47 protein-coding genes (2 of these 47 cut by a window edge) are annotated in these 57,671 nt (G+C 35.9%); 19 read left to right on the top strand and 28 right to left on the bottom strand.

Annotated features, from left to right (window positions below; translation table 11 throughout):
• Both CQ046_RS07175 and CQ046_RS07170 read right to left on the bottom strand, forming a co-directional pair.
• Positions 1-61 carry the 5' portion of a WD40/YVTN/BNR-like repeat-containing protein gene (locus CQ046_RS07175; protein ID WP_105701596.1) on the bottom strand. 953 nt of this gene lie to the left of the window's left edge, so only the first 61 of its 1,014 coding nucleotides appear in the window; its start codon is at positions 59-61; its stop codon lies beyond the left edge, outside the window.
• Between the two features lie 48 nt (positions 62-109).
• Positions 110-1,627: an amino acid permease gene (locus CQ046_RS07170; protein ID WP_105701595.1), complete on the bottom strand. Its 1,518-nt coding sequence runs from the start codon at positions 1,625-1,627 to the stop codon at positions 110-112.
• Between the two features lie 163 nt (positions 1,628-1,790).
• Here CQ046_RS07170 and pnuC point away from each other — a divergent pair, with 163 nt between their 5' ends.
• The 5 genes from pnuC to CQ046_RS07145 all read left to right on the top strand — a co-directional run bounded on the left by pnuC (position 1,791) and on the right by CQ046_RS07145 (position 7,819).
• Positions 1,791-2,462 (top strand): nicotinamide riboside transporter PnuC, encoded by a 672-nt coding sequence (gene pnuC / locus CQ046_RS07165; protein WP_105701594.1) that lies wholly within the window; start codon positions 1,791-1,793, stop codon positions 2,460-2,462.
• A 4-nt stretch (positions 2,463-2,466) separates the two neighbouring features.
• A complete protein-coding gene (locus tag CQ046_RS07160) occupies positions 2,467-3,159 on the top strand; it encodes a hypothetical protein (RefSeq protein WP_105701593.1) in 693 nt (230 codons plus the stop codon).
• A gap of 89 nt (positions 3,160-3,248) precedes the next feature.
• On the top strand, positions 3,249-4,016 hold the full coding sequence (dapF, locus tag CQ046_RS07155; RefSeq protein ID WP_105701592.1) for a diaminopimelate epimerase: 768 nt from the start codon (positions 3,249-3,251) through the stop codon (positions 4,014-4,016).
• 33 nt (positions 4,017-4,049) lie between these two features.
• On the top strand, positions 4,050-5,075 hold the full coding sequence (mltG, locus tag CQ046_RS07150) for an endolytic transglycosylase MltG (RefSeq protein WP_105701591.1): 1,026 nt from the start codon (positions 4,050-4,052) through the stop codon (positions 5,073-5,075).
• A gap of 134 nt (positions 5,076-5,209) precedes the next feature.
• A complete protein-coding gene (locus CQ046_RS07145) occupies positions 5,210-7,819 on the top strand; it encodes a TonB-dependent receptor domain-containing protein (RefSeq protein ID WP_105701590.1) in 2,610 nt (869 codons plus the stop codon).
• A 45-nt stretch (positions 7,820-7,864) separates the two neighbouring features.
• Here the strand turns inward: CQ046_RS07145 and CQ046_RS07140 are convergent, their stop codons facing one another.
• The 4 genes from CQ046_RS07140 to CQ046_RS07125 form a co-directional block, all read right to left on the bottom strand.
• Complete coding sequence (locus tag CQ046_RS07140; RefSeq protein ID WP_105701589.1) at positions 7,865-8,317, bottom strand: adenylyltransferase/cytidyltransferase family protein; 453 nt, start codon at positions 8,315-8,317, stop codon at positions 7,865-7,867.
• A gap of 146 nt (positions 8,318-8,463) precedes the next feature.
• On the bottom strand, positions 8,464-9,486 hold the full coding sequence (gene galE, locus CQ046_RS07135) for a UDP-glucose 4-epimerase GalE (protein WP_105701588.1): 1,023 nt from the start codon (positions 9,484-9,486) through the stop codon (positions 8,464-8,466).
• A gap of 29 nt (positions 9,487-9,515) precedes the next feature.
• Positions 9,516-9,974: a hypothetical protein gene (locus CQ046_RS07130; RefSeq protein WP_105701587.1), complete on the bottom strand. Its 459-nt coding sequence runs from the start codon at positions 9,972-9,974 to the stop codon at positions 9,516-9,518.
• A gap of 8 nt (positions 9,975-9,982) precedes the next feature.
• Positions 9,983-11,107, bottom strand: coding sequence for a DegT/DnrJ/EryC1/StrS family aminotransferase (locus CQ046_RS07125; RefSeq protein WP_105701586.1), 1,125 nt, complete (start codon positions 11,105-11,107; stop codon positions 9,983-9,985).
• Positions 11,108-11,195: 88 nt separating this feature from the next.
• Here CQ046_RS07125 and CQ046_RS07120 point away from each other — a divergent pair, with 88 nt between their 5' ends.
• The gene (locus CQ046_RS07120; RefSeq protein ID WP_105701585.1) at positions 11,196-12,797 is read left to right on the top strand and encodes a S8/S53 family peptidase; all 1,602 of its coding nucleotides are present in this window, start codon (positions 11,196-11,198) and stop codon (positions 12,795-12,797) included.
• 203 nt (positions 12,798-13,000) lie between these two features.
• Here the strand turns inward: CQ046_RS07120 and CQ046_RS07115 are convergent, their stop codons facing one another.
• Positions 13,001-15,535, bottom strand: coding sequence for a phosphoenolpyruvate carboxylase (locus CQ046_RS07115; RefSeq protein ID WP_105701584.1), 2,535 nt, complete (start codon positions 15,533-15,535; stop codon positions 13,001-13,003).
• 131 nt (positions 15,536-15,666) lie between these two features.
• Between CQ046_RS07115 and CQ046_RS07110 the strand changes: the two genes are divergently transcribed.
• The 3 genes from CQ046_RS07110 to CQ046_RS07100 all read left to right on the top strand — a co-directional run bounded on the left by CQ046_RS07110 (position 15,667) and on the right by CQ046_RS07100 (position 17,565).
• Positions 15,667-16,383 (top strand): hypothetical protein, encoded by a 717-nt coding sequence (locus CQ046_RS07110; protein WP_105701583.1) that lies wholly within the window; start codon positions 15,667-15,669, stop codon positions 16,381-16,383.
• 137 nt (positions 16,384-16,520) lie between these two features.
• Positions 16,521-16,925 (top strand): hypothetical protein, encoded by a 405-nt coding sequence (locus CQ046_RS07105; RefSeq protein WP_105701582.1) that lies wholly within the window; start codon positions 16,521-16,523, stop codon positions 16,923-16,925.
• A 34-nt stretch (positions 16,926-16,959) separates the two neighbouring features.
• A complete protein-coding gene (locus tag CQ046_RS07100; RefSeq protein WP_228406897.1) occupies positions 16,960-17,565 on the top strand; it encodes a hypothetical protein in 606 nt (201 codons plus the stop codon).
• Between the two features lie 197 nt (positions 17,566-17,762).
• On the opposite strand, the gene lpdA is transcribed toward CQ046_RS07100, so the two are convergent.
• On the bottom strand, positions 17,763-19,163 hold the full coding sequence (gene lpdA, locus CQ046_RS07095) for a dihydrolipoyl dehydrogenase (protein ID WP_105701581.1): 1,401 nt from the start codon (positions 19,161-19,163) through the stop codon (positions 17,763-17,765).
• A gap of 99 nt (positions 19,164-19,262) precedes the next feature.
• Between lpdA and CQ046_RS07090 the strand changes: the two genes are divergently transcribed.
• The 4 genes from CQ046_RS07090 to CQ046_RS07075 all read left to right on the top strand — a co-directional run bounded on the left by CQ046_RS07090 (position 19,263) and on the right by CQ046_RS07075 (position 22,391).
• Entirely contained in the window at positions 19,263-19,670 is a 408-nt protein-coding gene (locus CQ046_RS07090) for a winged helix-turn-helix transcriptional regulator (RefSeq protein WP_105701580.1), read from the top strand.
• A 149-nt stretch (positions 19,671-19,819) separates the two neighbouring features.
• Positions 19,820-20,983 carry an iron-containing alcohol dehydrogenase gene (locus CQ046_RS07085; protein ID WP_105701579.1) on the top strand — a complete coding sequence of 388 codons (1,164 nt, stop codon included), beginning with the start codon at positions 19,820-19,822 and terminating at the stop codon, positions 20,981-20,983.
• Positions 20,984-21,208: 225 nt separating this feature from the next.
• The gene (locus tag CQ046_RS07080) at positions 21,209-21,670 is read left to right on the top strand and encodes a lipocalin family protein (RefSeq protein ID WP_105701578.1); all 462 of its coding nucleotides are present in this window, start codon (positions 21,209-21,211) and stop codon (positions 21,668-21,670) included.
• 64 nt (positions 21,671-21,734) lie between these two features.
• On the top strand, positions 21,735-22,391 hold the full coding sequence (locus tag CQ046_RS07075) for a GDSL-type esterase/lipase family protein (protein WP_105701577.1): 657 nt from the start codon (positions 21,735-21,737) through the stop codon (positions 22,389-22,391).
• 53 nt (positions 22,392-22,444) lie between these two features.
• Here the strand turns inward: CQ046_RS07075 and CQ046_RS07070 are convergent, their stop codons facing one another.
• The gene (locus CQ046_RS07070; RefSeq protein ID WP_105701576.1) at positions 22,445-23,797 is read right to left on the bottom strand and encodes a DEAD/DEAH box helicase; all 1,353 of its coding nucleotides are present in this window, start codon (positions 23,795-23,797) and stop codon (positions 22,445-22,447) included.
• A gap of 524 nt (positions 23,798-24,321) precedes the next feature.
• On the opposite strand from CQ046_RS07070, the gene CQ046_RS07065 reads away from it, so the two are divergent.
• Positions 24,322-25,695: a DUF3472 domain-containing protein gene (locus tag CQ046_RS07065; protein ID WP_105701575.1), complete on the top strand. Its 1,374-nt coding sequence runs from the start codon at positions 24,322-24,324 to the stop codon at positions 25,693-25,695.
• Positions 25,696-25,767: 72 nt separating this feature from the next.
• Here CQ046_RS07065 and CQ046_RS07060 read toward each other — a convergent pair whose 3' ends face one another.
• Entirely contained in the window at positions 25,768-27,414 is a 1,647-nt protein-coding gene (locus CQ046_RS07060; RefSeq protein ID WP_105701574.1) for an ABC1 kinase family protein, read from the bottom strand.
• Positions 27,415-27,625: 211 nt separating this feature from the next.
• Between CQ046_RS07060 and CQ046_RS23515 the strand changes: the two genes are divergently transcribed.
• Positions 27,626-27,790, top strand: coding sequence for a hypothetical protein (locus tag CQ046_RS23515; protein ID WP_165790479.1), 165 nt, complete (start codon positions 27,626-27,628; stop codon positions 27,788-27,790).
• A 57-nt stretch (positions 27,791-27,847) separates the two neighbouring features.
• On the opposite strand, the gene CQ046_RS07055 is transcribed toward CQ046_RS23515, so the two are convergent.
• Positions 27,848-29,356: a carbon-nitrogen hydrolase family protein gene (locus CQ046_RS07055; RefSeq protein ID WP_105701573.1), complete on the bottom strand. Its 1,509-nt coding sequence runs from the start codon at positions 29,354-29,356 to the stop codon at positions 27,848-27,850.
• A 156-nt stretch (positions 29,357-29,512) separates the two neighbouring features.
• Here CQ046_RS07055 and CQ046_RS07050 point away from each other — a divergent pair, with 156 nt between their 5' ends.
• Positions 29,513-29,824 carry a hypothetical protein gene (locus CQ046_RS07050; protein WP_123906582.1) on the top strand — a complete coding sequence of 104 codons (312 nt, stop codon included), beginning with the start codon at positions 29,513-29,515 and terminating at the stop codon, positions 29,822-29,824.
• A 609-nt stretch (positions 29,825-30,433) separates the two neighbouring features.
• On the opposite strand, the gene guaA is transcribed toward CQ046_RS07050, so the two are convergent.
• The 7 genes from guaA to CQ046_RS07015 form a co-directional block, all read right to left on the bottom strand.
• Positions 30,434-31,981 (bottom strand): glutamine-hydrolyzing GMP synthase, encoded by a 1,548-nt coding sequence (gene guaA / locus CQ046_RS07045; RefSeq protein WP_410493420.1) that lies wholly within the window; start codon positions 31,979-31,981, stop codon positions 30,434-30,436.
• A 148-nt stretch (positions 31,982-32,129) separates the two neighbouring features.
• Complete coding sequence (gene purD / locus CQ046_RS07040; RefSeq protein ID WP_105701570.1) at positions 32,130-33,368, bottom strand: phosphoribosylamine--glycine ligase; 1,239 nt, start codon at positions 33,366-33,368, stop codon at positions 32,130-32,132.
• 90 nt (positions 33,369-33,458) lie between these two features.
• On the bottom strand, positions 33,459-34,976 hold the full coding sequence (purH, locus tag CQ046_RS07035; protein WP_105701569.1) for a bifunctional phosphoribosylaminoimidazolecarboxamide formyltransferase/IMP cyclohydrolase: 1,518 nt from the start codon (positions 34,974-34,976) through the stop codon (positions 33,459-33,461).
• Between the two features lie 119 nt (positions 34,977-35,095).
• Complete coding sequence (gene purN / locus CQ046_RS07030) at positions 35,096-35,662, bottom strand: phosphoribosylglycinamide formyltransferase (protein WP_105701568.1); 567 nt, start codon at positions 35,660-35,662, stop codon at positions 35,096-35,098.
• A gap of 144 nt (positions 35,663-35,806) precedes the next feature.
• Positions 35,807-36,799 (bottom strand): phosphoribosylformylglycinamidine cyclo-ligase, encoded by a 993-nt coding sequence (gene purM, locus CQ046_RS07025; RefSeq protein WP_105701567.1) that lies wholly within the window; start codon positions 36,797-36,799, stop codon positions 35,807-35,809.
• A 282-nt stretch (positions 36,800-37,081) separates the two neighbouring features.
• Positions 37,082-37,633, bottom strand: a complete 552-nt coding sequence (locus tag CQ046_RS07020) for an NADPH-dependent FMN reductase (RefSeq protein WP_105701566.1) — start codon at positions 37,631-37,633, stop codon at positions 37,082-37,084.
• 37 nt (positions 37,634-37,670) lie between these two features.
• On the bottom strand, positions 37,671-38,399 hold the full coding sequence (locus CQ046_RS07015) for a pirin family protein (RefSeq protein ID WP_105701565.1): 729 nt from the start codon (positions 38,397-38,399) through the stop codon (positions 37,671-37,673).
• Positions 38,400-38,660: 261 nt separating this feature from the next.
• Here CQ046_RS07015 and CQ046_RS07010 point away from each other — a divergent pair, with 261 nt between their 5' ends.
• A complete protein-coding gene (locus CQ046_RS07010; protein ID WP_123906581.1) occupies positions 38,661-39,128 on the top strand; it encodes a lipocalin family protein in 468 nt (155 codons plus the stop codon).
• Positions 39,129-39,268: 140 nt separating this feature from the next.
• On the opposite strand, the gene CQ046_RS07005 is transcribed toward CQ046_RS07010, so the two are convergent.
• The 4 genes from CQ046_RS07005 to CQ046_RS06990 all read right to left on the bottom strand — a co-directional run bounded on the left by CQ046_RS07005 (position 39,269) and on the right by CQ046_RS06990 (position 44,888).
• Positions 39,269-40,792 carry a GMC oxidoreductase gene (locus CQ046_RS07005; protein WP_105701563.1) on the bottom strand — a complete coding sequence of 508 codons (1,524 nt, stop codon included), beginning with the start codon at positions 40,790-40,792 and terminating at the stop codon, positions 39,269-39,271.
• 290 nt (positions 40,793-41,082) lie between these two features.
• Positions 41,083-42,501, bottom strand: coding sequence for an MFS transporter (locus CQ046_RS07000; protein ID WP_105701562.1), 1,419 nt, complete (start codon positions 42,499-42,501; stop codon positions 41,083-41,085).
• Entirely contained in the window at positions 42,492-43,019 is a 528-nt protein-coding gene (locus tag CQ046_RS06995; RefSeq protein WP_105701561.1) for a nuclear transport factor 2 family protein, read from the bottom strand. Before CQ046_RS06995 ends, CQ046_RS07000 begins: the two co-directional genes overlap by 10 nt.
• Positions 43,020-43,028: 9 nt before the next feature.
• Positions 43,029-44,888 (bottom strand): glycoside hydrolase family 13 protein, encoded by a 1,860-nt coding sequence (locus CQ046_RS06990; protein WP_105701560.1) that lies wholly within the window; start codon positions 44,886-44,888, stop codon positions 43,029-43,031.
• Positions 44,889-45,094: 206 nt separating this feature from the next.
• Between CQ046_RS06990 and CQ046_RS06985 the strand changes: the two genes are divergently transcribed.
• Positions 45,095-46,087: a sterol desaturase family protein gene (locus CQ046_RS06985; protein ID WP_105701559.1), complete on the top strand. Its 993-nt coding sequence runs from the start codon at positions 45,095-45,097 to the stop codon at positions 46,085-46,087.
• A gap of 69 nt (positions 46,088-46,156) precedes the next feature.
• Here the strand turns inward: CQ046_RS06985 and CQ046_RS06980 are convergent, their stop codons facing one another.
• The 4 genes from CQ046_RS06980 to CQ046_RS06965 all read right to left on the bottom strand — a co-directional run bounded on the left by CQ046_RS06980 (position 46,157) and on the right by CQ046_RS06965 (position 53,869).
• Entirely contained in the window at positions 46,157-48,313 is a 2,157-nt protein-coding gene (locus tag CQ046_RS06980) for a glycoside hydrolase family 97 protein (RefSeq protein WP_105701558.1), read from the bottom strand.
• A 77-nt stretch (positions 48,314-48,390) separates the two neighbouring features.
• Entirely contained in the window at positions 48,391-49,509 is a 1,119-nt protein-coding gene (locus tag CQ046_RS06975; RefSeq protein WP_105701557.1) for a SusE domain-containing protein, read from the bottom strand.
• A 17-nt stretch (positions 49,510-49,526) separates the two neighbouring features.
• Positions 49,527-51,125, bottom strand: a complete 1,599-nt coding sequence (locus CQ046_RS06970; protein WP_105701556.1) for a RagB/SusD family nutrient uptake outer membrane protein — start codon at positions 51,123-51,125, stop codon at positions 49,527-49,529.
• A gap of 5 nt (positions 51,126-51,130) precedes the next feature.
• Complete coding sequence (locus tag CQ046_RS06965; RefSeq protein ID WP_105701668.1) at positions 51,131-53,869, bottom strand: SusC/RagA family TonB-linked outer membrane protein; 2,739 nt, start codon at positions 53,867-53,869, stop codon at positions 51,131-51,133.
• 336 nt (positions 53,870-54,205) lie between these two features.
• On the opposite strand from CQ046_RS06965, the gene metG reads away from it, so the two are divergent.
• Positions 54,206-56,245, top strand: a complete 2,040-nt coding sequence (metG, locus tag CQ046_RS06960; RefSeq protein WP_105701555.1) for a methionine--tRNA ligase — start codon at positions 54,206-54,208, stop codon at positions 56,243-56,245.
• A gap of 283 nt (positions 56,246-56,528) precedes the next feature.
• Here metG and CQ046_RS06950 read toward each other — a convergent pair whose 3' ends face one another.
• Both CQ046_RS06950 and CQ046_RS06945 read right to left on the bottom strand, forming a co-directional pair.
• Complete coding sequence (locus tag CQ046_RS06950) at positions 56,529-57,233, bottom strand: class I SAM-dependent methyltransferase (RefSeq protein ID WP_105701553.1); 705 nt, start codon at positions 57,231-57,233, stop codon at positions 56,529-56,531.
• 159 nt (positions 57,234-57,392) lie between these two features.
• Positions 57,393-57,671, bottom strand: partial view of a siderophore-interacting protein gene (locus tag CQ046_RS06945; RefSeq protein ID WP_105701552.1) — the final stretch only. The gene runs 534 nt beyond the window's last position; the window shows 279 of its 813 coding nt (coding positions 535-813); its start codon lies off the right edge, out of view; it ends in the stop codon at positions 57,393-57,395.

Here is a 57,671-nt window from a genome sequence, read left to right as displayed (position 1 = left end):
CCTGCTGGGAAAATACTGTAAGTCCTAAAGACAGAAATAAAATGGAGAAAATCTTTTTCATATATATATTTTAAGACAAAAAAAACCGCCGAAGCGGTTTATATTATTATTAATCTTGGTTTTGATATTTTTCAGGATTATTAAGTTTACTATTTGATTTTCCATAAAGGAAATATACTAAACCTCCTAAGAATAACCATACAGCAGAAAGCTCCAATGCATGAGCACTTAGGTTAAATATCAAATAAATATTGATGAATACTCCCAGTGCTACCACTATTTTATAAGCAGGAACTTTGAAAGGTCTGATTAAATTAGGTTCTTTTTTTCTCATTACCCAAACAGCAATACAAACCAGTGTAAATGCAAACAGGGTTCCGAAACTTGTCATATCAGCCAATGTTGAAATTGGGGTAAATGCAGCAATTAATGCAACTACAATTCCTAACAAAATAATTCCTTTGTAAGGTGTTTTTGTTTTTGGATGAAGATCACCGAAGAATTTAGGAATCAATCCGTCTTTTGCCATTCCGATGAAGATTCTAGACTGTCCCATCATCATTACCATTACTACAGAAATTAATCCTACAGTAGCAGCAATTGTTACTACATTACTAGCCCAGTGTTTTCCGGCAATTTCAAAAGCATATGCTACAGGAGCTTTAATAGCATCAGGATATTTACCTTCCGGGTTAAAGTCTGTATAATGCATCATCCCTGTTAATACAAGAGATACACAGATATATAAAGCAGTACAAACCAATAATGAAGCAATAATCGCGAAAGGCACATCTTTCTTAGGGTTAATAGCTTCTCCAGCCTGTGTAGAAACAGCATCAAAACCAATATAAGCAAAGAAAATAGCTGCTGCTCCGGAAATAATTCCTTTAATACCGTAGGCGGAGACCATATCTCCCTCAGAATTTTTAATCTGAACCTGATCCGGAATAAAAGGTTTCCAGTTTTTAACGCCGTCTACAGCATTATATAGATCAGTATTAGAGAAAATGATATATACTCCTGCGATAATTACAAAGATAACAGCAGACGTTTTCATCAAAACGATCAGGTTATTAGCTCCTGCTGCTTCTTTCGTTCCTTTTACCAATAATGCAGTAATCAAAAGAACAAGAATAAATGCAGGCAGGTTCATAGAAAAACCGTCTCCTGTATAACTTGCCGGATCTGATGTAAGATAAGCAGGCAAATGAATATTAAAAATTTTCAAAAATTTGTTAAAATATCCGGACCAACTTACGGAAACCGCCATACTCGCCATGGCATACTCGAGGATGAGACACCACCCCATGGCCCAAGCAAAAATTTCTCCTACCGTTCCATATGCATAAGCATAAGCGGAACCTTCTACAGGAATAATGGATGCGAACTCTGCATAGCACAATGCAGCAAAAACGCAGGCAATACCTGCTATAATAAAGGAAATTGCAAGTGCTGGTCCTGCATGATAATAGGCTCCTGTTCCGGTAAGAACAAAGATTCCACCACCAATGATAGCACCTACTCCAATTGCTGTTAAACTCCATTTTCCCAGGACTTTCTTCAGCTCACTTTTCTTCATATCTGCCTCATAGGCACTTAGTGGCTTCTTAACCCAAATTTTCGACATATAATTTTTATTTTAAGAATTTACGAAAGTATAAAAAATTTAGATACTTTCACTTTAATCGTTAAACTTTCATCATTTATTTTACATTAAAACTTTTAAAACCTAGACAACACATTATATAATCCATTTTAAAAAGTCCATATTTTTGCTTATTTTTGATTGCATGAATTTATATGATCTTTTTGTAAAGCCCTATGAAAGCTATGATTCTTTACAAATTACGTTGGAAGCATCAGGTGCAATTTTCGGAATACTGAGCGTATTTTTTTCCATAAAGAAAAATATATGGGTCTACCCTACCGGCATTATTTCAACGCTGATCTATGTATATCTTCTTTTCAATGCCGGGCTGCTGGGAGACTGTATGATTAACGTCTATTATACAGTAATGAGTATCTATGGATGGATTTTATGGGCTAAAAATTCTGAAGACAACATTCATGTGGATGTCACCTGGGCCGCTAAAAAGGAATGGATGTATGCCAGTATACTTTTTATATTAAGCCTTGCACTGGTTACTCTTATTTATTATTACAAACCTTATATTGATCATAAGTTCTCTATGGAAGGAACCCATTTAGGATTGTATCATCTGGACTGGGCAAACTGGATGGATGTTTTTACCACTTCAATATTTTTAGTAGGAATGTGGTTTATGGCCAAACAGCGCATTGAAAGCTGGATTTTTTGGATTATTGGAGATCTAATTTGCATCCCTATGATGATTTTTAAGGGACTTGGAATCACTTCGGTTCAATATTTGGTATTTACTATAATGGCTATCTTAGGATACGTCAATTGGAAAAAAAGTTTTAAAGAAAAAAAAGTACAATAAAGTCATGAAAAATTTATTTAAAATAGCAGTCAGTATTTTTGCTATTACCAGTTTAACATCTTGTTTAGCATATACCGATGGATACGGAAGCAATAGTGGAGGTTATGGCTATGGTGATCCCTATTACAACAACGGATATTACTATGCTCCTTCAGGATATTACGGAAGCGGAGGATATTATGGTAATGACGGCTATTATTACAGAAATAACGTTAATTACTACTATGATAGTGGTGTGCCTTATTATTATGATACTTACAACAACTCCAGAAGGAAAGTGTATGTAGAAAGAAGATCTTCCAGTTCTTCAAGACCTCAGAACGGATTCCAGAATACTCGTACTACTACGAATAATGGTTCATATAATGGTGGTGGTTTCAATAATAATGGAGGATTCAATAACAGAAACTCCAATAATAACAGTGGATTCAGAAACCAAAACAGTGGTTATCAGAACAACCAGGGGAACCAGAACAGTGGCGGATTCAGAAATCAAAGCAGCGGTTCTCAGAATACTCAGGGAAGCCAGGGTACCCAAAACAACGGCGGATTCAGAAACCAAAACAGCAGCGGCGGATTCAGGAATACTGAAAGCAGCCGATCAGAATCTTCCGGCGGCGGATTTAGAAACAGTTCAAGTGGCAGCCAAAGCACTAGTTCAAGCAGACAACAGAGCAGCGGAGGCGGCTTTAGATAAAACGATTATAAATAAGGAAACGAACAGCTAACACTGTTCGTTTTTTATTTAAAATATAGTAATTTTGCTTCTTCATTTAACAAAAAAATATGGAATTTTATAAATATCAGGGAACAGGGAATGATTTTGTAATGGTGGACAACCGTGATCTGCAATTTACTAAAGATAAAGACAGTATTGAAAAACTATGTGACAGACGTTTTGGGATAGGAGCCGATGGTTTGATTCTATTGGAAAACGATCCGAATTATGATTTTAAAATGGTCTACTACAATTCTGATGGTGGAGAAAGCACCATGTGTGGAAACGGAGGAAGATGCCTTGTAGCTTTTGCTTTTTTCCTTGACATTTTTGAAGATAAATGCAAATTCATTGCAACAGACGGAGAACATGAAGCAGAAATTCATAATGGGATCATAAAATTAAAAATGATCAATGTAGATACTGTTTCCCATGACGGAAATGACTTTGTTCTGAACACCGGATCTCCCCACTATGTAAAATATGTAGACAACCTGAAGGATTATCACGTATATGACGAAGGATATGCAATCAGAAATTCAGAAAAATATAAAGAAAAAGGAATCAATGTGAATTTTATAGAAAAAATTTCTGATGATGAGATTTTTGTAAGAACCTATGAACGAGGTGTTGAGGACGAAACTTACAGTTGTGGAACAGGAGTTACAGCTTCTGCTTTAACTTTTCTACAAAAACATAATCTAACCTCTGTAAAAGTTAAAACTTTAGGCGGAAACCTTAAAGTATATGCTGAAAAAAGCGGAGACGCATTCCAGAATATATGGCTGGAGGGTCCTGCAAAGCAAGTTTTTAGAGGCAAAACAGATCTTCTTTAAAAACAAAAAACTTTTAATCAACATTTATATAGAATGAAAAAAGCTGTTCTCATTATCATTCTGCTGGTTTTTGTAGTCGCAGGATTTTTTGGTTTGAGATTTTATAATAAATATTTAGGAAACAATGTAGAAAAGGAAGGTTATGTTCTGATTCCTCATAGAGCGGGTTTTCAACAGATCCTCGACTCTATTGCTCCTTATATTAAAGATAAGGAATCTTTTAAAGCTGTGGCTAAAGAAAAAGGTCTTGACACCAATTTTAAGGCAGGACGTTATTACATCCAGAGCGGAACAGGGAATAAAAACCTTGTCAATATGATCAAAGCAGGTAATCAAACAGCAAATTCTTACAGAATCGGAGATTTTGGAGATATGTATCAGATGATTGGGAAGGTTTCCAAAAAAACGGAAATTGATTCGTTACATTTTGTAAAAGATCTGGATGTTGTTGCACAGGAGAAAGGCTATAAAAATGTGGAAGATTTAAAAAAGTATTTTTTCATCGATACTTATAAATTTTTCTGGACAGTAAGCCCGAGAGAATTTTTTGCAAAGTTTGAAAGTCAGTATAATGATTTCTGGACGAGTGAAAGAAAAAACAAAGAACAGCAGTCTGGTCTTACAAGAGATCAGATCTATGCGCTGGCTTCTATTGTTTATAAAGAATCCGGAGGAAAAAAAGATGAAATGAAAACGATTGCAGGATTATATTTAAACCGTTACAGAAAAGGAATGAAACTTCAGTCTGATCCTACGGTAATCTATGCAATCAATAAGCAGACTAATTTTAAAGAACCTATAAAAAGGGTATTATATAAGCATTTGTCTACACCATCACCTTACAATACTTACGCCAATGCAGGTATTCCTCCGGGACCTATCTGTGTAGTGGATAAGAATTCAATAGATGCTGTTTTAAATGCTGAAAACAACAATTTTATATTTATGTGTGCTGATCCTGCAAGATTTGGATACCATAAATTTACTGCAAGCGCTGAAGAACATGCTGTGAACGCAAAAGCTTATCAGGACTGGCTCAACTCCAAAAATATAAAATAGGCTTAGAAAGCATCTAAAAATTTATACAGTTAGAAAAAACAATACACAACCATAATGTTTTGATAATCAGACTAATATGGACATTCAAAATATTAAGGGTTATTCTTTCACGATCTTATACAAAAAAATAACCTATGAAGAATAAGACAGAAATTGTCAATATTTTCACAAGAAAAACTTTAGGACTTACGTTAGTACTTTCAGCGGCGGCACTGGCTTTTGCACAGGAGAAGGCTGGAGTTTCAGGGACTATTGTCAACAAAAAAAATCAGCCGGTTCCTTATGCTTCTGTAACTTTCAGTAACAAAACCAACAAAACATTAAGCGATGCTGTATTGACAGATGAAAAGGGACAGTACAAGCTTCAGCTGATGCCGGGAGATTATGATATTACAGTAGAAGCTATTGATTACAAAAAAAGTGTAGTCAGTAAAAATATTGCAGCAGCAGGTAATATCGGGGCATTATCTATTGAAGCAGAATCCACTTCTACAGTTGATGGTAAAACAAAAGAAATACAAGGTGTTGTCATCACAGCTGCAGCTACTAAAGCTTATAAAGTAGAGCTTGACAAAAAAACATATGATCCGTCTCAGGATATTGTGAGCAAGGGAGGAAGTCTTCAGGATGTTTTAACCAATGTGCCTTCAGTTTCTGTAGATACAGACGGAACAGTGTCTATGAGAGGGAGCACCAACGTAAAATTTCTGATCAACGGAAAGCCTTCAGCCCTTCTTGGAATAGACGATAGAGCTAATGCATTGCAAAGTATTCCTGCCGATCAGATTGAAAGAATTGAGGTAATTACCAATCCTTCTTCCAAATTTGAAGCAAGTGGAACTTCAGGTATTTTGAACATTATCCTTAAAAAAAGTAAAAAAGTAGGATTCAATGGTAGTGTGGTAGGATCTCTTGGATACTTCCCTAGAACTTCACTTAACACCAATCTGAGCTGGAGAAAGAACAACTGGACCTGGTTTGTGAACGGCGGTGGCGGCTACACAGAAAACAAAACCAAAAATAATTCGGAAACGACTTATCACAATATTATTTTTCCGGAAATACTTGCTAATAAACAGCCTAATGATGTTCTTGAGCATCAGCTGCAAAACTCCAACAATAAGACGTATAACAAAAACTATAATGTAAGTGCGGGTTTTGTGTATGATCTATCTGATAAAACCTCTATCAATCTAACAGGATTGGTAAGAACTTTTGAAGGAGACGGAGATGAGCTTCTGGAGACTTATGAGAGCTTTCACAGATTCTTCAAAGATCCAGCAAATCCGAACGGAACAGCCGGAACATGGCAATTATTAAATCCTTATGGACAAAGGGATTCTAAATCTGTATTTAACAACCTTGCATTTCAAGGAGATTTAGGAATAGATCACAAATTTGATGATAATGGTCAGAATTTATCTGTTTCATTAAGTTTGCAGAGAAACAGAAGCAATAACAATGCGAATATTCTTGAAACGAACGATCTTCTTCCGGATGTACAAGACATTACAAGAAGACATTCTGTAAGCAAAACAATTATAGGGAAAGCTGACTATGAATTGCCGTTAGGAGAAAAATCTAAACTTGAGGCAGGATACAGGTTGGATGTTAATGATAATACCTATGATAACTTCGTAAGCAGTACTTCCAATAACCCTTATATCCCGAACTATAATAATAACACGGATTACAGAGAAATATTCAATGCTTTCTATTTACAGTTTAAGAGTAAAATTGGAGAAAAATTCGCTTATCAACTAGGATTGAGAGATGAGCTTTCAAATGTTAAGATCAATTACATCAATCAAAACCCTAATGATCCGGCACTTAATAAAACTAAAAACTACAATAATTTATTTCCAAGTGTATTCTTAAGCTATGATATATCTAAGAACAACCAGATTTTAGTTAATTATTCCCGTAGAATAGACAGGCCGAGATCTTTCTTTATGGTTCCTTTCCCAAATTACAGCAACAGCCAGAATATTTTTGAAGGAAATATAGATTTGAATCCATCCTATGTAGATTCATTTGAAGTAGGATATAATATTACAAGAAAAAAGTTCACAGTTAACCCTACTTTGTATTACAGACATGCAACTGATGATATTAAAATGCTGGTATACAGACCTGATGAAAGCCTTGGAGTATTCTATACGAAGCCTGTTAACTTAGGAAGTGATGACCGTTATGGATTGGATCTGAACTTTACTTATGATCCATTTGCATGGTTAAAAATCATGGGTAGCCTTGATATGTTCGGATATAAAACAACAGGAATTCAGTATTATAATGCAATAGACCGTGATAAGCAGCAACAGACCCGCTTCATGGATTTTACAGGAAGTGGTTTCTCTACCAGAGCACGTCTTAATACAACATTCAAGCTAGATAAAACGCTAAGTGTACAGCTTCAGGGATTCTATAGAGGAGCTCAGAAATCTGCCAATCAAAATACTCAGGATATGTATGCGCTTAACCTTGGCGCATCCAAGACTATCTGGAAAGGAGATGGAACAATTTCTTTCAATATTCAGGATATCTTCAATACGAGAAGTAGAGAAGTATTCAGTTTCAATGAAGATTATACGCGAAGAAATTATATGCAGTGGCAGCCAAGACAGTTTTCTATATCCCTGACTTATAGATTCAAGCAAGGGGAAAAAGTAGATCAGCCTAAAAAGAAAAAGGATATCAATTCCAATGCAGCAGGTGATGACCAACAAGGCGGTCCAATGTAATACAATAAAAATCCCGAAAATTACTTTTCGGGATTTTTTATTTTTCTATTTTACAGGTTCTGGTTTTGAATCTTTTTCTTTTTCAGCTTCATAGATTCTTCTTCTCAGGTCGCTGGTGGAAAACCTATGATCTCTTTTGTTGTAAAAAAGCTCAATTCCTTTTTCTTCACAGTATTGTTTACCTGTAAAATCTCTGTCCATATAATCATCTCCAATGATTCTTACATCAATCACAAATGATTTTAAAATATCCAACAGGTCTTCTTCTGTATAATAAGGGATGATTTCATCTACAGCATTCACTGCTTTCAGTTGAATATATCTTTCAACAATAGTCTGACTTGGCTTATTTTTGTTGGGACGATCGTGAGACGGGTCGATCTGAAGTCCTACGATTAAATAGTCACATACCGTTTTAGCTTCTTCAAGCATTTTGATGTGCCCTGCATGCAATAAGTCAAATGAGGAGAATGTAATACCTATTCTTTGTGTCTTCATATTAATTGTAATTTAAAGCTTCGCTGACAATACACTTGTTTTTGAGGGTAAAAAGCAAGATCTTCAGTGAAAATGTTTTGTAATTTTTTATAATTATTTAAAAATTTTTCTTTCATAAGGTAAGGAAAATTTCACAATCACTAAAATTATGAATTCCTTGTATTTAGATACTGCTGCCATTCCCAAACGGTTCTTAAAGACTCCTCAAGAGACGTTTCAGATTTCCAATTGAGCTCTTTCTCCGCTTTTTCAGGGTTGGCATAAGCAATCGTAATATCTCCATCTCTTCTGGCAGAGATCTGATACGGCACTTCTACATTATTAGCTTTTTCAAATGCTTTTACCACTTCCAATACCGACGAACCTTTTCCTGTTCCCAAATTGTAAATATCTACCACTGCCTCAGATGAAGAATCTCCTATCAGTTTCTTTAATGCTGCAACATGGGCCTTTGCCAGGTCAACAATATAGATATAATCACGAACAGCTGTTCCGTCCACCGTTGGATAATCGTCTCCCCAAATGTTCAGTTTCTCTCGTATTCCTGCAGCAGTCTGCATTACATAAGGCACCAAATTATCAGGAACCCCGATTGGTAACTCACCCAATTTTGCAGATGGATGGGCACCGATTGGATTAAAATATCTTAATACCGAAATTTTACGGTGATAAGCTTTTGCAAAATCAATCAGAACCTGCTCACCCATTTGTTTTGTCTTTCCATAAACGCTTTCAGGCATTTTCAATGGTGCATTTTCATCTATTGGCATTACATCAGCTTGCCCGTACACTGTACATGATGAGCTGAAAATAAAGTTGGAGATTCCTCTTGTTTTAAACTCCTGAAGAATATTAATCAATGAGAACAAATTATTCTCATAATAATCTACAGGCTTCAGCTGACTCTCTCCTACTGCTTTTGAAGCTGCAAAATTGATACAGCCATCAATCTGATGGGCATCAAAAACTTGAGTAAGAAGTTCTTTTCTCCTCAAATCAAAAGGATAAAAAGCAGGTTTTTTACCTGTAATTTCCTCAATATTCTTTAAAATAAATCTTTCTGAATTGGACAAATCATCTACAATAACAACTTCGAAGCCATTATTGATAAGTTCTACAACAGTATGAGAACCAATATATCCAAGCCCTCCGGTAACAAGTATTGTCATTCTTTCTATTTTAATTCGTTGTGTTTTTCTTAATCTTTGTGTTTTCCTATACTTTCTATTTCATTTATTTCTATGTCTTCTTTCTCATTAATCTTATTAAGATAAAAGATATAAAAAATGATAAAACCAATAACTCCTGTATTAAAAGTAATTACAAAGTTATAATATGAGTTATTAACATAAGTTTTAATCAGGGTATATTCGGCATAACAAACCAAAATAAAGATCATTACAGCAAAAAAATTGAGAATAACCTTTGTATATTTTATTTTGAAGTAAATAATTAATCCTGAAATTAAATTTATAACAATATAAAAAGAGTATTTTGCAATGTTTTCAAAAATACTCTCTTTATAATATGTTGAGTAAGATGAGGAATTGTAAGAATTCAATGTATTTATTATATATATTGAATAGAGTCCTACAATAAAAAGGTGAAATCCTAAAAAGAATTTATATTTTCTCCCTTTTAAAAAAAATTCCTTCATGCTTAATTTTATCCCATAAACTCAAGCACTGCATCTGTAATATATTTCAGCTGCTCTTCGTCTAATTCTGTATGCATTGGTAAAGAAATTACCTGATCCAAAAGCTTATCGGTATTCACAAAGTCTGCAGCATTACTTTCCTGGAAGTAAGCTTTTTGCTTTCTCAATGCTACCGGATAATAAATCATAGCAGGGATTTCTTTTTCCGTTAAAAACTTCTGAAGTTCATTACGCTTTCCGTTCAGGATTCTTAAAGTATACTGGTGGAATACGTGAGTAGAATTCTCAGCTCTTTTCGGAGTAAGAATATTCGGGTTTCCTTCGAATGCTTCATCATAAAAATCTGCAGCTCTTCTTCTTGCTTCGTTGTAAGAATCAAGGTGAGGAAGTTTCTTTCTCAAAACGGCAGCTTGAATACTGTCTAGACGGGAGTTTACTCCTACCTCATCATGATAGTATCTTTCGTACATTCCATGGTTTACAATTCCTCTTAAACGGTGAGCAAGCTCGTCATTATTGGTAAAAATAGCTCCTCCGTCTCCGTAGCATCCAAGATTTTTGGAAGGGAAGAAAGATGTTGTACCTACCGTAGACATGGTTCCTGCCTGCTTTACAGTTCCATCAGAAAATGTATATTCTGAACCGATTGCCTGGGCGTTGTCTTCAATAACATATAAATTGTGCTCTTCAGCAATTTTCAAAATCTCTTCCATATTCGCACACTGTCCGAAAATGTGTACCGGAATAATCGCTTTTGTTCTTGGTGTAATCGCTTTTTTGATCTGTTCTGTAGAAATCGTGAATGTATCATAATCCACATCTACCAATACAGATTTTAATTTAAGCAAATGAATTACTTCTACTGTTGCAGCAAAAGTAAAATCAGCTGTAATAATTTCGTCTCCTTCTTTCAGATCTAAAGCCATCAGGGCAATCTGTAATGCATCTGTACCATTGGCACAAGGGATTACATGTTTTACTTCTAAATAAGACTCCAATTCATTCTGGAAAGACTTTACTTCAGGACCGTTAATAAATGCCGCAGAATCCATTACATTCAAAACCGCATTGTCTACATCATTCTTTATTTTGTAATACTGACTTTGCAAGTCAACCATCTGAATTTTTTTCATATAATAAATATTTCTGTAAAAATAAGGAATTTAATATCCGATCAAAAATTTTATTGATTTTGTTTTTATCTTTATAGAAATTATTCTTATGAAAAAACTTTTACTCTTTTGTTTCCTAACAGGTTATCTTCATGTTTCTGCCCAAACAGAACTTGTTTTTGTTTACTTTACGGATAAGCCCAATAAAGCTGCGTTTTATGCCAACCCGTTGTCAGAACTCAGCCAGAAATCACTCAACAGACGCACTACGCTGGGAATTCCGCTTAATGATCAGGATGCGCCTATTGAACAGGCTTATCTTCAGAATCTTCAAAATTTAGGATTTACGGTTACAGATTATTCAAAATGGCTTAACGGAGCAGCGGTAAATGCCACTCCTGCTCAAAAAACGTTGCTGCAGGCACAGCCTTATGTTTTGTCCATAGAAAGTTTTGCAAGAAACAGTTCAACTACTGTAAAAATGACACCCGGAAAATGGAAAGATGACGCCAGTATCAATAAAACACTTACTACTTTTAACTATGGTTCCGGAGCAGGACAGATTGATCAGGTTAATATACGGCCTCTTCATCTTGCAGGTTTTACCGGAACAGGAATTTCCATAGCTGTGATTGATTCAGGATTTCCAACAGTAAATACCGGAACAGCCTTTTCAAGATTATGGACGGGCAACCATATTAAAGCTACTTATGATTTTGTTACCAAAACCGGAGACGTTTACAATACTTCCCTCAATGGTCATGGTTCTGTTGTTTTAGGAGCTATCGGAGGTTATCTGGAAGATACTTTTGTAGGTGCTGCACCTGATGCTGATTTCTATCTTTACCGTAGTGAGAATGCAGCTGTAGAAGTTCCCGAAGAAGAGTTATACTGGATTGAAGCAGCCGAAGAGGCAGACCGAAAAGGGGTGGAAATCATTACCTCATCATTGGGGTACAATGTTTTTGATGACAGCCGTTACAATTATACTTATGCCAATATGAACGGGAATACTTCTTTCATTGCCCGCGGAGCAGGTATTGCTGCTGAAAAAGGAATTTTTGTTCTTGCCGCTGCGGGCAACTCCGGACAGCAGCCATGGCATTATCTTATGACTCCATCTGATAATGCTAAAGTATTTTCTATTGGGTCTGTGGATTCTGCAGGAGTTGCCTCCGGATTTTCTTCTTTCGGGCCGAATTCTCTTGGAGTGGTAAAGCCTGACGGAAGTGCTCAGGGAACCGGTACCACAACGGTCTATGATAATGCAACTCTTATCGTAAATGGGACTTCCATTGCTACTCCTATTGCTGCCGGAGGTGTAGCTTGTCTTATTCAGGCATTCCCAACGATGAACCGAGAGCAGATGAGAACAAGATTGAGACAGACAGCTTCTCTTTATCCTGCTCCTTCAGATCAGATAGGATATGGAATTCTTAACTTCGGGAGTTTATATAATCTCGTCCTGAATACTTCTGAAATTGTGAAAAAGGAAAAGTTCTCTATCTTTCCCAATCCAGTTAAAAACATCCTGAACGTAGCATCAAAGCAAGAAATTCAGTTATTGGAAATTTATGATAATCTGGGAAGATTAATCAGAAAAAGCAGCAACCAGAAATCTATAAAAGTAGAGGATTTTGCAAAGGGAACCTATTATCTGAAAATTCAGACGAAGGATAAGGTTTTGTATGAAAAATTCTTAAAAGAATAATTTTTTTGTTTCCCGCTGATTATTCAGATTGAGCAGATTTATTACAACATAAAAATCTGTGTGATCTGTGTAATCTGCGGGAGATATTCTTGTAAAACTGGTTGCAACCTATTTTGGCTAAAGCCCGTGGATGGGTCAATAAAAAAGAATGGGCTAAAGCCCATTCCTATTGATATAATACTGTACGAAACTTTCGTATTAACTTAAGCTGAGTTTCTACTCGCATTGATATTCCCGAATAAAGAACGGGTCACCAGCTTTTCATACGCTTCTTTATTTCCTTCTCCTTTCTGGATTTTCATCAAAGCATACTGCTGAATGCTTAACAATGGAAGGACAATTTTTTCACGAATTTTCACAGATTTTCTGGACAACGGATCTTCTTCCTGAAGCATTTTAAATCCTGTCAGTTCCAGCATAATATCTCTTGAAAGCTCATATTCATCGAAAAGAATATTCCAGAATGCACCGAACTTCGAATTGTTTTTAATGTAGTAAGTCAAAGGGAAATAAGACTTGTTCATACTCATCATCGAGTTCAAAACTAAGGTTTTAAAGAAATCTGAACCTTTATACAGTTCTCTTACTTCTTCAAACCTTCCCTTCTCTTTCATCTTTTGCATAGCATATCCAAAACCAAAGAAACCTGGTACATTCTGCTTCAGCTGTGACCACGAGCCTACAAATGGAATCGCTCTCAGATCTTCAAATTTCAGTTCATTCCCGTTTCCTCTTTTTGAAGGACGGCTTCCGATATTGGTTTTCCCATAATATTCAAGCGTACTCATCTCCTGAAGATAAGGAACAAACATTGGGTGCGCTTTTAAATCTGAATATTTTTGGTAGCTGATATCTGCCAATTCAATAATCAGAGCTCGTTCCTTTTCGGTAAGTTCCTTTTTTGCATTTTTGAATACATCATTTTCAACTCCGGCTGTCAGAAGCTGTTCAAAATTGTATTTTGCCTGTTCTTTATTTCCAAAAATACTGGTAATAGTCTGCCCCTGAATGGTGAGTTCTATCTTATTATTGGCAATCGTTTTTCCCTGAGAAGCGTAGAAATCGTGGGTTTTTCCACCTCCTCTGGCTGGCGGTCCTCCTCTACCGTCGAAGAAAACAACTTTGATGTTATTCTGCTCGGAAAGCTTAGTCAATACTTCTTTTGCTTTATAAATTTCCCAGTTGGCTTTTAAATATCCTCCGTCTTTGGTTCCATCCGAGAATCCAAGCATAATCGTCTGCTGGTTCCCTCTTTTTTCAAGGTGCTTTTTATAAACAGGATTGTGATAGAGTTCATTCATTACATTCTCTGCATTGGCAAGACCTTCCATGGTTTCAAAAAGCGGAACAATATCCATGTTGATCTCCTCATCCTTATAACCACAAACTTTAAAGAATGCATAGACATTCATAACGTCTTTTACAGCATCGGAATTGGAAATAATATAACGGTTCATCCCTCGCAGTCCATTCAGGTTTTGAATACCTGTAATCTGTGAAACCGTTAACAAAGTATCTTTTACAATATCTTCAAAATCATCGGCATTTATTTTCTCTGAAACCTCAATTAGTTTGTTGAATTTCTGATCATAATCAGCATCACCATTTCCATACACCTTTGCATACACCTCATCGATAACTTTTTGGTGAATTCTGCTATCCTGACGGATATCCAACGTCGCAAAGTGAGTTCCAAAGATCATCACACGATCTCTGAAATTGACCAAAAGATCCAGAAATAAAGAGTTATGTTCGTTGATTAATATTTTTTCCGCTTCAGCTGCTTTCTTTAAAATATCTTCTGCTTTAATACTTTTCCCATCAAAAATGGCAGCATACAGTTCTTCACTTAATTCGGTTAATACTTCAGAAACTCCTCTGAAACTCAATCTTCTTCTGATGAATTTCAAATGGCTGTAATAGGATTTCAGAATGGCTGAGCGAAGTTCTTCCGCTACTCTTCTCGTTACCTCTGCAGTTACAAAAGGATTTCCGTCCCTGTCACCTCCCGGCCAGAAACCAAGCTGAATAATATCTTCATGGAGATGAAAATGTCCGTTGCCGAAAGTCTTTTTGATCTTCGTAAACAATTCTCCAATGGTATCATAATAGACATACCTCAGATAGGAAATAATACTCAACGCTTCATCTATCGGAGTAGGTTTTTCTTTGTTGACAAAAGGAGTCTTCCCCAACTGCTGTAGAAGCATATCAATCTGCGTCACAGAATCTCCGGTAATGGCACCTCTCAAATCCTGAATAATTCTCTGTACCGAACTTGGATAAAACTGAGTAGGGTGAGCCGTAAATACGACCTTTACACTGAAGTCTTTCAGTTTTTCACGGACTTTTTCAATCTTATGATCCTGAAAAGAACGTTCAAAGAGATTCGTTACTGTACCGTTATCACTTTCAGAATGAAGATTGGGAAATGCCGCATCTTCAATACTGTCAAACAAAACGACTTGTCTTTCTATATATTGAATAATCTTGAAAAGCAGTTCCAGTTTCTGCTCTTCGCTCTGGAGATCGGTATGGTTTTTAAAGAATTCTTCAACGATATCTTCAGGTGTTTTTCCTGCTTCATAGCCAGTTCTGCTTTCTTCATAAAGAAATGGAAGCAACATTCCGATATTCGTCATTTTATCATAAGGCAGGCTCATAAATAATGAATTGTAGATCTGGAACTTATTTTCCACAATCTGCCTGAATTTTTCTGCGCGTTGGTCATGTATCATACTAACAAATGTAAGCGATTTTGAAATGAGTTGAATTGACAAATGACAAAAATTATAGTAGAAATGCAAAAAAATAATATTAATTTTTGTTTAAAATTTGATTAGTTTTGTCCTCCATGTAAACTCTCTTAATGATTAAATTCAACTTCAACGCGAATGTAAATATCAAATCAAACGGAACAAAGGTTGATAAAAAGGGAATTAAAACCATGCTTATCATATTTGGGATGTTTATATTTATCTGCATTTCTATGTTTATAGGGTTTAGTTCTTTTGTTTTCAACAGTATCAATTCCATGCAGGAAGCAGCAAAAGACCACAATGACCAGCTTAACAAAATTGCTTCTTTACCAGTTCTGAAATGTAAAATATATGCCGACAAAACGGTCAGCTCACCTATGGCAGGAAAAGAAACCGCTTTATATCTTCTGCGTATCGGAACCGCTGAAAGAAAAAAACGTCCCATAAGAATTGATGAAAATTTTGACTATAGTGTAATTGTAGGATATTCAGAAGGAACTCAACTTTCTATTAATGGACAATTATATACGATTGATTTTAAATTAGCTATCCCCGATTATCTAGTCAGTATGGGACATTTCACTCAAGACACTTATGGTACCAACTACAAAACTCCTTCTTATTTAAAAGACTATAAATCCATTGAGAATCATAAGATATCGATTTTAAAAGATCAGCATCCATGGGTGAATTCATTTCTTGAACCGTATGGTCTTACCAATCTCCTTGTGAAAGAGTATGTCTTTAAGGCTGGGGATTCTATTTATATCAAAGGTAAAATTGAAAATGGGCGAATTGTTCCGTTCGTAGAGCATATAGTGAATTAATTCTGGTTACACTATTTATTGAAGTATCTCTTATAGATAAAAAAACAGGAAATCCTTATGAAATTGAATAAGTTCCAATTTTCCTACATTTGTAAAAATGCTTACGTTTAGAAAGTTTACTTTATATTACAAATACCATGAAAAAAACATTCCTATTCCTCTTAGCAACGCTTCTATTCATTTCTTGTGAAAAAGATTGTTACAATGCCCCCTTACCCATCGTTTTTAAGTTTGTGGATTCTAATAATGAAAATCTTATTGCCAACGGAACATTGACAAGCTATTCAATTCAGGATGAAAATAATGTCAGTGTACAACTAAGTAAAACATCTGACAACATGATTATTTTGGAAAATGTAGGTGCCTATAATGGTACAAAAAAATATCATTTTTCTTCTACTATTAAACCTTTTGATTTTTCCATACAGTCATCAGAGTTTAAAGGTGCTTGTGACGGATATCAAATCAATAAAATAACATTTACAGGCATAGGTATTGATGTAACTGATGAAAAAGGGTATTATAAAATTGTATTGCAATAATTCTCTTTACATTTGCACCGGAAACACATTCTCTATGAAAGTAATCATCGCATTTTCCCTGATATTCTCCAATCTGCTTTACAGCCAGATCAAAGTTCCTGATGATTATAAGAAAATCCCTGATATCCTTGACAATGTAGAATATCTCTACCCGTTCATTGTACCGGATAAAGACTATGCTTACTGGCGTGTTCTGAGCAATGATATGGATTATGAAAAAGCAGTGATCTATGAAAGCCAGGCTCCTGATTTTATGACGATCAATGAACCTGTTCCTGAGAAAGGTTTTTTCCAGAAATGTATTGGGAATAACTGCTTTTCTTACATTCTGGCATGCAAAAACGAAAGATCTGTTTATTTTTCCAATGAGCAGCAATTGAGAGATTTTATCGGAACGGTTGACAATCTTCCTGAAGCTATTTTGCTGGCAAAAACGTATGGTTATTCTGTAGATACAAGTAACCGATTTACCGGAGCGTATAAAATTGAAGACCGCCATATTTCTATGTATTTGATGCAGTCTAAGGGCTGTCCTGCTGTAAAAGAGTCTTTTTTCGTTAAAATCAATAGAAAAACCGGCAAACTGGAAGCGAAAAGTAATGGTATTTATGCGAAAGATGAAAACTGTACTTCTTTGTAAATGATTCTTTGAAAAATACTACAATTGAAAATCTTATATTTTAAACCATTAAGATTTTTTAAGCAGATAAGATTAGTTAAGGGAATAGCTAACGCTATTTTGTTTAGTACTTCGCTTAATTTTTCTATCAAAGATGGAGCTTAATTTTTCTTAAATTCTTCAAAAATCTTAATGGTTCAATTTTTAATATTACTTCTTTATATATTAATTGCTCCCTGTCCGGATGCAATCAGATAAGCTTCTTTCAAGGTTTCAGAATAAGTGGGATGAGCATAAGAAATACGGAACATATCTTCCGCGGTCACCTCATATTCCTGAGCAATAACCCCTTGGGCGATTAAATCAGCTGCTCTGGCACCAATGATGTGAACTCCAAGAATTTCCCCATATTTCGGATCTACCAATACTTTGGCAAAACCTTCCATATCCATTGAAGCTCGGGCTCTTGCGCTGGCAGAAAACGGGAATTTCCCTACATTATATGCAATATTATTTTGTTTCAGATATTCTTCCGTATACCCTACTGAAGCTACTTCCGGCCATGTGTACACCACTGAAGGAATACGGTTATAATGAATATGACGTTTTTGTCCATTAATAGTTTCTGCCACAAAAACACCCTCTTCTTCCGCTTTGTGAGCCAGCATTGCTCCACCAATAACATCTCCGATTGCATAAATATTGGATGCTGAAGTTTGATTATTTTCATTCACTTTAATAAAACCTTTCTCATCCAGCTGTACATCTGTATTTTCAAGACCAAGACCTTTTATATAAGGACTTCTTCCTACCGCCACCAAAATATAATCAGCTTCCAGTTCTTCTTCTTTTCCGTTTTTATCTCTAAAGAAAACTTTAGCTGCAGAGTCTTCACTCTCGGTTTTATAAACAGCATGATTAAGAAGGATATCAATTCCTTCTTTTTTAAGGATTTTCTGAAGGTTTTTTCCCAGCTCATGATCCATATTCGCAATCAGGTGATCGGCATATTCCAGAATGGTCACCCTCGTTCCCATACGATTGAAAATAGAGGCCATTTCGACCCCTATCACTCCACCGCCGATAATCACCATAGATTCCGGTTTTTCCTGCAAAGACAATGCTTCTGTGGAAGTAATAATTCTTTTTTTATCAATCTCCACTCCAGGAATACTGGATGGTTTTGAACCTGTAGCAATGATATAATGTTGAGCAGTGATCTCTTTAATTTCAGATTCGTTGACAATTTTTATGGTAGAATTATTGACAAAGGTTGCTGTACCTTTTAACCTTGTAATGTTATTTTTATTCATTAAAAAGTCAAGTCCTCCGGTATTTTTTGAAACTACCTCTGCTTTTCTTCTGTACATTTGAGAAAAATCCAGTTCTATAATATCCAGCTTAATCCCATGTTCCTTGAATTTATACTGTGCTTCTGCATAATGGTGGGTACTGTCTAGTAAAGCTTTAGTCGGAATGCAGCCCACATTCGTGCATGTTCCTCCTAATGTATCATACTTTTCTATAATTACTGTTTTATACCCCAGCTGAGCACTTCTTATGGCAGCCACATATCCACCAGGTCCTGAGCCAATTACGGCAATATCATAATGATCCATTTGATTTATTAATTTTTTATGATTAAATTTACTTGCAAAATAAAAGCAAAATTAAAACAAACGCTTTCATTTTGCAAGTATTATTTTTAAATTAAAAAAATGAGTAAAAAAAGATCCGACTGCCCGATCAGCTGTTCATTGGAAATGTGGGGTGACAAATGGTCTCTGCTCATCATAAGAGATCTTATGCTGAAAAAGGAATGTACTTATGGTGACTTCCTCAAAGCTGATGAAAAAATCGCAACCAATATTCTGGCTACAAGACTTCAAAATCTTTTAGACAATGGAATTATTGGTAAAAAAGATCATCCGGACAGCAAACTAAAAATTCTTTATTTTCTGACTCAGAAAGGGATAGATCTTATTCCCGTGATTGTAGAAATCAATCTTTGGGGCGATCAGTATCTGACCATTCCAGATGATCGGAAAAAACTACTGGAAGATATTAAAAAGGACAAGGAAGCTTTTATAAAAAGAGCAAAAGCCTATCTTTCTTCTGAACTGTAATCTTGAGATGAAAAAGGAATAGAAAAATAGGAATCAAAGCAGCTCAAGGCAATAGCTTTCATAAAAATGAATAATAGCAATTTTAAAATTTCATTAACTCACTTTTCCTTTTTCATTCCGTAAATTTGACTTAAAATAAATTTAGAACAATGCTTAATTTCGAGTTTAAAAACCCAACAAAAATACTTTTCGGGAAAGGCGAAATCGCTAAAATTTCCAACGAAATCCCCAAAGACGCAAGAATATTAATGATTTACGGTGGTGGAAGCATCAAAAACAATGGTGTTTACGACCAGGTAAAAGAAGCTTTGAAAGGCCATGAAGTATATGAATTTGGCGGAGTTCCTGCTAATCCGGAATATGAAATCCTGATCAATGCATTAAGCTTCATTAAAGAAAAAAATATTACTTATCTACTAGCTGTAGGGGGTGGATCTGTGATTGATGGAACAAAATTCCTTTCTGCAGCAGCCAATTATGATGGTGAACCGTGGGAGATTCTGAGAAAATCAGTAAGAACATTTGAAGGACAGGGAATGCCTTTCGGAAGTATTTTAACACTGCCTGCAACGGGTTCAGAAATGAATTCTGGTTATGTGATCTCAAGAAGAGAAACCAATGAGAAATTGTCTTCAGGAGGACCTGGGCTTTTCCCTCAGTTTTCAGTATTAGATCCGGAAGTTATCAGATCAATTCCAAAAAATCAAATTGTAAACGGAATCACTGATGCCTACACTCACGTTTTGGAGCAGTATATGACAGCTCCTTCTTCTGCTGACCTTCAGGAAAGAATTGCAGAAAGCATTCTGATCAGCCTGCAGGAAACAGCTCCTAAAGTATTGGCTGATGACTTCAGTTACGATGCCGCCGGAAACTTTATGTGGTGCTGTACAATGGCTCTGAACGGACTCATTCAGAAAGGAGTGATTACAGACTGGGCCGTACACGCTATGGGTCACGAACTGACCGCTTATTTTGGTATTGACCATGCAAGAACCCTTGCGATTATAGCACCTTCTCATTACCGTTATAATTTCGAAGATAAAAAAGGAAAACTGGCTCAGTATGCTGAGAGAGTTTGGGGAATTAAAGACGGAACTGTAGAAGAAAAAGCAGAAATAGGAATCAAAAAAATGGAGGAATTCTTCCACAGTCTTCACATCAAAACTAAACTATCCGAGTATACAGAAGATTTTAACGGAACTGCTGAAAAGGTTGAAAAAGCCTTTACAGATAGAAATTGGCTAGGTCTTGGAGAGTATAAAAAACTGACTCCTCAGGATGCTTATAGGATTGTAGAGATGAGTTATTAAAGGATTTAAGGTGCGAGATACGAGTTTCGGGGTATGCTATTTTGAGGTTTGGAGGTAAACGCTTATACTCATTTTCAAGCTAAAAAAATATGACCAGAAACTCTCATTTCATATCGCAACATTCATAAAATTATTTAATTTACAAACATTCGTTTAAAAAATCGTTATTTCATTACAAATATTTCAAATTTATTTATATTTTAGCATATTCTTAAATTTGTGAAAATGAAAAAACAGCTACTTTTATTTGCCTTTTCTGCCTTGGCGCTTACTTCTTGTAAAGATGACAATCTTGAAGCTTATGATATGGATATCATGAAGGGAGATTGGAAGGAAGTTAAAAGGGAAGTAATTTCCGGAAAAGATAATAAAACAGTGCTTTATTCTGAAGTTGTAACAGGATGTGCAACCAAAAATACTCTTTTCCTAAGAACAGATTATTATGTAAGCTATACAGCGTATACAGGAAGCGGTGCAGATTGTACTCCATCTCCGAAAACTGAAGGAAGATATACCTACGATGCTGATTCAAAAGTTATTGGAATTAAGCTTGGCGATGACAGCTCAGTAAACTACAGAGTTGATGTTTTGACAGGCAAAGATTTAAAACTGGCTCAGCAATCAGGAATCTTTGATATGAATGGAGATAAAGTTCCTGACGTCCCTTACGTTACCTACAAAAGATAAAACATAAAGCTCCCGTTAATCGGGAGTTTTTTATTACTTTTATACTAATTTAAAACTGAATATAATGAAGAAGATTCTAACAGCATTTCTATTGCTGTGTTTTACTATTGCCTTTTCTCAGGAAAATAAACCTATGTTCTGGCAGGATATCCAGGAATTCAAAAAACTGGATCAGCAAAACCCACCACAAAAGGATGCTATTCTATTCCTGGGAAGCTCGTCATTCACCAAATGGACTGATATAGCAGATTACTTTCCTGGCAAAACAATTATCAACAGGGGGTTCGGGGGATCAAGGCTTACTGATCTTAACGATTTTGCGAATGATCTTTTAGCTCCCTATCAGCCTAAGCAGATCATTATTTATTGTGGTGAAAATGACTTTGCAGATAATCACCAGCTTAAAGCAAAAGTGGTAGTTGACCGATATAAAGCTTTCTACAAAAAAATTCGTGAGCGATTTCCCAATATTGAAATAGATTATATATCAATCAAATATTCGCCGAGCAGAGAAGTGATCTGGCCGCAAATGAAAATAGCCAATAAAAAGATTGCTGCTTTTATGAAAAAAGAACCCAATGCAGAATTCATTGATGTTACAAAAGCAATGGAAGATGCTAACGGAAATGTAAGAAAAGATATTTTTGTGGAAGACATGCTTCACTTTAAGCCGGAAGGATATAAAATCTGGACGAAAGTGATTACTCCTTACCTGAAATAAAAATTAATTCCTCATACCATAAAAAACTCCCGGTTCGCCGGGAGTTTTTTATTTTATTTCTTTCTTTTCGATTTCGAAATTGCTTTCTGCTGAGATCTGTTGGCTCCAAACTTCTTAGGTGCTTTTCTTTTGGAAGGTCCACCCCAGTTTTCTTTTGTATTTTTAGCTTTCTTCTCGTGGAATGCGCCTCCTCCATCATTCAGTTTTACCTGAGCAGGATTTTTCATAACTACCTGATCTTCTTCAGCGGCGATCTTTTTAGGATTAATCTTAACATTTTCAGGGAATTCATTAAACTTCAATTCTTTATCCATCAATAGCTCAATGTCAAGAATTAAAGGTTCCTCTTTTTTAGTAACAAAAGTAATAGCCTTTCCTTCTTTGTCTGCTCTACCCGTTCTACCAATTCTGTGGATATACTGCTCCGGAATATCAGGTGTTTCAAAATTGATAACATGGGTAATGTTTGAGATATCAAGACCTCTTGCCATTACATCCGTTGTAATCAAACCTCTAATTTCTTCATTCTCAAAGCTTTTCATAGCCTTCAATCTGTAATTCTGAGATTTGTTAGAGTGAATCACATCAAACTGCTCCGGGAAAAGCTCATCTATTTTAGTAAAAAGAAGATCTGCATGCTTTTTATTATTATTAAAAATCAACACTTTAGACATATCTGTATCATTCTTCAGCAAATGTTCCAATAAGTTGATCTTTGTATTGAAGTTTTCTACTTTATAACCTGTTTGTTCAATTTTCTCAAGCGGTGTTCCTGATTTTGCCAATGAAATTTCTATCGGATTTGCAAAATAAACATCCAGCATGTCATCCACAGCTTCTGTCATGGTAGCTGAGAAAAGAATATTCTGTCTTTTCTCCTTCATCATTTCAAAAATATGGGTAAGCTGTGGTCTGAAACCTAAGTTAAGCATTTCATCAAATTCATCAATGATCAACTTCTGAACTTCTTTCAGGGAAATAGCATTGTCTATGGCAAGATCCATCACTCTTCCCGGTGTTCCTACCAAAATATCACAACCATCATTGAACAATAGTTTTTGCGTATTGATATTTTTTCCGCCATATATTCCGATTACTCTTGCAGTAATATTTTCTGTCAGTTTCTCAAGGATTTCAGTTACCTGCACTACCAATTCTCTTGTAGGAACAAGTACTAAAACAGTTGGATTTCCTGTCTTGCTGTATTTCCATGTTTTCAGAACAGGTAAAAGGTAAGCTAATGTTTTCCCGGTTCCGGTTTGTGCAATTCCCATTACATCTCTTCCCGAAAGAATAGGTTTAATGCTCTTCTCCTGAATTGGTGTAGGTTCAAATAATTCCAAATCCGCTAAAACATCAAGAATTTTAACCGGAAGGTCAAAATCTGCAAAAGTGAGTTTTTCCATTTTGCAAAGATAGGTAATTAATTTGTAGAAGGAAGAATCATGGAGGTCAGAAGAACTTTAAGTAGAAAGCCCAATACTACCTCAAATTGTCAACCTAAGCACTCCCAATTACCATTATCGAGCAACATTTATTCATAAATAAATGAAAAAAACACATGAAAATGTAGTTTAAAATGACATATATTAAGATAGCCAGGGTATGAAAATTACTTTGGCTATTTTTTACTTCCATCAAGTCAACTGCTAAATCATTACTTTGGAAAAGACAAATCCTATCAATAGTAAATAAAGTGAATTTCTTCAAATTTGGGAGCTGATTCTGAAACAAAAAGATCATAACTCGGGTTATAGCACTTTTATAAATTCCATAAATAATTAAAAATAAAGAATATAATTTACAATAAATAAACAAAATATTCAATTATTTAATCAAATAAAGAAAATAATTAAAACTTAACACAAAAAACAAGAAAAACTATATAAAAGTATTATTTTAACAATCACAAACCATAAAATTTAAAAATATGAAAAAAGTTGCTTTTATATTATTTTTATCATTAATAACCCCATTTTACTTTTCTCAAGACCGGGCTCCTTCCTGTTGGCTGGACTATCTAAATAATTTTCCAGGTGATATATTAATTAATACAATCTCTGTAGATGACCCTTCTCCATTATATGCTTATTATTGTGCTCTCAGTTGGAATGAAGGGGAAGAAGGTGGCGGCTATTGTGGCATCCAGGATCATCCGGATGGCCATAATTTTATTTACTCCATATGGGACCCTTCCAACCACCAACCTATAACAGCCGCTTATACATTATCCGGAACAAATGTGGAATTATTCGGGGGAGAGGGCACCGGCTTAAAATCTTGGAATTTTAATCTTGGATGGGATGTAAATCAATGGTACTCACTTGTAACACGCTCATGGGATGATAATGGTCATACTATGTTTGGATTTTGGATATACAAACATACGGAGAACCAATGGTATCATCTTGTCACTATGGATTATCCAATGCCTAATGTAAGATTTAATTCCCGTACCGGATCATTTATTGAAGACTGGCTTGGAAACGGAGCAAATGCAAGAGCAGTGAAGCATAAATATGGATGGAAAAGAAACTCCAGCCTATCATGGATTCCGTTTTCACAAGCTAAATTCAATAGAAGTATTCCAGATGATGGTGCTGCAAATTATATTAATAATTATGATGGGGGTACAGGGACGGATTACTACTTTATGAAGGCAGGAGGCACAACGACACCCGTTAATAATGCTTCCGGAGCTACTCTTAATTTGAATAGCAATACTGCTTCCCCTGATCTCTATTTCCCAAAAGGTGAGGTATCTGATCTCACTTTAGTAAACTCAGGGAACAATTTAAACTTTATATGGAGTATCAATACGTCTAAAGCGCCTCAATTTTCGTATCATACAGAAGTTTATAACAATCCTCAATTTACAGGAGCTCCACTAATACAAAAAAGTGAAAATATACCCCATAAAAGAGATTATGTCCTTGATGTTAGCTCATTACCTGATAATTCTTATTATATAAAGTTTTATATAACTGATATTTTTGGTAACCAGTCAAGCATTATATCTAGAAATTTTACTAAAGGAATATTAAAAGTAAGTGATATAAACCAAAATAATACAGAAGCTAAATATTTTCCAAATCCAACAGACAGGTATGTAAATATAGAGTTCGGCAAATCTCAACGAGAGATCGAGCTAGAAATTTTGGATATTTCCGGGAAGCTTTTAAAGAAAGAGTCTTACCTGAAGATATCTAAGATAACTGTTGATCTGGCAAAATTTAAACCCGGTTTTTATCTTTTAAAGACAAAAGGGCAAAGCAATCAGGTTTTCAAAGTAATCAAAAAATAAAATATAGGTTTTATCTAATAGATGCAACTTAAAGCACAATCCAGTCGGGGCACGAGAATTGCCCCGACTATTTTATTTTCTGTTGACTCTTAACAAGAGAATTAAGATCAAAAATAGAGAAAAGATAGATCCTAATATAGCTACCAAAGACAGTTCTCCTATTCTGGGACCAGATTCTGAAGAAAAAACAATAGCCGTTGCAATAATATTAGCTCCTAAAATCATGGCCAGAATAAGATTAATTACACTGGATTTAATCAATTGATTGGTTTTGTCTATATTTTTGATCTCACTGGAAACGGTGAACTTGTTTTCATCCAATTTTTGAAGGACAGAACGAAGCTCTTTCGGGATTTCATCCACATTATCTGTGAAATTCATCATCCGATCCATTCCTGTTTTTAAAAGATTTTTAGGGCTGATTTTCTTTGTGAAAATTTTCTTTGTGTAGGGATGAAGACTTTTTACAATATCCAGATCCGGATTGATACTTCTTCCAACACCTTCTATCAGGCTGATTCCTTTGAATAGAAGATAAAAATAATCCGGCATATAAAGCCTGTTGTCTTTTAAAATATCCTTCATCTTGTTGATGATCACCTGCACATTGATATCCTGTAATGATGAGCTATGAACAAAATTCAGAATATCATCCACATCATTTTCGAACCTTCTTTCATCCGGAATTTCATAGCTTACTGCCATTTTCTTAAGAGAACGGACTATTTTATGAGAATTTTTGGCAACAAAACTTACAATAAGATTTTCAAGAATTTCTTTATCGTTAGGCTGAATTTTTCCTACCGCACCAAAATCAATGAAAACAATTTTACCGTCTTTTTTTACTAAAATATTCCCGGCATGAGGATCAGCATGAAAGAATCCGTAATCTAAGATTTGGGAAACAAACAGTCTTAACCCAGCTTCAGAAACTTTTACAGGATCAATATTATTAGCTAAAAGAAGTGATTTATCGGTAACTTTTATTCCATCGATGAATTCCATACAAAGAATATTGTTGTTGGAAAATTCTTCATAAACCTTCGGAACGTAAGTTTCTTTATTATTTTTAAAGTTAAGGCGGAACTGCAGAATATTATTTCTTTCATTTGTCAAAGAAACCTCTTCCAGCAATGATTTTTCAAAGGTAGAAATGGCCTGTTTCATATTAAGCTTCTCTCCTATTTCCGAATAAGCAGAGATCAGTTTTTCAATATCTTTGATTAAAAGCAAATCATCTTCAATGACTGACTGGACATCGGGTTTTCTGAGTTTTAAAATAACAGGACTGCCATCTTTCAAAACAGCTTTATAAACCTGTGCAATGGAAGCTGTAGCCAGAGGTTGTTTCTGAATTTCCAGGAAATAATCTTTAACAGAAATATTGAATTCACTTTCTAATGCTTCTTCTACATCCATATCTACCGTTTCCACTTTGTCCTGAAGCTTTTGCAGCTCCTGGATCAATTCCGGTGGCAAAAGGTCTTCCCTGTTACTGAATGTCTGACCCAATTTTACAAAGGTAGGTCCCAGCTCTTCCAGCGCCAGTCTTATTCTTTCGTAAACGGTTCCTTTTGAAATGATCTCGTCCGAACTGGAAGTTTCTTCCTGCTTATTCCCTCCGTTCATCCTTGCCAGCATATCTTTAAATCCATATTTGCTCAATACGGAAATTAGTCTTGCGGATCTTTTCAGTTTTCTTTGTTGCTTATCAAACATAGTGTATCAATAGTAGGTGCAATTTACTCCAAAAATTGTTCCTTTATGAAAAGAATAATTACAACAACGCCAACATATAAAATTAAAAATAACAACACATAATCAATATTTTAAAGAATTAAATTCATCATAAAAACAAAAAAACCATCATATGTTGTAAAAATTAATATATTTACACCGTACAAATAAAACAAACCAAAAGTATTAGAACATGAAAAATTTACGTAACAACAAACTTTCAAGAGAGCAATTAAAAGGGATTGCAGGAAGCGGAATCATTATCGGAAACTGCTCCAACCAGTGTTGCCCAACAGACGGAAGACCAAGATGCCCAAGACTGATCTGCCCTGCTGTAGTATGTCCTGAGTACATGTAATTCACTCAAAGAAATTTTAGGTAAAATAAAAACAGAATGCTTTCGCATTCTGTTTTGTTATTTAAGATAGGTTTCGTACAGATCTTTTCGGCGGTCTTTCATCACCTGAACAGATCCATTGTGATGGAGATCTTTTAACAGATTCAGGTCTACGTCTACAATCAGAGTCATTTCTGTATTGGGCGTAGCTTCTCCTTTCACGGCATTGGATGGGAAGGCAAAATCAGAAGGGGTAAATACGGCAGCCTGACCAAACTGGATGTCCATATTATTAACCTTCGGAAGATTTCCTACACAGCCGGCAATGGCTACATAACATTCATTTTCTATAGCTCTTGCGGCAGCACAGTGGCGTACTCTCATGTAGGCATTCTGGGTATCTGTCAGATACGGGACAAACAAGATTTTCATCCCCTGATCAGCCAAAATTCTTGGTAATTCCGGGAATTCTACGTCATAGCAAATCACAAGACCTATTTTTCCGCAGTCGGTATCAAAAACTTTGATTTCATTTCCGCCTTTCATTCCGTAATATCTCTTCTCGTTCGGGGTAATGTGAATTTTTCGGTATTCGTCCACCCGCCCGTCACGGTGCAAAAGATAGCTGACATTATACAAATCATTATTATCATTATCAAAAACAGGCATACTTCCAGAAATAATATTCACATTATAACTGATCGCCAGCTCTGAAATTTTCTTTTTGATTTCTTCAGTAAGTTTTGCCAGTTCTATCATACTGTCCCTTTCTGAAAGATTGTTGAAAGGAGCCAGCAAAGGAGTGTTAAAGAGTTCAGGGAAAAGAACAAAATCGGATTTATAGTCTCCCATTACATTCACGAAAAACTCCACCTGCTCATAAAAAGCATCTATATCTTTGAAGTGCCTCATCTGCCATTGTACCAATCCAAGGCGGATAATACTGTCCTGCATCGTATTTGGCTTTCTGCTGTAGTAGATGTTGTTCCATTGCAAAAGAACGGCATTTTCTCTCGATGCCTCATCTTCAGGAAGATATTTTTTCAGGATTCTTATCGGAAGAAAATTATTGGAAAGCTGGAAAGACAATACCGGATCATAAATCTCTTTATCTCTTACTTTCCGGATATATTCTCTTGGAGAAAACTCGTGGCTGTATTTATGATAATTCGGGATTCTGCCACCAAGAACAATAGATTTAAGATTTAACAATTCACAAAGTTCTTTTCTTGCATCATATAACCTTCTTCCTAAGCGTAATTCACGAAACTCCGGGTCTACAAAAACTTCGATTCCATACAGAACATTTCCCGTAGAAGTATGGGTATTGAACGTATAATTTCCCGTAATATCACTATAAGTATGGTCATCCCCGAATTCATCGTAATTCACAATGATAGAAAGTGCTACAGCAGCAAGTTTTCCGTCAACAGTGATACAAATCTGTCCATTAGGGAACATTTTTGTAAGCTTATCAATACTTTTTTTGGACCAAATGGATTCCGACATTTGCGGATAGGCCCTTTTCATCGTTTCCGCCAGCTCATTATAATCCTGAAGGGTCAGGTTTCTTGTTTCTATTTGCATTTGATGTAATTTTACTTAAATTTAGTGAAAATATTTTACTTTAATCCTTATAGAAAAGTACTTCCCAACTATTTATACAACATTTAACAGTGGATATCACCGAGATTTTACAAGCAGCAGTTCACTCAAATAATTACTGGAAACATTCGCGCAGTAATGGAGACACTTAAACCCCATTATAGTATTAATATAGAAATGGATACAGAAAAATCCACCGCCCTATTCTCAGGAGATAAAGCCATCGGATATATCTGTTTGAATTATCCTCTGATCTTTGTAGAAAGCCAATATGCTTTACAAATAAAAAATGTTCTTCATGCATTTCATAATATAGGATACATTATTGTCGATACTCTATCTAATCCTTATCTGTCTGCAGATTCTGACATCTATAATGCTTATTTTGATTTTATGGAAAACCTGAACGCTTTTTCTGCTGAAGATTTTTATTTTTACAATGTCAATTAAAAATCATTCTTATCCGACTCAATTAAAGCATAATTAGCAGGTCACTCCTCCGGAGCTTTATTTTTATGGGAACTTCTTTTTTTCTACTAACAGCAGATCCCGACGGGATCAAATCCAGCTCCACTGGGAGCTAACTGTTAATAGGGCATATTTGTTTTAAAATTATAGCTCCGAAGGAGCGGCCTGTTAATTCATGCAGTAAATATTGATATTTTCAATGTATTTATACTTTTTATCGGAGAGTAATGATTATATTAAATTTTATTAGCTAATGAAACCATACGCAGTAACTTTACTCATAAGCGTCACCATTATTTTTATTTTAAGAATCTTTTATGCTGACACATCAGTCAATGTTTCGCATAATTTAAACTTATTTTCAGCATCTGAAATAAAACCTCAGGAAGCAAAAAGTTTTATTTACTTTTATTTAATAGTTACCATGTTAATAAGTTATGTCATTTTCCATAAGCATATACTCTTCAAACTGATATACTGCTTATTAATTGCTTTAAATATTTTACTGATCATTTCTTCATTGAAACAGTTTTAACAAAAAAAATCCCACCCAAAACGGACAGGATTTATATCATTAATTCAAGTCAAAAATTATTCCCACTCAATCGTTGCTGGTGGTTTGCTTGAAATATCGTAAGCTACTCTGTTGATTCCTCTTACTTCGTTGATAATTCTGCTTGAAACAGTATCCAAGAACTCATAAGGAAGTCGGCTCCATGTTGCTGTCATAAAGTCGATGGTATTAGCAGAACGAACTACAGCGGTGTATTCGTAAGTTCTTTCGTCTCCCATTACCCCTACAGATTTTACAGGAAGAAGGACTACAAATGCCTGAGATACTTTTTCATAAAGGTCGTTTTTGTATAATTCTTCAATGAAGATATCATCAGCTTCCTGAAGGATTCTTACTTTCTCGGCATCTACCGCTCCCAATACTCTGATTCCAAGTCCCGGACCTGGGAAAGGGTGTCTGTATACCATGTGGTGAGGAATCCCTAATTCTTCTCCTACTCTTCTTACTTCGTCTTTGAAAAGTTCTCTTAATGGCTCTAATAATTCGAATTCCATATCTTCAGGAAGTCCTCCAACGTTGTGGTGAGACTTGATTACTGCAGATGGTCCGTTTACAGACTGGCTCTCGATAACATCAGGATAAATAGTCCCCTGAGCTAAGAATTTAGCGCCTTCAATTTTGTGAGATTCTTCATCAAATACATGGATGAACTCATTACCGATGATTTTTCTTTTCGCTTCAGGATCGTCTACTCCAGCTAGTTTTGAAAGGAATCTATCCTGAGCATCCACCATTTTAATGTTCATATGGAAATGTTCTCCATATTGATCCATTACTTTCTTACCTTCATCTTTTCTCAATAATCCTGTATCTACGAAGATACAAGTCAATTGATCACCGATTGCTTTGTGAATCAAAACAGCCGCTACAGAAGAGTCTACACCACCAGAAAGTCCAAGGATTACTTTGTTGTCTCCTACTTTCTCACGGATTTCCTCAACTGTTTTTTCAATATAGTTCGTCAGTTTCCAGTTTTTCTCTGAATTACAGATTCCGAAAACGAAATTTTCAAGCATTTTCCCTCCTTCTTCTGTATGAGAAACTTCCGGGTGGAACTGAACACAATAGATTTTACTTTCTTCATTAGAGATAGAAGCAATTACTCCTGATTTTGCGTTTAATTCAAAACCTGCAGGTAATTCTCCTACTTCGTCAAAGTGGCTCATCCAAACGACAGAGTTCTGAGTAACTCCTTTTAATAAAGAGCTTTCTTTAACGATCTCTAAGTTTGCTTTACCGTATTCTCCTTTTTCTCCTTTGTTTACTTTACCTCCTAAAAGGTGAGCAGTCATCTGCATTCCGTAACAGATTCCCAACACAGGAACTCCTTGCTCATATAAAGCTTTTTCAACCAGGTGGGCATTTTCTGCATTTACAGAGCTTGGTCCACCGGAAAGGATGATTCCTTTTGGCTGTTTTGCTAAAATATCTTGTAATGGTGTATTGTAAGGCAAGATCTCAGAATATACGCCCATCTCACGGATTCTTCTTCCGATAAGCTGGTTGTACTGGGATCCGAAATCTAAAATAATAATACCGTTGTTCATTGTTGATAATTGATAAATGATGATTAAATTAAAAGCTTTAAGCAATAGGCTATAAGCTTTCTATACCGCAATAAGCATACTGTCTGTAGCATAAAGCTTATTGCTTACTTAACTGTTTTACAAAAAAAGACTTGGAATGGCTCCAAATCTTTTTTCGTGATTTTTATTAAAACTTTCCGATGTCTTCTCTATAGAAGCCGTAATCGAAATGTACATGACTTGCATCTTCGTAAACTTTTTTGCGGGCATCTTCGAAAGTAGCACCGGTAGCTACAATGTTCAGAACTCTACCACCGTTGGAAACCACTTTGTCTCCTTTGCTGATTGCTCCTGCATATAATAGTTTACTATGTTTTAGTTTATCTTCTCCTGTAATTTCGAAACCTGTTTCGATGTTTCTCGGATAACCTCCTGAACACATTACAAGACAAATTGCTTTTTCGTCCTTAAATTTAAGCTGAATATCTTTTCCTTCCATACAGTCCTGGATCACATCCAAAAGATTGTTTTCCATCAACGCCATCAATACCTGAGTTTCAGGATCTCCGAATCTCATGTTGTATTCAAGAAGGTAAGCTCCGTTTTTCGTTACCATCAATCCGAAGAAGATGATTCCTTTAAATCCGAAACCTTCAGCTTTAAGACCTTTAATGGTAGGTTCTAAGATATTTTTCTCAAAATCTGCATAGTGCTCCTGAGTAAATTCCGGACTTGGTGCGATTGAACCCATACCTCCTGTGTTAGGTCCTGTATCTCCGTTTCCAGCTTTTTTATAATCTTTTGCTGCTACACATGGAAATAATTTATCTCCGTTAGAGAAAGCAATAATAGACGCTTCAAAACCTTGTAAATATTCTTCAATAACTAAACGAATACCAGCATCTCCATAGATTCTTCTGATCATAAAATCATGGATCGTAGCTTCAGCTTCTTCCAGAGTATCACAGATCACAACACCTTTTCCTCCAGCTAAACCACTTGCTTTAATTACTAAAGGATACTGCTGGGTCTTCACATACTCTATAGCTTCGTTATATGAATCAAATACTACAGCTTTAGCTGTTTTGATATCATAGGTCTGCATAAATTTCTTAGAGAAAGCTTTACTACCTTCAAGGCTCGCTACTTTCTGAGTAGGACCGAAAACTTTAAGATCGTGTTTTTTAAATTCGTCCTTAATACCCGCTACAAGAGGAGCTTCCGGACCTACGATCGTAAGATCAATCTTTTCTTTAATGGCGAAATCTCTAAGTTCTTTGATTTCCGATAAATGAACATTTTTCCCTATTACATCGGTAGTAGCATTCCCGTTGGCAAAAAACATTTTAGAAATTCTTGAGTCATTCTGAAGCTTTGCCGCTAAAGCAGATTCTCTACCGCCTTCACCTATGATTAATATTCTCATACTTTATATTATTATCTAGTCTTATTTTACAAATATATAATTTTGAATGCTAAAAATACAATCCCTAATTATTTTTTAATTCTATTTTAATTAGTGGAAAAAGTGTCTAACCCCTGTAAACATCATTGGAATATTGTGCTCATTTGCAGCTTCAATACTATCCTGATCTTTTACACTTCCACCTGGCTGAATAATGGCCTTGATACCTTCCTGAGCGCAGAAATCTACCACATCACGGAAAGGGAAAAATGCATCTGAAGCCAATACCAAATCTCCGGAGAATTTTTCTTTTGCTCTTTCGATAGCCTGCTGAGTCGCCCAGATTCTGTTTACCTGTCCGCCGCCGATACCGAATGCCTGAATTCCGTTGGAAACTACGATTGCATTAGACTTCACATATTTCACAACTCTCTGAGAGAAAAGTAATGCTTTTTTCTGTTCTTCTGTAGGCTGTACATCAGTTACCACTTTGATATCATCTGAAAAGTGAAGGTCATTATCCTGAACAAGGATACCGCCGTCTACTTTCACCCAAGTTTGTTTGTCTGAAACCGGGTTTACGATTTTGATGATTCTCAGATTTTTCTTTTTTCTTAAAACTTCAAGGGCTTCTTCATCAAATTCAGGAGCCATTACAATTTCAAGGAAAGTTTTATTCAATTCTTCAGCCGTTGCTGCGTCTATTTTATAGTTCATTGCAACAATTCCGCCAAAGATAGAAACCGGATCACATTCGAAAGTTTTCTGGTACGTTTCCAAAGCTGAAGCTCCAATCGCCACGCCACAAGGTGTAGAGTGTTTTACGGCACAACAAGCCATTTCTTCTTTGAACTCAGTGACTACTTTCCAGCAAAGGTCCATATCACGAAGATTGTTGAAAGAAAGTTCTTTACCTCCAAGCTGTTCGAAGTCTTTCATGGCTCCGTTCTCGAAAGTAGAAACATAGTAAGCTGCAGTCTGGTGAGGGTTTTCTCCGTATCTTAAGTCAGCCACTTTTTTATAAGAAGCATTAAGATAAGTAGGATACTCTTCATCTAAAAGCATTCTTGAAATCGCAGCATCATACGCAGAGGTAAGGTTGAATACTTTTCCGGCAAGCTTTTTACGGGTTTCGATATATGTATCACCGTTTTGTTCCATTTCAATTTTCACTGCTGCATAGTCTTCTACATCAGTGATTACTGTTACAGAATCAAAGTTTTTAGCTGCAGAACGAAGCATTGAAGGGCCTCCGATATCGATAAACTCTACTTTTTCATGTAAAGAAATGTCTTTGTTTACATTTTCAAAGAAAGGATAAAGGTTTACAATTACCATGTCAATCAGATCAATTCCGTGCTCCTGAACGGTTTTCATGTGCACTTCGTTGTTACGAACAGCCAGCAATCCTCCGTGAACTTTCGGGTGTAAAGTTTTCACTCTTCCGTCCAGCATTTCAGGGAAATTGGTTACCTCATCAATCTGAATAGGATTTAAACCAGCGTCTTTCAAATGTTTGAACGTTCCTCCTGTAGAGATCAACTCATAATTCTGAGCTTCCAAAAACTGCGCGAATTCTATTAATCCACTTTTGTCAGAAACACTGATTAAAACTCTCTTTTTACTCATTTTACTTTCGATTTTTTACTTTTTACAGCTATTTCAAACTGTGTCCGGGTCTTTCACCTCCGAACTTACTTTTATTTTACTTAGATTTTTCTATTTTTCCTGTCAAAAAATTTTTGACATTATTTATTTCCCAGGACTTTATTGATCGCTATCGGAAATATTTCATATTCAATCTGGTGAACTTTCTGAGCCAGGCTTTCAGGAGTATCATCGGCGGTTACTTCAAAAGCTTTCTGAAGAATAGCTTCTCCCTCATCAATGCCCGGTGTTACAAAATGTACAGTCGCCCCACTCTCTACTTCTTTGGCTTCAATAACTGCATTGTGAACGTTCATTCCCCACATTCCTTTTCCTCCGAATTTCGGAAGCAAAGCAGGATGAATATTGATTATTTTACCATTCCAGTTTTCACAGAATTCAGATTTCAAGATGGATAAAAATCCTGCCAATACGATCAAATCTGTATTTTCTGGGATTACTTTAGCCAATTCACTGCTGAAATTCTTTCCTCTTGGAATCAGTATATTTTCTATATTGTGATTCTTTGCTCTTTCCAGTCCGAAACATTCTCTGTCTGCGACCACCAATGTTACTTTTGCATGCTGGATTTCCCCAGCTTCAATAGTATCAATGATTCTCTGCAGATTGGTTCCTGAGCCGGATACGAGTACAACGATGTTCTTCATATTTTTTTGGCAGCCTTGTCAAGGGGTTTAGAACTTTGATAAGACTTTCTTTAATTAGCCCCGATTGCAGCGGCATCCTTTTTTGAAATGGCTTTGTAAAAAAGCTCTGGTAAAAAAGATATAGCGGAAAGCGGGATTAAGCTTCTAAAATTTTAAATTAATTTTCTCTGCTCCTTCAGTGATTTCTCCGATTTCGTAAGCATCATCAAGAAGGTTTAATACTTTCTCAGCATGTTCAGCATCTACAACGATTACCATCCCTACACCCATATTGAATGTTCCGTACATTTCCTCACGAGCTACTTCACCTCTCTTTTCAAGCTCAAGCATTACGCTAGGAATTCTGATTTTTGATTCATCAATAGAAGCACAAAGTCCTTCAGGAATAATTCTTGGAACGTTTTCGTAAAGACCACCTCCTGTGATGTGGGCAATTCCGCTTACTTTTACTTCTTCCAATACTTTGTGAATATCTTTGTAGTATAGTCTTGTAGGAACTAAAAGAGTCTCGTATAAAGGTTTTCCTTCAAATTCTTCTTCGAAGTTCGGGAATACTTTTCTTACTAAAGAGAATCCGTTTGAGTGGAATCCTGAGCTTGGCAATGCAATAATTTTGTTACCTGCTTTGATGGTAGAACCGTCAATAATCTGATCTTTTTCTACAATTCCTACACAGAATCCTGCAACATCATAATCTCCCGGCTGGTACATTCCAGGCATTTCAGCAGTTTCTCCACCAATTAATGCACAGTTGTTATCCTTACAAGCGGCAACCATTCCTAAAACGATTTCTGCAGCAATTTCTGAATCAAGCTTTCCGCAAGCCAGATAGTCAAGGAAGAACAAAGGTTTTGCTCCGTGACAAAGAATATCATTGGCACACATTGCAAAGCAATCTACTCCGATAGAATCATATTTTTTGGTATCTAAAGCTACTTTAAGCTTTGTTCCTACTCCATCTGTTCCTGATACAAGAACCGGATTTTTGTATCCACCGATCTCATAGAAAGCACCAAAACTTCCCAAGTGGTTCAGTACATTGGAATTATGGGTTTCACCGACCGCTTTTTTGATCTTGTCAACCGTTTTGTATCCTTCTTCTTTGTCTACTCCTGCTGATTTGTAAGTGTTGCTCATGTCTGCTTAGATTTTTAGATATCGGATTTCAGATTTCATACTATTTATGATCTAGTAACTGCTTCTGGAGTCTTCTTATCTTTTAATATTTCAATTACTTTTATACTTGATTTTAGAAAACAAAAAAGCCGACAATCTTTTCAGATTATCGGCCGTTATTTTATCTCAGAATTTCAGAGCCCACAATTTTCCCTTTATGAGAAAAACATTGTTTATAGGAGGTCTGAATTTTCATCTCTTTTCTTTTTGCAAAAATAGTAATTTTAAATGAATATTCAAATTCTATTTTTCAAGGATGGTTTCAATAGCCGCAATCTTCTTTATTTTCTCTTTCAACTCACTGATTTTCTCTTCATTAGAAATTTTATGAGTTGTTTTATCAAAATTATCATTAAAGAATGGAAGTGAAAAAGTTTCCACCACATTTCCTCCGTGGAAAGGAAAACGCTTTGATGCAGCTTCCAAAACGCCTGCGCCACCTCTACCTCCCGGAGACGTAGACATCAATAACATAGGCACTTCATTCCAAACTGTTCTGTCTTTGATTCTCGACACCCAGTCGAACACATTTTTAAATGCTGTAGAGTATGTTCCGTTGTGTTCTGCCAAAGCTACCAACAATACATTAGCACCATCAATTTTAGAGGCAAAATCGTGAGCTTCCTGAGGAACACCACCTGCTAATTCTCTTTCATGTTTATAGATTGGCATTTCGAAAGGATTCAGATCCACTACTTCTACTTCTGCATTTTCAAATAATGTTGATGCGTAAGCAACCAATTGTTTGTTCATTGAAACTTCTGAGTTGCTTCCTGCTATTGCTAAGATTTTCATATGTGAGGTTTATTTTTAAGATTACAAATTTAGTTTTTTATTTAAGATAAGACGGCAGTTCCATTGGGACTTCCATTAATAATACTTCGGTGTCTTCCACAGCTTCGATATTAAAACTCTGGGTATCCCAGATTCCCAATCCGTCTCTTTCATTCAGAACACGGTCTCCTATTTTAGCACTTCCTTTTAGAACAAATGCATAGACTCCGTTTCCTTTTTTGTTGAGCATATAATTCTTACCGTTTCCTTTTGTAAAATTGGCTAAGTTGAACCATGCATCCTGATGAATCCAAACTCCGTCATCATTTTTATTGGGAGATAAAATCTGCTGGAATCCGTTGATTTTTTCGCCTTCTTTGATGCTTTTCTGATCATATCTTGGTTCAACATTCTGCTCTTTCGGGAAAACCCAGATCTGAAGAAATTTCACTTCCTCATCTTTATTTTTATTGTATTCGCTGTGCATTACACCGGTTCCGGCACTCATCACCTGAATTTCGCCTTTTTTGATCACCGCTGTAGTTCCCATTGAGTCTTTGTGTTCCAAATCGCCTTCCAAAGGAATTGAAATAATTTCCATATCCCTGTGTGGGTGTGTTCCAAAACCCATTCCCTGAGAAACGGTGTCATCGTTTAATACTCTTAGAACTCCAAAGTTTGTTCTGTCTCTGTTTTGATAGTTGGCAAAACTGAATGTATGGTAAGAATTTAACCATCCGTGATTGGCATGGCCTCTTGAATCTGCTTTATGATATACTGTTTTCATTTCTGTGATTATTTATAGTACAAATGTACGGGATGTGGGTGCTTTAAAAGTTGATGTAAGGTAAGAAAGAATAAAAGGATAAAAAGAGTAAAAAAACGTGATTGTGAAGAAAGCTTTTTTCAAATAACGCACAAGTAGGTAAATAGAAGTCAATATATTGATTATCAGAAAATTGAATTTTAGAATTAATTCTATCAGCTACATCATTTTTGGATTTACAAAATAGTTACATTTGTCTTGATTTAACACAAACGAAAAAAAATGATTAAAAAAGCACTATTTTTAAGTATTGCGACGTTAGGTATGTTCTCATGCAGCAATGATGATGACACGGTAACAACAAATGAACCTAGTATTGCTGGAAAATGGCAGGCAGCTAAGTATATGGCATATTCTGGTAAAGACGGAAGCACCATTCCCGGCAGCTCTTCTGATGCCAATCCATGTGATAAAAAAGGCTCACTTGATATTAGCTCCACTGGTAAATGGCATGAAATAATATACTCTGAAAATACAGAAGGACAATGTACTCTTGATTCCGATAATATTTCTGATTACACCTATGACTCAGTTTCTAAAAAAGTTCAGGTTAAATACCTCAATGGAACAACGAGAGTTTATCCCGTAAAAAAATTAACTGACACAGAATTAGAGTTTGCAGAGGATTCTTATGACATTAATTCCGATGGTATTAATGATGTGTATACTTTGGTACTTAAAAGACTATAAAAAATTAAATGCCTCTTGTATAAGGGGCATTTAATTTTTATAATCAATAGGAAATCCAGAATATAGGATCTGAATTCTAAGTATGGGTTAAAAACACCTAAAGAGAAAGCAGACTAAAGCCCACTCCTATTGAATTTTTTTTAAAAAGTTTTTTTAATATGCTCTCCTACTCTCAATGCCATTGCAACAATGGTCAATGCAGGATTTACCGCTCCGCTGGATACAAAAAAGCCGCCATCTACAATATAAAGGTTTTCAAGATCATGTGCTTTACAATAAATGTCTACTACGGAGCTTGACGGATCCAGTCCCATTTTTGTTGTTCCATTTTGATGGGCTGGAGAAGCAATATCCATTCCTTTACTGAAATAATAGCCTTTGAATAGGAAGCTTTCAAACTTTCCGGATGCTTTTAAAGCTTTAATTAATTCTGATTTAAGAAATTCATGTCCTTTTTGATTATTCTCTGTGTAACTTAGTTTAATCTGTCCGTTTTCTACTGTTACTCTGTTTTCAGGATCCGGCAGATCTTCTGAAGTCATCCAGAAATCAACAGCATGTCTGGCCATTAGCTCAAAAGTGAATCCTGGTGCTGCAACCGGACTATCTGCCTTAATCTGATGTTCATCTGATTTTCCCAGCATCTGTATATGCCCTAAAGGAAACTCGTATTGAGTGGTTGCATGGTAAAAATCATTGATTCCAAATGTCTTCCCAAATTTTGTAGGATTGTGTTCTGTATAGAGTGCAATTAATGCAGTATTCTGATGAAACATATAATTTCTTCCCACCTGATCTGAGGTATTGGCAAGTCCGTTAGGAAATTGCTCGCTTTTACTTTCCAGCAGAATTGCTGCTGAATTGATGGCTCCTGCAGAAAGAATCACCATATCGGAAGTGAATGTTTTAGTCTCACCATTTTGCTCTACAATCACCTCTGTAACTTTTTGTCCTGAACTATCAGTATTGAGTTGTATTACTTTTGAATTGATCATCAACTCAACATTGGGATATTCAAGTGCTTTTGATAACGCGCAAAGATGGGCATCTCCTTTTCTTTCGGAAGCATCGGGAAAACCATCAAAGCGATCGAGCGTATAAGGAGCGTTGGCTGTTGTATGAGGAGTAAAGTTTACTCCAACAGGCAATTCAAAAGGATGTAAGCCATAATTTTTCAGTTCATCGAAAATTTCCTGAATTCTAGGTTCATGTGGTAATGGTGGATTAGGGTAAGGCTCTTCATCAAAGGGTTCCGTAGGATCTGAGCCTCTTTTACCATGTACATGAAACAGTTTTTCAGCTTCCAGATAATATTCTTTCAAATCTTTATATTGAATGGGCCATGCCGGGGATACTCCTCCGTAATGCTGTATTTCTTTAAAATCCTCCTCTCTTAACCGGAACAAAGCAGCTCCATAGAATTTGGTATTCCCTCCTACATTATAATGCATTCCGGGTCTAAAGCTCTCTCCATTTTTATCCAGCCAAAGATCAGTAGTTGTATATCTGTTTTTCTCAAAAACTTCCTCAGAGTTCCAATTTTCTTTTTCTACCGGAACATATCCCCCTCTTTCTAAGATCAATATTTTTTTTCCGCTGTCGGCTAGTTTATAGGCCATCGTTGAGCCTCCTGCTCCAGTTCCAATAATGATAATATCGTACATTGTTTACTATTTGGTGTATCTAATTTAGAGATTAAAAAAGCAGAATAAGCTTAAAAAAAAATTAAATCTCAATTGATAATATGAATAATTGATAAAAAGTAAAATGGCTCCTCCAGGATTTTGAAAGCTGCAAGCCGGGAACTTAAAATTTTCGTGAAAGAACGGTTTGGCTACAGCCGGTTGATGGATACTTAAAGAGAAAGCGGGCTAAAGCCCGCTCCTATTGAATTTTATGATGTTTTTCCAAATTACATTTCAAAACACATCACATTATTAATTTCTAGTTTCTATTAAAAATGTACCTGTTTGATCTCTTCTTCAATTTCCTTAGGAGTTTCATCTTCAGATTTAACAAAAATCATGGTTACTACAGCGCCTATCAGCATGCATACACCTCCCACTACAACATAATCCATGGCCTGTTTCCCGAAAATACCACTCACAATGGGACCTCCAAATAAACCATTAATGATCTGCGGAATTACGATAAAAAAGTTGAATATTCCCATATAAACCCCCATTTTCCGTTGTGGAATCACCTCAATAAGCATAGCATAAGGCATTGCCAGAATACTTGCCCAAGCAAAACCTAATCCGATCATTGAGATCCATAGATTATTGACATCTTTAATGAAATACATTGAAACGAGTCCAACACCTCCACTCAATAGAGCTAAAGCATGAGTCTGTTTTTTTCCAATCAGCTTAGCTATTGGAGTCAGTAAAAAAGCAAACGGGATTGCCCATAGATTATACATTCCGAAAAGCTTCCCAGTTAAATCTCCGGCATCATTAAATGCTTTGGAATGGGTATCTTCCGGAGAAAGCCCAAAATGATGAGTTGCCAATGCACTGGTAGTAAATACCCACATCGTAAATAATGCAAACCATGAAAAGAACTGAACAATTCCCAGCTTTTTCATCTGTGTAGGAATCGCCGCAAAATCTTTGAAAATATCTGAAAATTTTGATTCGTGTTTTTCACCTTCTTTCCCATCTTCAAAATCAGCAAACTCCTGTGGAGAATATTCTCTGGTTGTTATAATAGTGTACAAAATAGATATGATCAATAAAGCTGCACCAATATAAAAGGAGTAAATTACATTATCAGCAACAAACCCAGCTGGCGCTTCATTGGAAATCCCCATTTTTGTTAACCAATCCGGTAGATAAGAACCCAGCACAGCACCAATTCCGATCAGAATGGTTTGTACAGAGAATCCTATGGTACCCTGATGTTTTGGGAGCATATCTCCTACCAAAGCTCTGAAGGGTTCCATTGCTATATTCACCGAAGCATCCATCATAGCCAGGAATATTACGGCTAACAACAGGGCATTGGCCGCAAACATCTGAGTAACGGTAGCAGCATTCGGAAGGAGTACCAATCCGATAGCGCACAAAACAGCTCCAATTAAAAAGTAAGGCTTTCTTCTCCCCAGCGGGCTCCATGTATTATCCCCCATATGTCCGATGATAGGCTGAACAATCAAACCTGTAATGGGAGCAACCAGCCAGAACCAGGATAATTCGTGCACATCAGCTCCTAAATTCCCAAGAATACGGCTTGCATTTCCATTCTGTAAGCCAAATGCCATCTGGATTCCCAAAAATCCCATACTCATGTTGATAATCTGCAGCATGGATAGGTTTGGTTTTATTTTTCTGCCAGCCGCACCACTTTCATATCTTCCGTTCATTACCGCCATTCTGTTTTCAGTTTTTGAATTAATGCATCTTCAATTGGCGCTTTTTCTGGAACCACTTTATCTACGACCTCATTAGGAACCGTCATAGAAAGAACGTATTGTTTTACCTTCCAGCTTCCGTTGATTTTTTCTACCACGCCAGAGCCTCTGCAAATTTTCATTTGAGTATCTAATAATTCGTCAAACCATGCCAGTTTTCCGTCTTTACTAAAGTAAATATTTCTTTTAATCGCCTTAAAATTCCAGGTCTTTTTCTTGTCAAAATAAGGTTTTGCCCATACCATGAATTCTTTTTTATTCCAGATTTCGGTAGCATCTGTTCCAATGAAGGTAGATTCATCCGCAAAGAAGTTAAAATAAGCATTATAATCCGCTTTTGCCGCAGCTACGTTGAATGCATCCAACATAGTACTGATTTCCGATTTTTCTTTTTCAAATGCATTTTTCGATTGTGCAGTGAGTAAAGAAAATCCCAGTACAAATAGGATTAGCGTATAAACTGTCGTTAGTTTTTTCATGTATAATAATTATTTTTCGAGTTCAATAATCAACGGAGTTTTTGCAGAAATATTCATACTGTTTTGTAATGAAATTTCTTTTCCTGAGATAATCTCTTTTCCTTTTGTAAATCCATTAAGAGATTCGGCAAAACGTTTCAAGTCTAATGTCTGATCTTTTTCATTATTGTTGATCACCATCATTACACTTTCTTTGTCATTGTATCGGAAGTAAACAAAAACACCATCCTGAGGAACGAAATTTTTAGTTTTCCCATTATGAATCACATCTTTACCTTTTCTCCAGTTCAGTAATTTTTGAGTAAACTGGAAAAATTCTTTCTGTTCCGGGGTTTGAGCGGATGGAAGGAAAGCATTTTGTTTGTCAGATTTCCAGCCTCCCGGAAAATCTCTGCGGATATCTGCATCACCTCCGGCATTTTTATCTCCACGCATTCCTATTTCTGATCCGTAATAGATCTGCGGAGTTCCTCTCACCGTTGAAATCAGGGCGAGTGCCATTTTATAAGCATTGGGATTGGCGTTAAAAATCTCATTCCATCTTTCGGTATCATGATTTTCGAAGAAAACTAAAAGATTTTTAAGATCCGGATACAGGAAATCACTGGTAAAAGAATCGTAAATACGGATCATTCCTTTATCCCAGCTTTCTTTTTCTTTAAGGGCTTTAGGCATATTTTCAAACAGCATAAAATCCATCACCGATGGTAAATTTGAGTTGTAACCTGCTATTTCTCCAACTTTGGAATCTTTCTGCCATGCTGCAATTTGTGCGGCTGTATAAAGCCATGTTTCGCCTACGATATTGAATTTTGGATATTCATCAGTAATCGCTTTAGCCCATTTCGCCATGGCTTCTTTATCATTGTAAGGGTAAGTATCTACACGAATACCTCCCAGCCCTGCATATTCAATCCACCAGATTGCATTTTGGGTAAGATATTTTAAAACCAATGGATTTTTTTGGTTAATATCAGGCATGGTGGTATCAAACCAACCATCCAGTGCATATTTTTTATCAATATCCGAAGCATTGATATCAAACTGTGTTGTGGTTTTATAATTGGATCGTTTAAATCCATTTTCTCCTTCGTCAAACCAGTGTATCCAGTCTTTTGATGGTAGATCTTTGATCATCCAGTGTGAACTTCCCCAATGGTTGGTTACATAATCCATCACCAACATCATTTTTCGTTTGTTCAGCTCCTGAGATAAGGTTTTGTATTCCTCATTGGTTCCATAGCGACCATCTATTTTATACAGATCGGTTTGGGCATAGCCGTGATAAGAATATACTTTTTCGTTGTCTTCATTCACAGGGGTCAGCCAGACAGCTGTTGCTCCCAAATTCTGAATATAATCCAAATTATTGATAATACCACGGAGATCTCCGCCATGCCTTCCATTAGGCAGGCTTCGGTCTACTTTTTCCGTAAGCTCCGGCCTCGAATCATTCTTCTCGTCACCATTGGCAAAGCGATCCGGCATAATCAGGTACATCACATCTTTTGAAGTAAAAGATTCCCGATTGGCAGATCCGGATTCTCTCTGCTTCAGTTCGTAGGTATAAGCACCGATATTTTTTTTATCTTTTTTAATATTGATGGTAAACTTTGGAACATTTATTTCGTTGGTATTGACTGTAATAAAAACATAATTCGGATTATCCACTTTCTTGATGTCTTTAATCTGTATTCCATCTGAAAGTATAATCTCGTTATGGGCTACGTCTTTCCCGTAAACAAGAATCTGAAGTTCTGGATTTTTCATCCCTTTCCACCAAAAAGCAGGTTCTACTCTTTCCAATGTTTTTTGGGAAAAAGCGACAGAAGCTATTGAAAGGGCTAATGTGGCATATATTGTCTTCATATTAGTGTTCAATTTAGCATTAAATTTTCATATATACATTCAAAAATATGTTGTAAAGCATCTTTTTTTATCGCTATTAATGTAAAGTTTCAAAATTTAACTTCCCATTATAAATTTATATCGAAAAAATTTAAACTTTTCATAAAAAATTCATCCTGAAAGTTGATTTTTCATTCTTTTTATTTCTAGTTTTACAAAAAAAAGAAATGTTTGATTTCAGTAATATGTTCAAAACTGAAGGACCGGATGTTGTTTACAGCTGGACCATTCCTGTATTTGCTGTGATTATTTTTTTAGAGATGGCCTACAGCCACTTTAATAAAGAAAAGATCTATGAAACTAAGGATGTAGCAACTAATGTCCTTTTTGCTTTGCTCAATTATGGGTTAGACATCATTATGAAAGGTTTTTCTTTATTTGTCATGATGTTTTTCTACCATCACCGTATCTTCGACTGGCAGGAAGGCGTTTGGTATTGGATTGCTGTATTCCTGGCTCAGGATTTTGCTTATTATGTTCATCATTATGTAGATCATCACTCACGGGTTTTCTGGGCAGTGCATATCACTCACCATAATTCTGATTATTTCAATATTAGTACAGGATTCAGAAGCCCGGTGTTTCAACCACTGTACAGATATTTGTTTTTCTCACCGTTAGCTTTTATGGGTTTCCATCCATGGCATATTCTGGTAGCATATTCTGCAATACAGATTTATGGCACTTTTGTACACACACAATCCATTAAAAGTATGGGATTCCTAGAATATATTCTGGTTACCCCTTCTCATCACAGAGTACATCATGCATGCAATATTAAATATCTTGACCGCAATATGGGAATGGGGCTGATTATCTGGGATAAAATTTTCGGAACTTTTGAAAAAGAAGATCCTGAAGTACCTGTTAAATATGGAGTTTATCCAAAAATAAAGTCAAAAGATCCTGCTACCATGCTTTTCTATGAATGGAGAAGAATAGGAAAGGATATCAGACAACCGGGATTATCTTTTAAAAACCGTATAAAGTATCTTTTTTATTCACCGGGATGGAGGCATGACGGTACCGGAAAAACAGTAAAGCAGTACCAGAAGGAGTACAAAGAAAAGATAAAAAACAGAATCTCATCGGTAAAAGAGCCAGCACCAGACACCGAATACCAATTTTCACCATTGAACCAACAGACAGGAGATAAGTAATCTCTAAAAAAATACCCCGGACATCAAGCATTTGATGAACCGGGGCACCTTAGTGTTTCTTCAAATTAATTATTTTACTGGCTTAATAGAAATTGCGAAACCGCCACTTCTTGCCATTTTAAAATTAATTTTTGACTTGCTTGTAATCTCTTTTTTATAGATGTTATAGCTTTGAGGATTATCAATATAATCAGCATCTTTTCCATCTTCATAGATTGTTGCTTCATATTTCTTTCCTTTGTCTAAGAAAGAGAAATCTAATGCATAATCACGTTTGTTTTCATCGGTAATACCTCCTACAAACCAGTTTTCAGTACCTTTTGCTTTTCTTGCTGTAACTACATAATCTCCCGGTTCTGCAGATAAGATTTTTGTATCATCCCAATCTGCTGCCACATCCTTGATAAACTGGAATGCGTCCATATGTTTTTTGTAGTTCTCAGGAAGATCTGCTGCCATCTGAAGCGGCATATACATCGTTACGTAAAGGGCCAACTGTTTTACCAGAGTAGTTTTTACAAAACGATTATCTCCAGGGAAATAATAGTCTAACTTCGTTTGGAAAATTCCTGGAGTATAGTCCATAGAACCACCCATCCATCTTGTAAACGGAAGAACCGTCTGGTGGTCTGGCTTATTTCCTCCGAATGCCTCGTATTCTGTTCCACGGGCTGCTTCTGCAGAAATATAGTTCGGGTAGGTACGGCTTTCTCCTGTAGGACGTACAGATTCATGAGAATTGACCATAATTTTATAGTCATTTGCTTTTTCTGCAATTCTATAATAGTGATTAATCATCCATTGAGAATAGTGATGTTCTCCTCTAGGAATAATATCTCCTACATATCCTGTTTTCACAGCATCATAACCGTATTTATTCATGGTTTGGAATGCTTTGTCTGCCCATCTTTCATAGTTCGTAGCAGAACCTGAAGTTTCGTGGTGCATGATCAATTTAATTCCTTTTGAATGGGCATATTCATTCAACATTTTGATATCAAAATCCGGATATGGGGTAATGAAATCGAAAACAAATTCTTTGGAGTGACCGAACCAGTCTTCCCAACCGATGTTCCATCCTTCAATCAACAATCCCTGGAATCCGTTTTCTGCAGCGAAGTCAATATATTCTTTAACTTTTGTATTGTTGGCTGCGTGTTTTCCGTTGGGAGTCAATTTTGCAAAATCAGTTTTACCTAAATGAACATTTTCAGCCGTAGAATACGCCCATTGCGATTTTCCGATGATCATTTCCCACCAAACTCCCATATATTTTGTAGGGTGAATGTAAGAAGTGTCGGTATATTTCGTAGGTTCGTTAAGGTTAAAGATCATTTTAGAATCCATCACCTGTTCTGCTTTCGGAGCTACAATAATAGTTCTCCAAGGTGTTACTGATGGCGTCTGAATATACCCTTTTGCTCCCTGTCTGTCTGCAGTTAAATGCGTTTTGAACTTATAATTCTGTGCATCAACTTCAAGATGTGAAGCGGGATAATCTAATACCGCTGCTTCTGCAACGTTGATATACAAAGGTTCTTTTCCTTCTTTTTTTAGCATCAATGGAGACTGAACTGCATTTTTCACCAATGACTGTGAAGCGTTGGCATCATATGCTTTATCCCATTTTGCCGGAATTTCAGAAACTTTTGTTTCCTGATACTGATATTCCTGAGAGTCATAATCTGCAACGATCCACCATGCCTTCATGTCGGTAGGAAAATCAATTTCAGAATCTTCTTCTCTGATTACGAAATAATTAAGATTTTTCTGCTGTGGAAATTCATATCTGAACCCTAGACCATCATTAAATAATCTGAATTTCACTACAATACTTCTGTCTGTAGAAGCCTGGTTCAGGGTAACCGCCAGCTCGTTGTAATGGTTGATATAATTTTTCTTTTCTCCTAAAACCGGCTGCCAGGTTTCATTTTTGGAGTCTCTTTTTTCATCTGTCTTTGCAAAACCGTTGTTCAGATCGTATTTTGCATCTTCCGGTTTGGCTATTTCGGAAGCGAACTTTATGGCTGTGTCTTTAAATAATCTCAATCCCAATTTAGAATCCTCAACTACTACTGCACCATTGTATTTCAGATTATAGTAAGGTACTCCTTCTTTCAGCTGAAAATTCATTTCAAACTTCCCATCCGGAGATTTTAAAGATTGGGCTTTCACACCTGTAAACATCATTGAGAGCAAAAGCGCTCCAACTGTAATTTTCTTCATAATGACTATTTAATTAACTTAAAAATAGATAAAGTGCTGCAATAAAGCAGCACTTTGCCTTTATAAATTTAATATTCTTACAATTTTGTAATCGTTAGCTTATAATATGCTGAATTGTGTAAATCCAGTTCAATTTTATAATTACCTGCTTGTGAAACTTTATAGGCAGGATCTCCTGTTACTGTGTTCTCTGAACTTAAATAAGACTGAACGGCAGTTCCGGAAACCAAGGTCTGATCTGCATCTTTTGGCTGGAATTTCATTGCCCAATCATCATTGGCTCTGAATTTAAATACTCCTGTACTGGACAAAGCAATAGAGTTAATTACAAAAGTTCTGGTTGCAGGATTATATACAAAATCAGTATCTGATCCCCATCCGGTAGGCGTTGCATCACCAATCACTCCAAAGTTTGCAATAACTGAAGAATAGGTATTGGCAGCCCAATTTACTTTAATATAGTATGTTCCTGCAGCTGGAGCTTTTATATTGTCTCCATCTGCTTTCAATTTTCCAGAATTGCTTCCGTCATCTCCTTTATTTCCTGGCCAGTCCTGATTGATCGCAAATTTATATTTTCCATCTTCAGCGCCAGCAACAGTATTGATCCAGATAAATCCTCTGTACTCATCATTCTTTCCAGGAGAAAACAAATTAGGCGAGTTGCCTGGAGTCCAGTTTGCATACCCTGCAGCTCCTGCATAGCTTCCCGGTACATTGATCTTAGGATATACCAAATCCGGGTTTGGAGTATATGGAGTTACTTTAACAGCTACTACATTAGAATAGAAAGCTGCTGATCCTACAGAGGTCTTCAATCTTACCTCAATATCATTCACAACATCCGGTGTAGCTCCGATACTAAACATAGCAGCGTTCATAGCAGCATTAGTAACAGGACCAGAAGTCATATCGTTGGAAAAGTCAACGGTAGCACTTTTTTTAAAGTTATCTCCTTTGATTCCGAATTCAATTTTCTGATTAGGAACTACAGCAATATTAAATGTTGGTTTTGTCCAGGTAAAAGTGATTACAGCAGTATTTGCATTAAGCTCACTAAGAACAATTGCACTTTTATCAGCAGATAACTTACCTGCAGATGTTTCATTAATAACTGCCTGATCCTCATCTTTTTCACAGGAAAAAACTAATAGTCCCGTAAAAACCAGGGCTAATATTTTGAATAAATTTTTCATTATAATAGTGTTTTTAATTAATAACCAGGGTTCTGAACAAGATTAGGGTTAGCAACAATATCGTTAGCAGGAATTGGAAATAAGTTTCTATAATCTTCAACTGATTTACCATCTTTTACACCACCTTTCCAAGGCCATAAATATGAACCTGAGGTAAATTTACCATAACGAATTAGGTCGGTTCTCCTCGTTGCTTCCCAAGACATTTCTCTAGATCGTTCGTCTAAGAAAAAATCAGTATTTATTGAAGCAACAACAGTTCCTCCCGCTCTCGTTCTTAAGGCATTTACATATCCTAATGCAGTGGCTGCATCACCTCCTGATCCACCTCTTGAAACGGCTTCACCATACATAAGATAAATATCCGCTAAGCGGTATAAAGGAATATCTGCATCAACAAAATTACCTGATGCATCTGACCCAGGGGCACCATTAGAATACTTTATATTTTTATACTTAATAAATGCATAACCATCTGTAAATGTTGATACATTATTTATTTCTAAACTTTGACCACTTGTATAGAAATTTCCTCTTTGATCACTTGGGGAACCTGCAAATAGATTAACAAAAGATTTTGTTGTTCTTATACCACCCCAACCTCCATTGATTCCGAACTGAGAAGCAGGCATCGAACCTCCAACTGCAGCGTGTACCATAAAAGTTGAACCTCCGTAAGTTTTTGTGCTTGTACCATCGTAATTTACAGATAAAATAACTTCAGGATTATTTACATTATTATCTGCCATAAATAATGATGAATAGTTTGATTTTAATGAATATCCTGAGTTTATTACTTTATTACAGTAGGTAATACAATCCGTATATCTTGCTGTACCTGTATAGACTTGTGCGTTTAAATATAATCTTGCTAATAAAGACCAAGCAGCAGCCTTATCTGCTCTACCATATTCATTACTTCTTGCATCTTTAAGATCATTTGCACAAGCTAAAAGCTCAGACTCTACATATTTGAATAGTTCTGCTCTAGCAATTCTTGGAGGAGGTGTATTAATAATATCAGTAGTCTCTGTTACCATTGGTACATTTCCAAATAAATCCATTGCATGATAATACGATTGAGCTCTTAGAAAACGAGCTTCAGCACGCATATATTTCGCTTCTGTAAGATTAGTTCCAGTAATTCCGTTTGTAGAAAGTTTTTCGTCAGTTGTATTTTTAATAAACTCATTACTTACCGCAATTACATTGAATATTCTATAGTATATTGCTGCAACAAACGGATTGGAAGCATTCCAAGTCATATTGTGCATCTCTGGAAGACCTGAATCAGCCCAAGCAATAACAGCTTCGTCTGTTGTTAGAACCTGCATACTATACATTTGACGAAGATAGTTTGAGAACCCCCCATCAATTCCACCTATATCGGTGTTTCCGTCTGCATTATTTTGATCTCCTTGACCACCAATTGCTAGTCCTGCATAAATTTTAGCTAAAGCAGGTTTATAATTATTAAAATCCTTGTATAAAACAGAAGCCGTTAATCCTAGACTTGGTTCTCTCTCAAGATCTTGTGTACAAGAACCTGCAAAAAATAGAGTCCCTAGAGTAATAGACCCTATAATTATTTTTTTATATAAATATTTATTTTTCATGTTGATTAAAATTGGAAGTTAAACCCTACTGAATACACTTTTGGTCTTTGATAGAAACCATTGTCAATTCCTCCAAATACCTCAGGATCTACACCTTTATATTTTGTAATTACAAAAACATTTTGTGCCATTGCATTTACTCTTAAATTGGTTCCTTTTCCCATAAATTCTCCTGCATTGTAAGCAATTGAGAAATTATCCATTCTAAGGAACGATGCATCTTCAATGAACATATCAGAGAAAAGTTGTGTCGCAGCAAACTGGGTTGTTAAAACACTTGAATTTGTATTGCTCAAGAAATTATTCGCCTGAATATTTGCAATTGAGCTATTAGAAGCAGAATTATTATAAACGTAGTTCCCTAAAACAGCTCTAAGCGATGTACTAAATTCCCATTTTTTCACACTTACCTTTGTAGAAAAGCCTAAGATTACATCAGGATTTGGAGATTTGTAGAAATATTTATCATCTTCAGTAGATTTCCCATCACCATTCCTGTCAACGTATACTCCTTCTAAAGGCTTTCCATTACTATCATAGACCTGTTGATATACATAAAATGCATTAAGGGGCTGACCAACCGTAATTGCTTGAATGTAGTTATTAATACCAGTAAGCGTTCCCACTTGAATTTTATATGATGAATCTACATATTGAGATAAACTTGTAACCCTAGGATTAAATCTAGTAGCATTAAGATTTACATCCCACGTTACACTTTCATTTTTCACAGGAACCAAATTCAAGTTAGCTTCAAAACCTTTATTGGCAATAACTCCAACATTTTTAATATTAAAGTTACTTAAATCACCTGCCCAAGTAGGTACTTTTGCAATAAGGTTTTCAGATTTTTTATCAAAATAATCTATTGAACCACTAATTCTATTATTTAAAATAGCAAAGTCTAAACCTAAGTTTTTAGTAGTAGTTGTTTCCCAAACCAAGTTTGGATTGTAAACATCTGGACGAAGTAAAGTATAGAAACTATTACCAAACTGGTACTGCGCAGTACTACTATTACTATAAGAATAAGAACCAAATGCAGGATAGAAATTACCTGTTTCTTGCTGGCCTGTTTTACCCCACCCTGCTCTTATTTTTAATGATTTAATCGCTGAAATATTTTTTAAGAAGCTTTCTTCATTAATTTTCCATGCAACTGAAACTGCTGGGAAATTACCCCATAACTGGTTTTTATCTGCTCCATTCCAGAATGTTGAAGAACCATCTCTTCTGATAGAACCATTGATAACATACTTATCTGCTATCGTAAAAATACCTCTAGCATAAAAAGACAGTAATGTTCTCTGTGTATCTCCTGCAGTTGAAAAATCGGTTTTTTGACCATTTCCATAATATGTAGGAGCCTCCGGAGTAATTGATCTTGTGTCTTGATAAGAGTAACCACCAATAATATCCACAGTTGTATTAATGGCATTAATCTTTTTTACATAATTTAGATAAGATTCAAATAATTTACTTTTAATTTCCTGCGAATATGAACGATAAGATCCTAAAGTTCCAATTCCTTGAGCGTAATCTTTGTATGTGTTAACAGAACCATCACTTTTTGCATAATCATAAGATCCTGTTATATTCAGCCTTAAATCCGGTAAGAAATGAAACTTATAATCTAATTGTAAACTTGGAATAACTCTAAAAACAGATGAAATATCTCTTTTACCATATAATAAACCTAATGGGTTTCTTGTTCCATTTACATTTAAACCTGTAGCAGTGTTGGCAGGATCTAACCATTCGTAATATCCTCCATATTTAGAATTCCCTGAATATACAGGTTGTGTTGGATCAAAATAAATAGATGCTCCAATAGCTCCAGCATCTGGAAATCTGTTCTCAGAAAAAGTTCCTTTAAAATTACCATTAACAGTTAAATGATTATCAAAAAATTTAGGTGAAAAATTTAAACCTAATGACGTTCTTCTGAATTCATTTGTCCTTACAATACCGTTTTGCTCATTGTACCCCAAAGACACTCTATATGGCAAACCTTTTACACCACCTGAAAATGCAACATTATTGTCTGTTCCCCAGGCTTGTTGATAAATTTTATCCTGCCAGTTAGTATCTGCTGTACCCAGATAAGATTTTTGAACACCCGTTCCAAAAGTATTCACAAAACTTCTAAACTGATCAGCATCCAAAACATCTACATTACCCATTTTAGTGGAGACAGAAAAATTAGTATTGAAATTAACTTTGAATTTACCTGCAGTACCTTTTTTCGTTGTAATTAAAATAACCCCGTTCGAGGCCCTATTTCCGTAAATAGCTGCAGAAGATGCATCTTTTAAGATATCAAATGTTTCGATATCATTTGGATTAATCAATGATAACGGATTCGTTGCTCCACTCAAACTGTTAAAATCAATAGGAACACCATCAATAACAATTAGCGGATCATTATTAATGAATGAAGAACCACCTCTTACTCTAATTGTAGAACCTGAACCAGGAGCACCACTGTTACCAGTAATTTGTACCCCAGGAGTTTTACCAACAATTAGTTGATCAGCAGTGGCTGCTCCCCCATTAAAATCTTTGGATGTTACAGAAGAAATAGATCCTGTAAGATCCGTCTTTTTCTGCTTACCATATCCAATCAAAACCACTTCGTCAATTTTCTTCTCTTGAGGAAGGGAATCCTTTTTCTGCGCGTGCATTACTGTACTTGCCAATAAAAAAGCGGGCGCAATTTTCAAAACGGTTGTAAAGTTCTTCACAATCATATTTTTTATAGTTTCGTTTTTTTTCAGTCATTTTTTGGCCTCGAGCCAGACTCGCAATTTATAAAAAAATTGGAATTATCATAAATTTAATATAATTTTATCTAAAATTATGTATATTACGAAACGGGTTTTAGTTAGTTTTTTACAGTCCAATATTTTACAGCATCTTATGCTTTGCATAATATTTGTTTCAATTTAACAATTTGTTAAACGTTTGTTTAACTTAATTTCATATTCAACCTTTCAAAATCGCTTTATTCCTCATAATAATACCACCAATAGCGGTATTCAGCAGATATTCCTTATCTTTGCATTTAAACTTTACTATAAATGTCAAACAGAAAGATGATTACGGCAGCTTTGCCTTATGCAAACGGGCCGGTTCATATAGGACATTTGGCAGGTGTTTATATTCCTGCGGATGTTTACGCAAGATTTCAGAGAAGATTAGGAAAAGATGTAGCGTTTATCTGTGGTTCAGATGAGCATGGGATTCCTATTACCATAAGAGCTAAAAAAGAAGGAGTAACTCCTCAGGATATCGTTGACAAATATCACGAGATCATTAAAAAATCTTTTTCAGACCTGGGAATTTCATTTGATGAATATTCAAGAACAACGTCTAAAAACCATTATGAAACCAGTCAGGATTTCTTCAAGGTTTTATACGAGAAAGGAAAATTCACAGAAGAAATTTCTGAGCAGTATTTTGATGAGCAGGCAGGAGAATTCCTTGCTGACCGTTATATTGTAGGAACATGTCCTAATTGTGGTAACGAAAATGCTTATGGAGATCAGTGCGAGAAATGCGGTTCTACCCTTTCTCCTTCTGAGCTGATCAATCCGAAATCAATGCTTAGTGGAAATGTTCCTATCCTTAAAGAAACAAAAAACTGGTATCTTCCATTAAATGAATATGAAGACTTTTTAAATGAATGGATCATTGAAGGTCATAAAGATGACTGGAAGCCTAACGTATACGGACAGGTTAAATCTTGGTTAAATGACGGGCTTAAGCCTCGTGCGATGACCAGAGATCTGAACTGGGGTGTTCCGGTTCCTCTTCCAAATGCTGAAGGAAAAGTATTATATGTATGGTTTGATGCTCCGATCGGTTATATTTCTTTCACCAAAGAATGGGCAGAGAAAAATGGAAAAGACTGGAAAGATTATTGGCAGAGTGAAGACAGTGATCTGGTACACTTTATCGGAAAGGATAATATTGTATTCCACTGTATTATTTTCCCTTCGATGATGAAAGCGCACGGAGATTATATTATGCCGGCTAACGTTCCTGCTTTTGAATTCCTGAACCTTGAGAACGATAAGATCTCAACATCAAGAAACTGGGCAGTCTGGGCTCATGAATATGTAGAAGATTTCCCTGGACAGCAGGATGTTTTAAGATATGCTCTTCTTTCATCTGCACCGGAAACAAAAGATAACAACTTTACTTGGAAAGATTTCCAGACTAAGAATAATTCTGAATTAGCTAATATTTTTGGTAACTTCATTAATCGTGTTGCAGTATTAATTAACAAAAACTTTGAAGGAAAAATTCCTGAAGGAGATGTAAATGCACCAGAATTAGAAGAAATCAGCAAAAGAGCTGTAGAAATCAGAAACTCTCTTGAAAATTATGAATTCAGAAATGCATTAACAGCATTTATGAATCTTGCAAGATTTGGAAATCAATACTTGCAGAATGAAGAGCCTTGGAAAACGGTTAAAAATGACATTGAGAAAACCAAAAATACATTATTTATTGGAGCTCAAATTTCAGTTGCACTAGCAAATTTAGCTGAACCATTTTTACCTTTTACAGCACAAAAATTATATGAAATTTTTAATGTTGAGCAAAAAGGATGGACTGAAATTGAAAACTCAAAAGTATTAATTGAAGCAGGTCATCCAATAATGGCTAATGCTCCAATTTTATTCTCTCAGATTTCAGACGATATCATCGAAGCTCAGATCCAAAAGCTGGAAGACACAAAACAAAACAATAAAAAAACAAACCTTAACGCAAACCCAATGAAAGAGGAGATCACGTTTGATGACTTTACTAAAATAGATCTTAGAACAGCAACCATTATTGAAGCTGAAAAAGTAGAAAAAGCAGATAAATTACTAAAACTTACTGTAGATACAGGAGTAGATGTAAGAACTGTTGTTTCTGGTATTGCAGAAAGTTTCACTCCTGAAGAAGTAATCGGTAAGCAGGTAATGATCCTTCTGAATCTTGCTCCAAGAAAGATCAGAGGAATTGAATCTCAGGGAATGTTATTATTAACAACAAAACCAGACGGAAAATTATCTTTCGTAACACCGGATGACAGGAATGTTGAAAACGGTATTGAGATCGGGTAATTAAAATCCTTATAAAGATTATAGGCTGTTTCACCAGAAGCAGCCTTTCTTTTTTATGATTCGTTTGCAAATGCCATCCTTTATTAAGATAATCATTAGGAGCTTGTTCCCGCTATCCACTTTTACTCCTCGTGCCTGCCCGAAAGGCCAATCACGTGCTGCGGGGTAACCGTTTCTATCGGGGCTAGGGAGAAGCACAAAAAAAGTCATTCCGGTGTACAGAATGACAATGTATTATCTTTTGAGATTGCTTCGCTTTCAGCTCGCAATGACTTGTTGACAATTATTTTTTAGTCAGTTTTGCCAGATAAGAATCCTCATCTTTCAAAACTCTTTCTATTTTGAAGCCATTGTTTTGAGCCGCATTTTTCAGTGTATTGAAATCAAGATACAGCCAGGTAATCGGTTCTTCAGATTCCCCTTTATAATGAACCACATATTCCAGTTCTCCATAATATCCACCAGCCGGAATATATACTCCACCATCTTTATCACGGTCGAACATATAAAGAATATCTGTACTGTCAATTAAAACCTGTCCGCCATCATTCAGTAAAGTATGCAGTTTTTGAAGATAGGGATCTATTTTAGCAAGGCTTTCAAAAACTCCGGTACCGTTCATCAATAATAAAATAGTATCAAAACTTTCTCCTGAGAAATCAAGCATATTTTCACAAACTGCTTTTTTAACTCCTCTCAGCTTGCAGATCTCAATAGATTTTGGTGAAATATCCAATGCGGTCACCTCAAGATTTCTTTCATTTTGAAGGTATAAAGAATGAGAACCTGCACCCGCCCCGATATCCAGAACTTTTCCGTTGGATAACTGCAATGCTTTCTGCTCAATATCATTCATTTCTTCAAAATCTCTGAATAAATAATCTACCGGAAGCTCATCCAGCTCAGAAATTGACGTTTCAGTCTGCAGATCTTCAGGATTGTCATTGTGGTAATAATCCCAGATCGCTCTGCCCATTAAATCTTTCATAGTGCAAAGATACGGGTTCGGGGTGATAGTTGCCAGTTTATTTTGTTGCGGGGTGCTGGTTGTTTTTTGTTCCTGGTTACCCCACAACGTTAAGCTCTCTCTCAAATCCTCAAACCCTCCCACTCTCAAACTCAAACTCAAACTCAAAATCCCTGCCACCTACTCCATCGAATCCTTCTCCTTATGTCTGTCCGCCTGAGATTCGTTCTCTGCTACGCCTGCTTTCCAGTAAGAATAAGCGTATAATTCCTGGGAAGTCCAGTTCTTTTCTTTTCTCAGATAAGTACGGATTTCTTTCACGCTTGAAAATTCACAAGCTACATAACCAAACTTTGTAGTCTCAGGAATCTCAATACTTTTTAAAGCATTTGAAATTCCACTGCTGATCTGAGGCTGCGTATTGTGTAACCATTTAAAATCAATTCGGGCTTTCGTTTC

It is taken from the genome of Chryseobacterium sp. MYb7 (assembly GCF_002979455.1).
GTDB lineage: Bacteria > Bacteroidota > Bacteroidia > Flavobacteriales > Weeksellaceae > Chryseobacterium.
The sequence above is the reverse complement of the archived record's forward strand: the minus strand, read 5'-3'. Positions and strand labels throughout refer to the sequence as shown.

What these genes read in the sequence shown, in the direction of transcription:
- CQ046_RS07170 (WP_105701595.1), bottom strand. Translation starts at nt 1,627, where the DNA reads ATGTCGAAAATTTGGGTTAAGAAGCCACTAAGTGCCTATGAGGCAGAT.
- pnuC (WP_105701594.1), top strand. Translation starts at nt 1,791, where the DNA reads ATGAATTTATATGATCTTTTTGTAAAGCCCTATGAAAGCTATGATTCT.
- CQ046_RS07160 (WP_105701593.1), top strand. Translation starts at nt 2,467, where the DNA reads ATGAAAAATTTATTTAAAATAGCAGTCAGTATTTTTGCTATTACCAGT.
- dapF (WP_105701592.1), top strand. Translation starts at nt 3,249, where the DNA reads ATGGAATTTTATAAATATCAGGGAACAGGGAATGATTTTGTAATGGTG.
- mltG (WP_105701591.1), top strand. Translation starts at nt 4,050, where the DNA reads ATGAAAAAAGCTGTTCTCATTATCATTCTGCTGGTTTTTGTAGTCGCA.
- CQ046_RS07145 (WP_105701590.1), top strand. Translation starts at nt 5,210, where the DNA reads ATGAAGAATAAGACAGAAATTGTCAATATTTTCACAAGAAAAACTTTA.
- CQ046_RS07140 (WP_105701589.1), bottom strand. Translation starts at nt 8,317, where the DNA reads ATGAAGACACAAAGAATAGGTATTACATTCTCCTCATTTGACTTATTG.
- galE (WP_105701588.1), bottom strand. Translation starts at nt 9,486, where the DNA reads ATGACAATACTTGTTACCGGAGGGCTTGGATATATTGGTTCTCATACT.
- CQ046_RS07130 (WP_105701587.1), bottom strand. Translation starts at nt 9,974, where the DNA reads ATGAAGGAATTTTTTTTAAAAGGGAGAAAATATAAATTCTTTTTAGGA.
- CQ046_RS07125 (WP_105701586.1), bottom strand. Translation starts at nt 11,107, where the DNA reads ATGAAAAAAATTCAGATGGTTGACTTGCAAAGTCAGTATTACAAAATA.
- CQ046_RS07120 (WP_105701585.1), top strand. Translation starts at nt 11,196, where the DNA reads ATGAAAAAACTTTTACTCTTTTGTTTCCTAACAGGTTATCTTCATGTT.
- CQ046_RS07115 (WP_105701584.1), bottom strand. Translation starts at nt 15,535, where the DNA reads ATGATACATGACCAACGCGCAGAAAAATTCAGGCAGATTGTGGAAAAT.
- CQ046_RS07110 (WP_105701583.1), top strand. Translation starts at nt 15,667, where the DNA reads ATGATTAAATTCAACTTCAACGCGAATGTAAATATCAAATCAAACGGA.
- CQ046_RS07105 (WP_105701582.1), top strand. Translation starts at nt 16,521, where the DNA reads ATGAAAAAAACATTCCTATTCCTCTTAGCAACGCTTCTATTCATTTCT.
- CQ046_RS07100 (WP_228406897.1), top strand. Translation starts at nt 16,960, where the DNA reads ATGAAAGTAATCATCGCATTTTCCCTGATATTCTCCAATCTGCTTTAC.
- lpdA (WP_105701581.1), bottom strand. Translation starts at nt 19,163, where the DNA reads ATGGATCATTATGATATTGCCGTAATTGGCTCAGGACCTGGTGGATAT.
- CQ046_RS07090 (WP_105701580.1), top strand. Translation starts at nt 19,263, where the DNA reads ATGAGTAAAAAAAGATCCGACTGCCCGATCAGCTGTTCATTGGAAATG.
- CQ046_RS07085 (WP_105701579.1), top strand. Translation starts at nt 19,820, where the DNA reads ATGCTTAATTTCGAGTTTAAAAACCCAACAAAAATACTTTTCGGGAAA.
- CQ046_RS07080 (WP_105701578.1), top strand. Translation starts at nt 21,209, where the DNA reads ATGAAAAAACAGCTACTTTTATTTGCCTTTTCTGCCTTGGCGCTTACT.
- CQ046_RS07075 (WP_105701577.1), top strand. Translation starts at nt 21,735, where the DNA reads ATGAAGAAGATTCTAACAGCATTTCTATTGCTGTGTTTTACTATTGCC.
- CQ046_RS07070 (WP_105701576.1), bottom strand. Translation starts at nt 23,797, where the DNA reads ATGGAAAAACTCACTTTTGCAGATTTTGACCTTCCGGTTAAAATTCTT.
- CQ046_RS07065 (WP_105701575.1), top strand. Translation starts at nt 24,322, where the DNA reads ATGAAAAAAGTTGCTTTTATATTATTTTTATCATTAATAACCCCATTT.
- CQ046_RS07060 (WP_105701574.1), bottom strand. Translation starts at nt 27,414, where the DNA reads ATGTTTGATAAGCAACAAAGAAAACTGAAAAGATCCGCAAGACTAATT.
- CQ046_RS23515 (WP_165790479.1), top strand. Translation starts at nt 27,626, where the DNA reads ATGAAAAATTTACGTAACAACAAACTTTCAAGAGAGCAATTAAAAGGG.
- CQ046_RS07055 (WP_105701573.1), bottom strand. Translation starts at nt 29,356, where the DNA reads ATGCAAATAGAAACAAGAAACCTGACCCTTCAGGATTATAATGAGCTG.
- CQ046_RS07050 (WP_123906582.1), top strand. Translation starts at nt 29,513, where the DNA reads ATGGAGACACTTAAACCCCATTATAGTATTAATATAGAAATGGATACA.
- purD (WP_105701570.1), bottom strand. Translation starts at nt 33,368, where the DNA reads ATGAGAATATTAATCATAGGTGAAGGCGGTAGAGAATCTGCTTTAGCG.
- purH (WP_105701569.1), bottom strand. Translation starts at nt 34,976, where the DNA reads ATGAGTAAAAAGAGAGTTTTAATCAGTGTTTCTGACAAAAGTGGATTA.
- purN (WP_105701568.1), bottom strand. Translation starts at nt 35,662, where the DNA reads ATGAAGAACATCGTTGTACTCGTATCCGGCTCAGGAACCAATCTGCAG.
- purM (WP_105701567.1), bottom strand. Translation starts at nt 36,799, where the DNA reads ATGAGCAACACTTACAAATCAGCAGGAGTAGACAAAGAAGAAGGATAC.
- CQ046_RS07020 (WP_105701566.1), bottom strand. Translation starts at nt 37,633, where the DNA reads ATGAAAATCTTAGCAATAGCAGGAAGCAACTCAGAAGTTTCAATGAAC.
- CQ046_RS07015 (WP_105701565.1), bottom strand. Translation starts at nt 38,399, where the DNA reads ATGAAAACAGTATATCATAAAGCAGATTCAAGAGGCCATGCCAATCAC.
- CQ046_RS07010 (WP_123906581.1), top strand. Translation starts at nt 38,661, where the DNA reads ATGATTAAAAAAGCACTATTTTTAAGTATTGCGACGTTAGGTATGTTC.
- CQ046_RS07005 (WP_105701563.1), bottom strand. Translation starts at nt 40,792, where the DNA reads ATGTACGATATTATCATTATTGGAACTGGAGCAGGAGGCTCAACGATG.
- CQ046_RS07000 (WP_105701562.1), bottom strand. Translation starts at nt 42,501, where the DNA reads ATGGCGGTAATGAACGGAAGATATGAAAGTGGTGCGGCTGGCAGAAAA.
- CQ046_RS06995 (WP_105701561.1), bottom strand. Translation starts at nt 43,019, where the DNA reads ATGAAAAAACTAACGACAGTTTATACGCTAATCCTATTTGTACTGGGA.
- CQ046_RS06990 (WP_105701560.1), bottom strand. Translation starts at nt 44,888, where the DNA reads ATGAAGACAATATATGCCACATTAGCCCTTTCAATAGCTTCTGTCGCT.
- CQ046_RS06985 (WP_105701559.1), top strand. Translation starts at nt 45,095, where the DNA reads ATGTTTGATTTCAGTAATATGTTCAAAACTGAAGGACCGGATGTTGTT.
- CQ046_RS06980 (WP_105701558.1), bottom strand. Translation starts at nt 48,313, where the DNA reads ATGAAGAAAATTACAGTTGGAGCGCTTTTGCTCTCAATGATGTTTACA.
- CQ046_RS06975 (WP_105701557.1), bottom strand. Translation starts at nt 49,509, where the DNA reads ATGAAAAATTTATTCAAAATATTAGCCCTGGTTTTTACGGGACTATTA.
- CQ046_RS06970 (WP_105701556.1), bottom strand. Translation starts at nt 51,125, where the DNA reads ATGAAAAATAAATATTTATATAAAAAAATAATTATAGGGTCTATTACT.
- metG (WP_105701555.1), top strand. Translation starts at nt 54,206, where the DNA reads ATGTCAAACAGAAAGATGATTACGGCAGCTTTGCCTTATGCAAACGGG.
- CQ046_RS06950 (WP_105701553.1), bottom strand. Translation starts at nt 57,233, where the DNA reads ATGAAAGATTTAATGGGCAGAGCGATCTGGGATTATTACCACAATGAC.